Origin of the sequence: Neptunicella sp., from assembly GCF_048268085.1 — a bacterium.
GTDB lineage: Bacteria > Pseudomonadota > Gammaproteobacteria > Enterobacterales > Alteromonadaceae > Neptunicella.
In genome coordinates this window covers 57,672-115,342 of record NZ_JBLWWF010000015.1, presented here as the reverse complement: position 1 = coordinate 115,342, position 57,671 = coordinate 57,672, and the positions used below count along the sequence as shown (strand labels likewise).

General features: G+C 44.9%; 46 protein-coding genes and 1 pseudogene (2 of these 47 cut by a window edge). 24 read left to right on the top strand and 23 right to left on the bottom strand.

Features of this window, described 5'->3' with window-relative positions:
* A protein-coding gene (locus ACTD55_RS13115) for a nucleotidyltransferase family protein (RefSeq protein WP_438864789.1) crosses the window boundary here: on the bottom strand, window positions 1-189 show its start. Its footprint begins 402 nt before the window's first position; only the first 189 of its 591 coding nucleotides appear in the window; its start codon is at window positions 187-189; the stop codon falls past the left edge of the window.
* Window positions 189-1,187, bottom strand: coding sequence for an XdhC family protein (locus ACTD55_RS13110; protein ID WP_438864788.1), 999 nt, complete (start codon window positions 1,185-1,187; stop codon window positions 189-191). Before ACTD55_RS13110 ends, ACTD55_RS13115 begins: the two co-directional genes overlap by 1 nt.
* Before the next feature lie 186 nt (window positions 1,188-1,373).
* Here ACTD55_RS13110 and ACTD55_RS13105 point away from each other — a divergent pair, with 186 nt between their 5' ends.
* Entirely contained in the window at window positions 1,374-2,276 is a 903-nt protein-coding gene (locus tag ACTD55_RS13105; protein ID WP_438864787.1) for a GGDEF domain-containing protein, read from the top strand.
* 8 nt (window positions 2,277-2,284) lie between these two features.
* Here ACTD55_RS13105 and ACTD55_RS13100 read toward each other — a convergent pair whose 3' ends face one another.
* Entirely contained in the window at window positions 2,285-3,304 is a 1,020-nt protein-coding gene (locus ACTD55_RS13100; protein WP_438864786.1) for a 2-dehydropantoate 2-reductase, read from the bottom strand.
* A 151-nt stretch (window positions 3,305-3,455) separates the two neighbouring features.
* Between ACTD55_RS13100 and ACTD55_RS13095 the strand changes: the two genes are divergently transcribed.
* Window positions 3,456-3,869, top strand: coding sequence for a hypothetical protein (locus ACTD55_RS13095; protein WP_438864785.1), 414 nt, complete (start codon window positions 3,456-3,458; stop codon window positions 3,867-3,869).
* A 35-nt stretch (window positions 3,870-3,904) separates the two neighbouring features.
* On the opposite strand, the gene ACTD55_RS13090 is transcribed toward ACTD55_RS13095, so the two are convergent.
* The 5 genes from ACTD55_RS13090 to smc are packed head-to-tail and all read right to left on the bottom strand — an operon-like array spanning window position 3,905 to window position 11,566.
* The gene (locus tag ACTD55_RS13090; protein WP_438864784.1) at window positions 3,905-4,381 is read right to left on the bottom strand and encodes a DUF2919 family protein; all 477 of its coding nucleotides are present in this window, start codon (window positions 4,379-4,381) and stop codon (window positions 3,905-3,907) included.
* Window positions 4,378-4,797 carry a GNAT family N-acetyltransferase gene (locus ACTD55_RS13085; protein WP_438864783.1) on the bottom strand — a complete coding sequence of 140 codons (420 nt, stop codon included), beginning with the start codon at window positions 4,795-4,797 and terminating at the stop codon, window positions 4,378-4,380. The genes ACTD55_RS13090 and ACTD55_RS13085 overlap by 4 nt, the downstream gene beginning before the upstream one ends.
* Window positions 4,797-6,827: an NAD-dependent DNA ligase LigA gene (gene ligA, locus ACTD55_RS13080; protein WP_438864782.1), complete on the bottom strand. Its 2,031-nt coding sequence runs from the start codon at window positions 6,825-6,827 to the stop codon at window positions 4,797-4,799. The genes ACTD55_RS13085 and ligA overlap by 1 nt, the downstream gene beginning before the upstream one ends.
* 50 nt (window positions 6,828-6,877) lie before the next feature.
* A complete protein-coding gene (zipA, locus tag ACTD55_RS13075) occupies window positions 6,878-8,092 on the bottom strand; it encodes a cell division protein ZipA (protein WP_438864781.1) in 1,215 nt (404 codons plus the stop codon).
* A gap of 12 nt (window positions 8,093-8,104) precedes the next feature.
* The gene (gene smc, locus ACTD55_RS13070; protein ID WP_438864780.1) at window positions 8,105-11,566 is read right to left on the bottom strand and encodes a chromosome segregation protein SMC; all 3,462 of its coding nucleotides are present in this window, start codon (window positions 11,564-11,566) and stop codon (window positions 8,105-8,107) included.
* Window positions 11,567-11,744: 178 nt separating this feature from the next.
* Here smc and cysZ point away from each other — a divergent pair, with 178 nt between their 5' ends.
* The 10 genes from cysZ to ACTD55_RS13020 all read left to right on the top strand — a co-directional run bounded on the left by cysZ (window position 11,745) and on the right by ACTD55_RS13020 (window position 21,999).
* Complete coding sequence (gene cysZ, locus ACTD55_RS13065; protein WP_438864779.1) at window positions 11,745-12,476, top strand: sulfate transporter CysZ; 732 nt, start codon at window positions 11,745-11,747, stop codon at window positions 12,474-12,476.
* A 48-nt stretch (window positions 12,477-12,524) separates the two neighbouring features.
* Window positions 12,525-13,406 carry a glycerophosphodiester phosphodiesterase gene (locus tag ACTD55_RS13060; protein WP_438864778.1) on the top strand — a complete coding sequence of 294 codons (882 nt, stop codon included), beginning with the start codon at window positions 12,525-12,527 and terminating at the stop codon, window positions 13,404-13,406.
* Window positions 13,407-13,699: 293 nt separating this feature from the next.
* Window positions 13,700-14,260, top strand: coding sequence for a DUF7010 family protein (locus tag ACTD55_RS13055; RefSeq protein ID WP_438864777.1), 561 nt, complete (start codon window positions 13,700-13,702; stop codon window positions 14,258-14,260).
* A gap of 252 nt (window positions 14,261-14,512) precedes the next feature.
* The gene (locus ACTD55_RS13050) at window positions 14,513-15,685 is read left to right on the top strand and encodes a Gfo/Idh/MocA family protein (RefSeq protein WP_438864776.1); all 1,173 of its coding nucleotides are present in this window, start codon (window positions 14,513-14,515) and stop codon (window positions 15,683-15,685) included.
* A 2-nt stretch (window positions 15,686-15,687) separates the two neighbouring features.
* Window positions 15,688-16,731: a sugar phosphate isomerase/epimerase family protein gene (locus ACTD55_RS13045; protein ID WP_438864775.1), complete on the top strand. Its 1,044-nt coding sequence runs from the start codon at window positions 15,688-15,690 to the stop codon at window positions 16,729-16,731.
* A 35-nt stretch (window positions 16,732-16,766) separates the two neighbouring features.
* Window positions 16,767-17,969, top strand: a complete 1,203-nt coding sequence (locus ACTD55_RS13040; protein ID WP_438864774.1) for an MFS transporter — start codon at window positions 16,767-16,769, stop codon at window positions 17,967-17,969.
* A gap of 30 nt (window positions 17,970-17,999) precedes the next feature.
* Window positions 18,000-18,746, top strand: a complete 747-nt coding sequence (locus ACTD55_RS13035; RefSeq protein ID WP_438864773.1) for a helix-turn-helix domain-containing protein — start codon at window positions 18,000-18,002, stop codon at window positions 18,744-18,746.
* Between the two features lie 21 nt (window positions 18,747-18,767).
* Window positions 18,768-19,712 carry a sugar phosphate isomerase/epimerase family protein gene (locus ACTD55_RS13030; protein ID WP_438864772.1) on the top strand — a complete coding sequence of 315 codons (945 nt, stop codon included), beginning with the start codon at window positions 18,768-18,770 and terminating at the stop codon, window positions 19,710-19,712.
* 5 nt (window positions 19,713-19,717) lie between these two features.
* Complete coding sequence (locus ACTD55_RS13025) at window positions 19,718-21,415, top strand: GMC oxidoreductase (protein ID WP_438864771.1); 1,698 nt, start codon at window positions 19,718-19,720, stop codon at window positions 21,413-21,415.
* Window positions 21,415-21,999, top strand: coding sequence for a gluconate 2-dehydrogenase subunit 3 family protein (locus ACTD55_RS13020; protein WP_438864770.1), 585 nt, complete (start codon window positions 21,415-21,417; stop codon window positions 21,997-21,999). The genes ACTD55_RS13025 and ACTD55_RS13020 overlap by 1 nt, the downstream gene beginning before the upstream one ends.
* A gap of 52 nt (window positions 22,000-22,051) precedes the next feature.
* On the opposite strand, the gene ACTD55_RS13015 is transcribed toward ACTD55_RS13020, so the two are convergent.
* The 3 genes from ACTD55_RS13015 to ACTD55_RS13005 are packed head-to-tail and all read right to left on the bottom strand — an operon-like array spanning window position 22,052 to window position 27,836.
* The gene (locus ACTD55_RS13015; protein ID WP_438864769.1) at window positions 22,052-23,932 is read right to left on the bottom strand and encodes an alpha-amylase family glycosyl hydrolase; all 1,881 of its coding nucleotides are present in this window, start codon (window positions 23,930-23,932) and stop codon (window positions 22,052-22,054) included.
* A complete protein-coding gene (locus ACTD55_RS13010) occupies window positions 23,932-25,809 on the bottom strand; it encodes a glycoside hydrolase family 13 protein (protein WP_438864768.1) in 1,878 nt (625 codons plus the stop codon). Before ACTD55_RS13010 ends, ACTD55_RS13015 begins: the two co-directional genes overlap by 1 nt.
* Window positions 25,809-27,836 (bottom strand): glycoside hydrolase family 97 protein, encoded by a 2,028-nt coding sequence (locus ACTD55_RS13005; RefSeq protein WP_438864767.1) that lies wholly within the window; start codon window positions 27,834-27,836, stop codon window positions 25,809-25,811. Before ACTD55_RS13005 ends, ACTD55_RS13010 begins: the two co-directional genes overlap by 1 nt.
* A gap of 660 nt (window positions 27,837-28,496) precedes the next feature.
* On the opposite strand from ACTD55_RS13005, the pseudogene ACTD55_RS13000 reads away from it, so the two are divergent.
* A pseudogene (locus ACTD55_RS13000) lies at window positions 28,497-28,646 on the top strand (DapH/DapD/GlmU-related protein); the annotation flags it as partial.
* A gap of 78 nt (window positions 28,647-28,724) precedes the next feature.
* Here the strand turns inward: ACTD55_RS13000 and ACTD55_RS12995 are convergent.
* Complete coding sequence (locus ACTD55_RS12995; RefSeq protein WP_438864766.1) at window positions 28,725-29,501, bottom strand: PEP-CTERM sorting domain-containing protein; 777 nt, start codon at window positions 29,499-29,501, stop codon at window positions 28,725-28,727.
* A gap of 322 nt (window positions 29,502-29,823) precedes the next feature.
* On the opposite strand from ACTD55_RS12995, the gene ACTD55_RS12990 reads away from it, so the two are divergent.
* Complete coding sequence (locus ACTD55_RS12990) at window positions 29,824-30,819, top strand: LLM class flavin-dependent oxidoreductase (protein WP_438864765.1); 996 nt, start codon at window positions 29,824-29,826, stop codon at window positions 30,817-30,819.
* 4 nt (window positions 30,820-30,823) lie between these two features.
* Here the strand turns inward: ACTD55_RS12990 and ACTD55_RS12985 are convergent, their stop codons facing one another.
* Window positions 30,824-32,467: an FMN-binding glutamate synthase family protein gene (locus ACTD55_RS12985; RefSeq protein ID WP_438864764.1), complete on the bottom strand. Its 1,644-nt coding sequence runs from the start codon at window positions 32,465-32,467 to the stop codon at window positions 30,824-30,826.
* Between the two features lie 158 nt (window positions 32,468-32,625).
* Here ACTD55_RS12985 and ACTD55_RS12980 point away from each other — a divergent pair, with 158 nt between their 5' ends.
* Together ACTD55_RS12980 and ACTD55_RS12975 are read left to right on the top strand one after the other, a co-directional pair.
* Complete coding sequence (locus ACTD55_RS12980; protein WP_438864763.1) at window positions 32,626-33,324, top strand: hypothetical protein; 699 nt, start codon at window positions 32,626-32,628, stop codon at window positions 33,322-33,324.
* A gap of 155 nt (window positions 33,325-33,479) precedes the next feature.
* The gene (locus ACTD55_RS12975; protein ID WP_438864762.1) at window positions 33,480-34,757 is read left to right on the top strand and encodes a M24 family metallopeptidase; all 1,278 of its coding nucleotides are present in this window, start codon (window positions 33,480-33,482) and stop codon (window positions 34,755-34,757) included.
* Between the two features lie 63 nt (window positions 34,758-34,820).
* On the opposite strand, the gene ACTD55_RS12970 is transcribed toward ACTD55_RS12975, so the two are convergent.
* The 3 genes from ACTD55_RS12970 to ACTD55_RS12960 form a co-directional block, all read right to left on the bottom strand.
* Complete coding sequence (locus tag ACTD55_RS12970) at window positions 34,821-36,308, bottom strand: tryptophan halogenase family protein (RefSeq protein WP_438864761.1); 1,488 nt, start codon at window positions 36,306-36,308, stop codon at window positions 34,821-34,823.
* A gap of 124 nt (window positions 36,309-36,432) precedes the next feature.
* On the bottom strand, window positions 36,433-39,219 hold the full coding sequence (locus tag ACTD55_RS12965) for a TonB-dependent receptor (RefSeq protein WP_438864760.1): 2,787 nt from the start codon (window positions 39,217-39,219) through the stop codon (window positions 36,433-36,435).
* Window positions 39,220-39,769: 550 nt separating this feature from the next.
* Complete coding sequence (locus ACTD55_RS12960) at window positions 39,770-40,399, bottom strand: MarC family protein (RefSeq protein ID WP_438864759.1); 630 nt, start codon at window positions 40,397-40,399, stop codon at window positions 39,770-39,772.
* 413 nt (window positions 40,400-40,812) lie between these two features.
* On the opposite strand from ACTD55_RS12960, the gene ACTD55_RS12955 reads away from it, so the two are divergent.
* On the top strand, window positions 40,813-42,552 hold the full coding sequence (locus tag ACTD55_RS12955; protein ID WP_438864758.1) for a DEAD/DEAH box helicase: 1,740 nt from the start codon (window positions 40,813-40,815) through the stop codon (window positions 42,550-42,552).
* A gap of 162 nt (window positions 42,553-42,714) precedes the next feature.
* Complete coding sequence (gene cysG / locus ACTD55_RS12950; RefSeq protein ID WP_438864757.1) at window positions 42,715-44,082, top strand: siroheme synthase CysG; 1,368 nt, start codon at window positions 42,715-42,717, stop codon at window positions 44,080-44,082.
* Window positions 44,083-44,097: 15 nt separating this feature from the next.
* Here the strand turns inward: cysG and ACTD55_RS12945 are convergent, their stop codons facing one another.
* Window positions 44,098-44,601, bottom strand: coding sequence for a DUF2165 family protein (locus tag ACTD55_RS12945; RefSeq protein ID WP_438864756.1), 504 nt, complete (start codon window positions 44,599-44,601; stop codon window positions 44,098-44,100).
* 158 nt (window positions 44,602-44,759) lie between these two features.
* On the opposite strand from ACTD55_RS12945, the gene ACTD55_RS12940 reads away from it, so the two are divergent.
* The 3 genes from ACTD55_RS12940 to ACTD55_RS12930 all read left to right on the top strand — a co-directional run bounded on the left by ACTD55_RS12940 (window position 44,760) and on the right by ACTD55_RS12930 (window position 46,182).
* Entirely contained in the window at window positions 44,760-45,419 is a 660-nt protein-coding gene (locus tag ACTD55_RS12940; protein WP_438864755.1) for a TetR/AcrR family transcriptional regulator, read from the top strand.
* Window positions 45,420-45,525: 106 nt separating this feature from the next.
* The gene (locus ACTD55_RS12935; RefSeq protein WP_438864754.1) at window positions 45,526-45,906 is read left to right on the top strand and encodes a VOC family protein; all 381 of its coding nucleotides are present in this window, start codon (window positions 45,526-45,528) and stop codon (window positions 45,904-45,906) included.
* A 57-nt stretch (window positions 45,907-45,963) separates the two neighbouring features.
* Window positions 45,964-46,182, top strand: a complete 219-nt coding sequence (locus ACTD55_RS12930; RefSeq protein WP_438864753.1) for an RNA-binding S4 domain-containing protein — start codon at window positions 45,964-45,966, stop codon at window positions 46,180-46,182.
* 31 nt (window positions 46,183-46,213) lie between these two features.
* Here the strand turns inward: ACTD55_RS12930 and ACTD55_RS12925 are convergent, their stop codons facing one another.
* Window positions 46,214-47,713, bottom strand: coding sequence for an Hsp70 family protein (locus ACTD55_RS12925; protein WP_438864752.1), 1,500 nt, complete (start codon window positions 47,711-47,713; stop codon window positions 46,214-46,216).
* 148 nt (window positions 47,714-47,861) lie between these two features.
* Between ACTD55_RS12925 and ACTD55_RS12920 the strand changes: the two genes are divergently transcribed.
* Window positions 47,862-48,602: a PP2C family protein-serine/threonine phosphatase gene (locus ACTD55_RS12920; protein WP_438864751.1), complete on the top strand. Its 741-nt coding sequence runs from the start codon at window positions 47,862-47,864 to the stop codon at window positions 48,600-48,602.
* Window positions 48,595-51,141 carry a tetratricopeptide repeat protein gene (locus ACTD55_RS12915; protein WP_438864750.1) on the top strand — a complete coding sequence of 849 codons (2,547 nt, stop codon included), beginning with the start codon at window positions 48,595-48,597 and terminating at the stop codon, window positions 51,139-51,141. The genes ACTD55_RS12920 and ACTD55_RS12915 overlap by 8 nt, the downstream gene beginning before the upstream one ends.
* Before the next feature lie 28 nt (window positions 51,142-51,169).
* On the opposite strand, the gene ACTD55_RS12910 is transcribed toward ACTD55_RS12915, so the two are convergent.
* The 3 genes from ACTD55_RS12910 to ACTD55_RS12900 form a co-directional block, all read right to left on the bottom strand.
* Entirely contained in the window at window positions 51,170-51,427 is a 258-nt protein-coding gene (locus ACTD55_RS12910; RefSeq protein ID WP_438864749.1) for a hypothetical protein, read from the bottom strand.
* 65 nt (window positions 51,428-51,492) lie between these two features.
* Entirely contained in the window at window positions 51,493-52,101 is a 609-nt protein-coding gene (locus ACTD55_RS12905) for a hypothetical protein (protein ID WP_438864748.1), read from the bottom strand.
* Window positions 52,102-52,255: 154 nt separating this feature from the next.
* Window positions 52,256-52,810 carry an ECF-type sigma factor gene (locus ACTD55_RS12900; RefSeq protein WP_438864747.1) on the bottom strand — a complete coding sequence of 185 codons (555 nt, stop codon included), beginning with the start codon at window positions 52,808-52,810 and terminating at the stop codon, window positions 52,256-52,258.
* A 152-nt stretch (window positions 52,811-52,962) separates the two neighbouring features.
* Between ACTD55_RS12900 and ACTD55_RS12895 the strand changes: the two genes are divergently transcribed.
* Window positions 52,963-55,341: a zinc-dependent metalloprotease gene (locus ACTD55_RS12895; RefSeq protein WP_438864746.1), complete on the top strand. Its 2,379-nt coding sequence runs from the start codon at window positions 52,963-52,965 to the stop codon at window positions 55,339-55,341.
* A gap of 49 nt (window positions 55,342-55,390) precedes the next feature.
* Here the strand turns inward: ACTD55_RS12895 and guaD are convergent, their stop codons facing one another.
* Together guaD and ACTD55_RS12885 are read right to left on the bottom strand one after the other, a co-directional pair.
* On the bottom strand, window positions 55,391-56,710 hold the full coding sequence (gene guaD / locus ACTD55_RS12890) for a guanine deaminase (protein WP_438864745.1): 1,320 nt from the start codon (window positions 56,708-56,710) through the stop codon (window positions 55,391-55,393).
* Window positions 56,711-57,015: 305 nt separating this feature from the next.
* Window positions 57,016-57,671 carry the 3' portion of an SO2930 family diheme c-type cytochrome gene (locus ACTD55_RS12885; RefSeq protein ID WP_438864744.1) on the bottom strand. The gene runs 472 nt beyond the window's last position, so only the last 656 of its 1,128 coding nucleotides appear in the window; its start codon lies beyond the right edge, outside the window; it ends in the stop codon at window positions 57,016-57,018.

The following is a 57,671-nucleotide window of genomic DNA, read 5'->3' as shown; positions in this document are numbered from 1 at the left end:
GCCGGGTATTACCGCAGAAATGACGGCAGCATTGGCGCCCAGAACGACAAACAGATCCGTCACTCCAGCGCGTCGATACTGCTCAATCGCATGGACGATCATTGGCTGCCGATTAATCACCGCCAGCTGTTTTATACCATCAAACCGACGACTTTGCCCGGCAGCCAAAATAACCGCAGCCAGTTTCATTACTGACCCTGTTGGGAAAGAATGGCGCTAATCGACTGACCATCGGAATAATGTAAAAAACTATGCACCTCGGCAATCATCGATAACGCAATAGATTCGGGTAACTCCCCTCCTAACCGCAAACCAACAGGATTAGCCAATGGAGCGACCAGATGATCTTTTACAAACCCAATCCGCTCCAGAACTCTTGCTGTGCGATGCTCCGGCCCCAACAAGCCTATATATTGCACTGAACTATGTTGCAATAATTGTAATGCTTGACCATCCAAATCAATACTGTGAGTCATAATCAGTGCTGCGTCTGCTGATTTAAACCAATCGGCTTGCTGTAAATGCTCAATAGGCTCGCAAACAACGCGCTTAGCCGCGGGAAAGTTAGCCGCTCGACCATTGGCGATTCGCGGATCACAAACCGTCACTTGCCAACCTAACGTGGCCGCTAAGGCAACAACAGGGCGGGCATCCACACCGCCGCCAAAAACCAGCAAATGTATCGGTGGCTTTAGGTGATGCAAAAACACCGAACTATCCTGCGTCGCGCGTTGTTGAGATAACTGCTCTTGGGTTAATAATTGATTATTCGGTTTATTTTCATCGAGCACTTGGCTATATCCGCAAGCGGCATCCCGACATAGGGCCTGATAAACTTCAGTTAAATACAGGTAATTTTGTTCCGCCAAGATGGGCTGTAATAAAATACGTACCATGCCGCCACAACCTAACCCTAACTGCCAGGCAAGATCATCTTCTTCTCGCATATCGTATTCAATTAACCTGTTTTGCTGATGTTCCCAACATTGTCTGGCTTGTCGCATAATATCGGCTTCCAAACAACCTCCACTGAGTAAACCAAAATATTGGCCCATACTATTTATCAGCATCATGGCACCGGATTTACGATAAGTAGAACCGTCAGTTGCCACAATAGTCGCCAAGACCCAATCGAACTGATCTTTTTGCGGTAACCATTGTTCCAGCAACTTAATTAATTGATTCATAAAATATTATTATTGAGTAAATAAGTGTTTAGCTTAAATCAGTTCAAACTGGCTTGTCACACTAATTACAACAAAATCTGATTGCGCTTACGCGAAAGTTATCGGAGTATTCTAATTAGAGTTAGGCCTCCGCGCTGCTTGCAAGGATCACGATAATGGAATTTACCTTAATACATCTGAGATTGAATGTTTAAGTCACTGCAACAAATCAAAGAGTCTTTTATTCAGGGTGGAGGGCGTGTCCATCGTGACGCCGTCATGGTTATTGGCATTAATCTGTTACTCAGCGGATTAATTTGTGCGGTGGTTCTGTTCAGAGGCCAATATCACGCTAATAACGATACTTTTAGTCTTGTGATGGATTATGCCAAAGTCATATTAGTCTTGGCGGTGTATTGCTTTATTGCCTTTATACCGCTTAAACCACAAATAAAGCGCTGGATAATTATCGGCGTGTTCCTTACCCAATTCAGCATGTTAGTTAACCTGCTAGATGCTCATTATTATTTTTCCCTAATAACCTTAAGCAGGATTGAAGATAGCAGTTATATTATTGGCTCTATTCTGGTGTTGTTTGGCGCCAGTCGCTGGGTGACTTATACCTACCGAATTTCAACTTTGGATAAACTCACCAGAGTACATAATCGACGTTTTTTTGAGTCAATGCTGCTTCAATATTTACACCGACTACAACGTATTCCGGAGCAAAGTTGTATGCTCAGTCTGGATATGGATGATTTTAAACTAATCAATGACCAGTATGGGCATGTCACAGGTGACGAAGTACTGCGCACCATCGGTAATATCCTGACTGAATGCGCCAGAAAATCCGATATCATTTGCCGCAGTGGCGGTGAAGAATTCGAAATATTATTGATTGGCGCCACAGTCTCACAAACACAGGATATTGCCCAACGTATCCTGACCGAATTAGTCCAGCAAACCCCAACTCCATTACCCACGTTAAGCGCCAGTATTGGGGTAACCGATATACGTCACGATGACACCATCGATTCACTGCGTACCCGTGTTGACAACGCTATGTATCAAGCCAAGGAGTTAGGTAAAGGTCAAATAATATTGGCGTAGCATTACCGCTAGCGTACCTTGGCCAAAACCTCCTGGGCACTCACTCCGAGGGATAATTCACCTGCTTCAACCTGATGTATCCATCTGACAATAGCGCTATTGACCGGGGTGTCGATGTTCAACTTTTTGCCCCATTTAACCACTTCCCCATTCAGGTAGTCGATCTCGGTTCGTTTGTGTTGGTGCAAATCCCACCACATCGAGGTTCTCACATCGGGATCAATCGCCAACATTTTATTCGCCAGTAACCTGAACAAAACATTGGGAAGACGCAAAATTGTCGGTATAAAACCAGCCTTCACAGCAGTGATCCGTGGCAATGTGATATTTTGCGCCTCAACCACCGTTAATAATTCTTCCATCATCGCAGCGATCACCCTTCTAAAATCGCGCTGTTGCAGCATCGCTTTAACCGGAATATCCGCAATGGCATTGATTGCATTACCTAAATTTAGCTGTAATTTAGCCCACAGTAACGCCTGCATATCAGTGCAGCACTCAATCGGTAATAGCTCGCATGCCAGAATTGATTGCAGTGTCGTTGCAATAGCTGAATCATCTTGTTCTATGCTTAACGCCCCTGCCGAACCGCGGTGTAAATGCCCATTTTCAAGTTGCACTACGTTAAAAGGCACCATCACTCGTAGCACCTTGTTATTCGGGAACGCTTGTTTAACCAAGCCGTCAGAACCTAGCCCATTCTGACAACATAAAATAACGGTTTGATCATTAACAAACGGCTCAAGATCGACAATGGCTTGTTGAACCCCGGTGCATTTAACCGTTAACCATAAATAATCGGCATTAGGCAGTGACTGGCTTGAATAACAGCAAAGATCGTATAGCGACTCAATCCTAACCTGTTGTTGATGTTGTTGGTAATCAGTTAATCTGATGCCATTTTTTAGCTTATCCAACATGTTACGACGACCAATCAACATTACCGATAATCCACGCCACTGCATCACGGCGCCAAGATAACTGCCAATTAAGCCTGCCCCAAATACCATGTGTTGATGTTGATTCATAACCACACTTATTTTCTTCTTTTATCGACATGCTGCCAGCCCTGACCCATGCACGCAATAAAAAATCATTTAGCGCAATTTGACAAACAGTCACTCGGCACTGCAACATATCCGTTGATATAACCTCCTACCTGTTGCGACGAGAATAACGATGAATATGACTCAGGAAGAAATTCAGCAATTAATGGCTGATAGTGCTCAAAATGCGATTGAAACCAGCCGTAACGAATTTAACGTTGAGCTGAATGGCTCAACGGACAGTATTGGCATCGTTGATGACTTGATCCTCAGCTGGATTGATAAATATAAAGATCAAGCATTGGAAGATCAGGCGGTTTTTACCATTTGTAATATTTATGGCGCCTATGTGGGTGAGATATTCCGTCATCTGGTGGGGGGACATTGGCATTATGATAATTCCAATCCCGATGCCCCTTATATAGTGCTGGAATACGCAGGTAGAACTTATGCTTTTGCCGGAATTTGTTATCAGCGATTAGTTAATGATAGCCAAGTAAGCGTCAAAAATTACTTTCAACAAGCGGTGGAAAACAATATTCAGTAAGCGCGATAGCAGACTGAAGTGGGCGTAGTGTCATATCAATCAACGCTAGCTGCGCCCCAATCTTTTACCATCACGCTAAAATAGCGACTACGCATAAAATAATAAATCAGACTTATATCTACCACGAAAGTCGCTGCCAAAATCCAGCTAAATTGCCAATCTTGCTGGTAAGCCACACGTAAGTGCAACAGAAAATCCACTAGCAGGGTCACCACTAACAGCGGTTTTATACTTTTAAAAATAAATAAGTAATTTAACTGCCATAATTTGTCCCGATAAAGCATGACCAAGGCTAATACAACCGCCGGGCCCCCCAGCAACAAACTGTAATAAAAATCACTTTTTTGCGGGTAAAACAAGCCTAGCAAAAAGCCGGTATCAGCTCGATAAGACATAGAAATCACAAATACCAGGTAACCACGGGCTAAATACAATAAACAAAAAATAAATGAACCGAGCGGCTTAACCCGTCCTTGCTGGTCGTAGTAATTCAGCGGTAATAATAATCTCACAAGGATTTGCTGAAATGATGACTGGCGATATTCATGCCTTCACGCAAATAAAACTTATGTGCTGCAAAACGTTGTACACCAGAATCCAGATGTAACTGCTCGCAACCTTGCGTAAGGGCATAATCGGTCATCCATTCTAACAATGCTTTCCCCACACCACTGCTGCGCACTTGCGGATCGATAACCAAATCATCCACATATAAATGCTTACCCCACGCCAACTTGGTTCCAATTACAAATCCTGCGACGCCGACGACCTGATTATTTAAGCTGGCAAAAACCAGCTGATACCCTTGCTGCATTTGTTCGTTAACCTGCTGTGTAAAGGTATCCATCTCAAAGTGTGGACGCAAATGCTGCATCACCGGAAAACAGTCGTGAATGTGTTGTTGGCTCACTGCCAGATTAATTTCCACTATGCCACTCCATGCTGACTAAACAGCGCCATCATTTGATCTTCGGTTAATACCTCGACCCCCAATTCCTGAGCTTTGGTGAGTTTAGAGCCCGCTTTTTCTCCTGCCACAACCGCATTGGTTTTTACCGAAACACTACCGGCAACCTTAGCACCAAGCTGTTGTAATTTCGCTTTTGCCTCAGCACGCCCCAATGTCGTCAATGTACCGGTTAACACCCAGGTTTGACCATGCAATGGAAGCTCATCCACAGCCTTGGCTTCGATAGCCGGCCAATGCAACCCAGCCTGAATGAGCTGCGCTATCACCTGTAAATTATGTTCTTCACTAAAAAAGTTTATAACATGCTGCGCCACAACTTCGCCTACATCATCGACTTCACGAAGTTGCTCCAATGAGGCATGTTGAATAGCCTCTAACGTCAAAAAATGGTTGGCTAAATTGGCTGCCGTAGCCTCACCGACTTCGCGGATCCCTAAGGAATAAATAAAACGGGCTAAACTGGTTTGTTTAGCGGCATCAAGCGCATTGACGAGATTCACTGCAGATTTTTCGCCCATGCGTTCCATCGCCGCCAATTGAGCTAAATCCAGTTTAAAAAAATCAGCAGGAGTGGATACCATTTGGGCATCGACGAGTTGTTCAATCAGTTTGTCACCTAATCCGTCAACATCAAGAGCCTTGCGAGAAGCAAAATGTTTCATCGCTTCTTTACGTTGAGCGGCACAAAATAATCCGCCGGTACAGCGCGCCACCGCTTCTGACTCCAACTTTTCAATCGCCGACTCACACACCGGACACACGACCGGAAAAACAATTGCCTTAGCATCATCCGGGCGCATTGTTTCCACTACCGACACAACTTGCGGGATTACGTCACCAGCGCGCCGAATAATGACAGTATCGCCAATATTAATACCTAATCGGTTGATTTCATCCTGATTATGTAATGTCGCATTAGACACCGTTACACCACCAACAAATACCGGTTCCAAGCGGGCGACAGGTGTAATAGCACCGGTGCGCCCTACTTGAAACTCCACATCTAGCAAACGGGTCATCTCTTCCTGGGCCGGAAACTTGTGCGCAATAGCCCAGCGCGGCGCCCGGGCTACAAAGCCTAATTGCTGTTGTATTTCGATACTGTCAACTTTAAATACCACGCCATCTATTTCATAATCCAAGGTGGCTCTTTTATTCAGGATTTGTTGAAAGTACGCCAAGCATTGCTCAGCACCATGGGCCACGGTAATTTCTTTACTCAGTGGTAATCCCCACTGTTTAAGCTGTTGTAAACGTTGAGAATGTGTTGCGGCCAACGGGGTTTTCTCATTTTCCACCAAGCCCATTGAGTACGCGTAAAACATCAGTGGACGACTGGCGGTAATACGCGGGTCCAGTTGGCGCAAACTACCAGCTGCTGCATTGCGAGGATTAACGAAGACCTTTTTTCCTTGCGCTTTTTGGGTCTCATTCATTCGCGTAAAACCAGCGCTGGGCATAAAGACTTCGCCGCGTACTTCAAAACGTTGCGGATAATCATCACCACGCAATCGTAATGGCACATTAGCGATGGTTTTGACATTTTCGGTAATGTTTTCACCAGTGCGGCCATCACCACGAGTGGCCCCACGAACGAGTTCGCCATTTTCATATAACAAACTCACTGCCAGACCATCCAGCTTAGGTTCGCAGCTAAAAGCCAGTACCGCGTCCTGTTTTAATCTGTCATTAATCCGTTTCACAAAAGCATTAAATTCAGTTTCATCAAAGGCATTATCCAACGATAACATCGGCACTTCATGTTCAACCTGAGTAAACGCCTCCAACGCCTTACCACCTACTTTATGAGTCGGTGAATCAGCGCTAATCAAGTCTGGATGAGCCTGTTCCAGCGCTTTGAGTTCATTAAACAACCGATCATAAGCGGCGTCGGGAATAGTGGGATTATCATCCACATAATAATTAAAATTATGCTGATTGATTTCGTTGCGCAGTTGTTCGATACGCTGACTGGCTGATTGACTCATGAGATTACCTGAATAACATACAAACTCACCCCGCAGGGGATGACTAATCGTTAGTTTTTACGCAACATCCTGCGACGCTCGGACTCACGAATTTTATCCGTATATTGTTGCAGGGCTTGCTTGGTTAATGTGGCGCGACGCCCATCCAGAATTTGTGCGCCAAACTCATCGGCAATTTTACGACTGGCATTATGCATCATGTTAAAAACCTGACGAGGATCACCTTCGATCGGCAAAACCATAAATAATGAAATACCACGAGTGGTAAAGTTTTCCATATTATCAATATCAAAGACGCCAGGGCGGAACATATTGGCCAGACTAAATAACACTGGCCCTTTACCATTGGTATTAACGTGGCGATGAAAAATATCCTGATCACCAAACTTTAATCCCAAGGTTAACAGCATCGGTAATAACGCTGAGCCAGGGATAGTTTTGCCATCAGGCATTTTTACGTTGAGCACTAATACTTCTTGCTCTTGTTCGGTATCTGCAGGCTCAGATTGTTGCATTTCTTCAACCGGAGGCTGATCGTCAAAGTCGATACGTAACTGATCTTCAGCAATTCGGGGTTCGGTACGTCGAATCTTTTTCAGTGGTTTTTCACGTTTAACCAATTTTTTAGCCTGTTCTGCCAAGCTAATTTTTTGTTCGGCAAGGGGTTCAGCCTCTGCTGTTTTCTGATCATCCAATTGCGGCTCTTGGCGCTCACCTTCAGCCGGGGTATCTTCCAAAAATTCACTTTGGCGAATACTGGGTTCTACTTTATTTTGTTGAGACTGAGTTTGCTCACCTGATAATAACAAAGAGCTGGGTGGATCCGGATATTGATGTTGAGCAGAGACTGCCTTGGTCTCAGTACGTGGTGTCTCGGTTACCGGGCTTATGCTATCCGATAGTTCGTCATCAAGCGCACTAAACGCGGGAACGGTTTCAGATACGGGTGTTGATACCGAAGACACGGGGGATTCCACCGAAGATGGATGCGCGTCATGCTTATCCTCAACGTTATCCGGGCGTTGTTCAGGTGTTTTTTCTTCACGAGGAAGCACTCTAACCTGGCCTATCCCGTCATGATCAAAGCCACCAACAGGTTTGACCGGTTCAGGAAGTGAATCCTCCTCATCCTCATCAATATCCGGCTGCACAGGATCCCAATCGGCCCGTTTTTGAGAATTGTTACGAATGGTCCATAAGCCATGTACCAATATTCCGGTAATGGCAAATCCCCCTAAAATAATTAACGCCAGCTGCAAATCCATTAATATATCTTTTTATGCTTCAGCAAGAGCGACCGCCTCTTCAACATCAACAGCAACCATGCGTGATACGCCTGGTTCTGCCATGGTGACACCCGTAAGGTGTGAAGCCATCTCCATCGCTATTTTGTTATGAGTAATATAAATAAACTGTACGCTTTTTGACATTTCCGACACCAGCTTACAAAAGCGTAACACATTGGCATCATCCAATGGGGCATCCACTTCATCCAATAAACAGAAGGGTGCAGGGTTGAGTCGGAAAATAGCGAACACCAATGATAAAGCGGTCAGCGCTTTTTCTCCACCAGAAAGAAGGTGAATCGTACTATTTTTCTTACCCGGTGGTTGCGCCATTATGGTTACCCCGGTTTCTAACAGATCATCATCGGTCAATTCTAAACTGGCCGCGCCCCCGCCAAACACCTTGGGAAACAGTATTTGTAAATCACTATTAACCTGAGTAAAAGTTTGCTTAAACCGGCTACGCGTTTCTTTGTCAATTTTACGAATTGCCCCTTCCAGAGTCTCCATTGCACTGGTCAAATCTTCGTGCTGTTCATCTAAATGGGCTTTACGTTCGGATTGTATTTCATATTCTTCCACCGCAGCTAAATTTACCGCGCCTAAACGCACCACCGACTGCACCACTTTTTCCAGTCGCTCTTGCCATTGTTTTTCTTCTGCTTCCGGTGGCATATTTTCCAGCAGTTCTTTCAGTCCCATCTCAATTTCCGGTAACTGTTCAACGACGGCATTTGCTCTTACTCGATGTCCTTCACATTCCACTCGCAGACTTTCTTGCTGACCGCGCAACTGGTTAATTTTATCCACTACCGCTTGTTGGCCTTTTTGGTTATCCGCTAAAAAGCTCTCTACCTCAGCTAATTCATCACTTAATAAGCTGCGGGTAGTTTCCAGTTCACTGCGCTGCATAAGCCATTCCTGCAGCTGGATTTCCTGATCTTCCTGAGGTGCACTCATGTCATCCAGTTCAGACTGCAAACTATGTTGACGCTCACGCATTTGACTGACTAATTTCTGCGCGCGATCCACTCCTTCACTACGACTTTGTAACTGACTTTTGGCCGCTTGCAGTTGCAATGCTTGCTGATGCTGCTGCTGTTTAATGTGTTCCACTTGTTGACGAGACTGTTGAACTTGCAGCTGACCACGTTCTCGCTCAGTGTCACTGTCCGGCTGTTGTTGTTGCAACTCGTCTAGCAACATCAACAACTCTTCCTGTTGCATGGCTATTTCTTCTTGCTGCAACTGTTCCTGTTCTAATTGCTGCTCAGCATGTCGTTTCTCAGCCTGTAATTTATCCAGCCGTTGTTGCTTGTTCGTGTTTTGCTGTTCGGCAATCACTTTCTGACTGCGCAACGAAGTTAAAGATTCATACTGTTGCTGCATCTGTGTTTGCATCTGCTGAATCTGCTCCAACAGAAGTTCTAATTGAGATTGATGTTGCGCTATTTGCTGTTCAAGCTGTTGTCGTTTGGTTGATAAATCATCCCGTTGTTGCTGGTTTAACTCGATGCGTTTAGCGCGATCCAACATGCCATCTTGCTCGCTCTTGTCACCCATAATGACCCAATCGGCACCACGCCAGTATCCTTCACGGGTGATGACCGATTGACCAGGTTGCAAACTGATCTGATTAGCCTGTTCAACATTGTCGGCAATCAATATCTGGCTTAACAACTCGGGAACAAGTTTATTATCCAGTTTGGCAGCTAATGTATTAGCAGGTTTGTGGGGACTCAATCTGTCAGCAAACATTAATTGGCTGCCAGCAATATCCGGTAATGACTGGTGTTGCTCTAACAGGCTGATTTTCAGCCAATGCTGCAATGCAGTTTCAACAGCCACTTGCCAGTTATTTTGTACTTGTAAATATTGCCATAAAGGTTGATGGGCAATCTGTTGTTCGGCTAACCAGTGTTGTAATTGTTGTCCAGACTGCTCGTTAGCTTGCAGTACCTGTAATGAGGTATTTTCCGCCTCTAACTGCTGCTGTTGGCCGGTCAAATGAACTAACTCACTCTCAAGTGCTTTTAATTCAGACTGTTGCTGTTCACGTTGCTGCTGTTCGGCTGCAAGTTGTTGCTTAGTCTGTTGATACTCTCGTTCTGCCACTTCAACTTGCTGAGTTACCTCACCAAGCTGCTGTGTATCGTCCATATCCTGTAAGCTATTAAGTTCATCATCGAGTTCCGTCAACCGTTGCAGTGAACGAGCCTGCATGGCTTGTAACGACTGGTGTTTACTTTCCAATAACTGCTGTTGTTGCTGGTGTTGTTGTAAACGTTGTTCCTGTTGACGCCAGTTACGCTGTTGCTGTTCAAAAAGCTGCTCCTGCTCTTCCAGTTGCAATGCGGCTTGTTCTAGCTGCTGTTCAACTAATTCGGCATCCGGTTCAAGTGCATGCAGTTGCAGTTGTAATGTTTCGACTAACTCAGCTTCTTGCTGATAATGCTGTTGATGCTCTTGTATATCGTCATTGAGTTTTTGCAATTCCTGATGAATTTGCTGACTACGCATTTTGTGATGGATCTGACTTTGTTCCAGGCGAGTTATGTCATTGCCCAATTTAAACATCTGCTGTTGTAAGTCATCGAGCTTTTGTTTTAACTCTTGCTGCTTGTCCTGATAACTTAACATCCCTTTTTCGCTACCGCGTTGTTCAGCGATAAACGCTTGCAACTGGTTCTCAACCTGTTCAATTTGCGTTTCCAGGGTTTCAATAAGTTCACTGTATTTTATCCAGCGCAGAGCTGCTAACTGTCCTTTGAGTTCCCGTTCTTGTGCCTTAAGATCTTTATAGCGTCTGGCCGCTGCTGCCTGACGTTGCAGCTTATCTAACTGTTGGCCTAACTCGCCGCGCACGTCGGCCAGACGATCCAGATTATCTTTGGTGTGGCGGATGCGGTTTTCGGTCTCGCGACGCCGCTCTTTATATTTTGAAATACCCGCCGCTTCTTCAATAAAAATCCGTAATTCCTGAGGCTTGGATTCGATCAGGCGGGAAATCATGCCTTGCTCGATGATCGCGTAGCTGCGCGGACCCAGACCGGTCCCCAAAAATAAATCCGTCACATCGCGACGGCGACACTTGGAACCGTTCAAAAAATAAGTGGAAACGGCTTCACGGGTCACCACTCGTTTAATCGATAACTCGTTATATTTGGCGTATTCGCCTTGTAAACGATCACTGGCATTTTCAAACACCAATTCAACACTGGATTGAGAAACCGGCTTTCGTGCCGTAGAACCATTGAAAATCACGTCAGTCATGGCGTCACCACGCAGATTCTTGGCTGAACTTTCACCCAACACCCAGCGCACCGCATCGATAACATTAGACTTACCGCAGCCGTTCGGGCCAACGATAGCGGTCATATCGTCCGGAAAAGGAATGTTGGTTGGATCAACAAAGGACTTAAAGCCTGCCAATCTGATTTTCTTAAGGCGCATCTATTATTATTTTTTATGGTTAGCAGCAATTCATATTATTCACTATTAAGGTGACAATATTAATCAAGTTGCAACGAATGTATCAGAAGTCGTTATTTGTAACAATTAGGGTTTTGTCGGCTTTATCCAGATCGGTATACTCCATTTCAATTTAAGTGCTTGGACAGGTATTAAGTGGATGGAGAATAAAATCAATAGCGGTGGTATCAGCTACTTTATGCGTGGGTTTGATTTGATCCAAATCAAAGGAATAAGACGTTTCGTGTTTATACCTTTGCTGGTCAACCTTATTTTATTTTCTGGCGCCTTCTATTATTTATTTCAACAATTGGACTTGATGTTTGCTTGGCTTGATCAATTTATGCCAAGTTGGCTGGACTGGCTCGATTACCTATTATGGCCTTTATCCATACTGGCCATTCTGGTGATATTTTCATTTATTTTCAGCTCCATCGCCAATTGGTTGGCGGCTCCCTTCAATGGATTATTAGCCGAAAAAGTCGAATTACATCTAACCGGACAACCTATGGGCAGTGACGGTTTCGCTGCTGTAATTAAGGATATTCCCCGTACTTTAGGCAGGGAATGGACCAAGTTAGTCTATTACATTCCCCGGGCAATTGGCTTTCTACTGATATTTTTTCTATTGCCGGTATTCGGCCAGATTATCTGGTTTCTGTTTACTGCCTGGATGATGGCCGTGCAATACTGCGATTATCCCTTCGATAATCACAAGATCCCCTTTACGACTATGCGACAGGTTTTAGTCGCAGACAGAAGCCGGGCCTTTGGCTTTGGTATCGTAACAACCTTATTTGCCATGATACCCATTATCAATTTTCTGGTAATGCCAGTGGCAATATGCGGTGCAACAGCGATGTGGGTAGAGCAATACAGAAAATCACTATAAAGTATGCTTCCTGATCAGTTATCAATAATAAAAATAAGCAGATACTCTATGTTCAAGCAGCTAAAAATCATTCTCCCACTGTTAGTCGTTATGATCATCGGCGGACTGTATATCAGTGCTGACAATGCCCCTTCCAGCCCACTATTTAAAAAACATCCGGGGTTTTTAACGATTGGTCACCAAGGCGGCTATTTACTCTGGCCAAGCAATACGTTGTACGCTTTTCAACAGGCGAGTGACTTGGGGGTTAATATGCTGGAAATGGATGTACATTTATCTAAAGATAACCATCTTATCGTCATGCACGATGAAACGGTGGATCGCACCACCAATGGTAGCGGCTTTATTAAACAAATGAATCTTGCCCAAATTAAAGCCTTAGATGCCGGTTATAATTGGCTGGAAGATGCCCCGGGAGGCGAGCTGGAATTTCGAGGTAAAGGCATTCAGGTGCCAACCTTAGCCGAAGTGTTCCAACAGTTCCCAGCAAAATTGATGACGATTGAAATCAAACAAACCCATCCATCCATCGTACAACCGCTGTGCCAATTAATTCATCAATTTAGCATGCAAGACAAGGTTATCATCGGCTCTTTTCACCAATCAGCGCTAGATGAATTTCGTGATCAATGTCCCGATGTGGCCACCTCCATGGCATCGGATGAAACGACCCTGTTTGTAATATTAAGTAAATTGGGATTAAGCGGATTTTACTCCCCTAAAGGTAATGCCTTGCAGGTGCCCTTATACGGTGGTGGGTTAGAAGTACTAACTCAAGGTGTCATTGATGATGCCCATGCCAAAGGCTTAAAGGTGCAGGCATGGACCATTAACGATCCTTCCATTATGAGCAAACTGATGGATAAGGGGATTGACGGTATTATCTCCGATCGTCCCGACTATCTGATGCGGGTACAACAGGGCAGATAATCACGTACGGTTATTTTTTAATAAATAACACAAAGGGCAATGCCAATGGCCCCATCAAACCGCCCATGATGGCCCAATATCCAGCGTTAATACCGCGTAAGCGCGCAATGACGTAACATATGACAGCGCAAAGTAACGAAATTACCAATATGATCATTGACCTGCTCGAAGATTCGGATAAGGTTTACTTCTAGCATAATGGATTGCGTCAATTAACTGTTTGATCATTTTTATATGTAATATAGTGTGTATAAAGCCGCTGTATTATTGACTAACAAGGAGAGAGGTCACCAATGAATTCACATCGAACGTTAGACTTTCAGCGCCGTGAATATACCAGACGTCGTTTTTTCTCTTTGCCGTTAGCTAGCGCCATTGTCTGGTTTTTTATTGGTTTATTGAGCGCTGTCGCGTCGAATGAAGTGGCGTCGGTTATTTTAGTCATTGGTATCGCTTGCATCCCCTTGCTGAATAAAATGGTTACGTCACTAACGGGCGAAAACCTGATCAGAGACTCCAGACCGACAAATTGTTTTGATCAATTATATCTATGTTCTTTTGCTATGAGCTTGGTGGGCCTGTGTATTTCGCTGCCTTTTTTTCTAATCGATAAAACTTCTTTGCCGCTTACCGTGGGTATTTTAACTGGATTACCCTGGTTAACGCATGCCTGGATTACGCGCTTTTGGATCGGAATATTTCATACCTTGACTCGTTCTATTTTAGTCCTGGTGGGTTGGTATATATTCCCTGACTATCGTTTTACGCTGGTACCAATGATTATTGTGTCTGTCTACGTAGCCACCATTTATGTGCTCGAGCTACGCTGGCGAGATATCAGTTTTTCCATCTAAGTTATTATCCTCAATGTTATATTGCATTATTTAAAACCCAACGCCAAAAATACAATAAAACCTTTAAATACAACCAGTTAAATACAATATAATTTTTATTCAATTATCTTCTAAACAATTGACGCCGATTTTATTATAAATGTTGCAAAACAATTTATAACCGTTCCTATCACACTCGCGTAACCTAGTTAACAATTATGTTACATATAAGGCACGGATAACTTGCCCTGTGCCAGAATAAACGGAGTGATCATGTCAAAAGTTCGTATGGGAATGGTCGGCGGTGGCCCGGAGGCATTCATAGGTCAAATTCATCGGATGGCGGCCGGATTAGATGGAGAGATAGAACTTGTCTGTGGCGTATTCAGCCGTGATCAACAAAAAAATCAACAAGCCGGGCAAAGTTTGCTCAGTAATCCCGATCGCGCTTATGCCGATATCGCGACGCTATTCCGTGAAGAGCAAAAATTGCCTGCCGATCAACGGATGGAATTTGTCGCCATTGTCACGCCAAATGATTCCCATTTTGATATTGCCCAACAGGCCATCATGGCTGGGTTTCATGTATTTTGTGAAAAACCTGCCACCTTTAATCTGGCTGAATCTGAACAGTTACATCAACAATTATTGGATAAGCCACAATTATTCGGTTTAGCCCATACTTACACCGGTTACCCTATGGTCAAAGAAGCGCGCCACCGGGTGGTAAAGGGTGAATTAGGCGAGATTAAAAAGATCGTAGTGGAATATTCCCAAGGCTGGCTGGCGAAAAAATTTAATAATCAATTATCAAAACAAGGCAGTTGGCGACTCGATCCCAAACGCGCCGGTGTTAGTTGTTGCGTTGGTGATATTGGTGTGCACGCAGCCAATTTGGCCGAATTTATTGGTGACAGTCCAATTAGCTCTATCTTGGCCGATTTGGACAGCATCGAGCCCCAGCGCAGTTTAGATGATGACGCCACGGTATTGCTGCGTTTTGCTAATCAGGCACGTGGCGTTTTACTCGCCAGCCAAATCAGTGTCGGTCAGGAAAATAATCTTCGCATTCAAGTTTATGGTAGCCAAGGCAGTTTAAGTTGGTCACAACAAGAGCCCAATTCACTATGGCTAATGTGGGGCGACAAACCAACCGAATTACTCAGAGCCGGTAGTGATTATTTATGTGACGAGGCCAAAGTTAACACCCGCACACCGGCTGGCCATCCTGAAGGCTATATTGAAGCCTTTGCCAATTTATATAAAGCCTTTGCCACCGCTGTAAAACAACAGCGCGGCAGTGAGCCAGAAACCAGTCAGGCAAATGGTGTTCCGGGAATTCAGGAAGCTATTTCCGGCATGCAATTTATCGAAGGTACCGTGCAAAGTAGTCACGCGGGTCAACAATGGTTGGCATTAAACCATACACATATTCAGGAGCAATAATAATGAAAGGACCAGCGATTTTTCTGGCACAATTTTTAGGCGACAAAGCCCCTTTTAATACCCTAGATGGAATTCTAGAATGGGCCGCATCCCTGGGTTATAAAGGCGTACAAGTGCCAACGTGGGATAGCCGTGTAATCGATCTTAAACTGGCCGCTCAAAGTCAGTCATACTGCGATGAATATCTGGCTAAGTTTGCCCAATATGGATTACAGATAACGGAACTATCCACCCATTTACAAGGGCAACTCGTGGCCGTTCACCCAGCCTATGACCTGATGTTCGATGGTTTTGCACCAGAAGCTCAACGGGGCAATCCAGCTGCTCGCACACAGTGGGCTGTTGAACAAGTAAAACTTGCAGCCCAAGCCAGCCGGAATCTCGGACTAACCACTCATGCGACATTCTCCGGTGCGTTGTTATGGCATACCTTTTATCCTTGGCCACAACGACCTGCCGGGCTGGTCGAGGCCGGATTTAACGAGCTAGCCAAGCGCTGGAAACCTATTCTGGATGTGTTTGACGAATGTGGTGTTGATGCCTGCTTTGAACTGCATCCCGGTGAAGATTTACATGATGGTGTCACTTTCGAACGCTTCTTAGCGGCAGTAGATAATCACCCTCGCGCCAATATTCTATATGATCCAAGTCATCTGGTATTACAACAGATGGACTATCTGGGTTTTATCGATATTTACCATGAGCGTATCAAAGCCTTCCATGTCAAGGACGCCGAATATAAACAAGATCCCCGTTCCGGTGTGTACGGTGGTTACCAAAGCTGGGTAGACAGACCGGGACGTTTCCGTTCACTAGGTGATGGCCAGATTGATTTTGGCGGCATTTTTAGCCGACTAGCCAAATATGACTATCAAGGATGGGCGGTACTGGAATGGGAATGCTGCCTCAAACACCCTGAAGATGGGGCACGCGAGGGCGCACCTTTTATTCAACAACATATGATCCGCAAACCGGAGCGCGCTTTTGATGATTTCGCCGCCGTCGCTGCCGATGAAAACCTTAACAACAAAATATTGGGGCTATAAAAACCCTCTGACAATAACAATAAATGGATAAGTCAATGAGTACTAACAGCAAATTATTTAATACTAGTTGTATCGCATTAATCGTTACCGCAATGACATTTGCGATCCGCGCCGGTATTTTGGGTGAGTTAGGCAGTATTTTTAACCTGAATGATACCGAGTTAGGCTGGATTAACAGCATGGCTTTTTTAGGCTTTCCTGTTGCCATGATGGTACTGGGGTTGCTTTACAATATATTAGGCGCAAAGAAAATCCTGATACTGGCATTTATCGGTCATTTACTGGGACTGGTATTAACTATTTACGCTAGCGGGTTTTGGACCTTGCTGATTTCGACTTTTCTAATTGGTTTTGCCAATGGGGCAGTTGAAGCGGCTTGTAACCCGCTAATTGCCGATACTTATCCGGATAAAAAAACCACCATGCTCAATCGTTTCCATGTGTGGTTCCCGGGCGGCATTGTGATTGGCGCACTGGTGTCTAATTTTATGACTTCAGCAGGACTTGGCTGGCAATTACAAATTGCGGTGATGATTGTACCTACATTGATTTACGGTTATCTGGTGTTTAGCTCCACTTTCCCGGCTTCAGAAAATATTGAAACCTCTACATCTACCAATCTTGCCGCACTATTGTCACCGTTATATTTATTTATGATTGTGTGTATGACCTTAACCGCTATCTCTGAATTTGGCCCTCAGCAATGGGTTGGGCGAATTCTGGGCGAAAGCGGTGCTTCACCGATGATTATTTTAGCCTTAGGCACCGGTTTAATGGCGGTAGGCCGTTTCTTCGCCGGCCCGGTGATACATGCCCTTAATCCTGTTGGTGTCTTATTGTGCTCTTCCATTACGGCAGCCATTGGCATTTACCTGCTTAGTATTGCAACCGGCGGAATGGTCTATCTGGCCACTATCGTATTCGCCTGTGGCGTAATGTATTTTTGGCCAACAATGGTCGGCTTTATCGGTGAATATCAACCTAAAACCGGCGCATTAGGGATGTCGTTAATTGGAGGGGCCGGAATGTTTTCAGTCAGTATCTGGAACCCGGTAATTGGCGGTTGGATCGATAGTAATCGACAAGCAGCTATTGCTATGGGGCAAATGGGTGACGTTGCTGAGTTAACCACCGGACAAGCCACACTGCAAAGTATGACGTTGTTTCCGTTAACGTTGGTGGTGTTGTTTGCCGGTTTGTATGTGCTACGCAAACGTTTTGTGCACAACCACAATTAGCCTAATTTCCTTTTCAATTAACCGGAGTAAATGATGGATATGTTAAACAAAGTGTTTGATTTTTATCAGCAACACGAGCTTAACAAACCCAGTCCGTTATTCGACTTGCTTAATGATGCATTTTATTTCGCCAAAGATCGTGATGGACATTTTGTTTACGCCAACCGGTTGTTATTTGAACATTTTAATTTAGATGATCCTTCTGATGTTATCGGCAAAACCGATTATGATTTTTTTCGCTTCGATATTGCCGATCAAATGCATCAAGATGATTTAAAAGTCATGAGTGATGGACTAACCATCAGCAATAAGCTGGAACTCGTGCAAGATGGCCAAGGTGACGTACATTGGTTTATTACCAGTAAACTGGCATTAAGAAATAATCACGGAGACATTATTGGGGTGGAAGGTTTTACCCGTGATGCTCATCGCTCACAATCGAGCTTTGAACCCTATAATGTCTTTCGTCACTGCATCAGCTATTTACAGCAAAACTATATGAACAGCATCAGTATTGAGGAATTAGCTAAGCTGTCGTGTATGTCGTTAAGTACCTTCGAACGACGTTTTAAACGGCAGTTTGCCATTACTCCCAACCAGTATGTGAAGCGCTTGCGTATTCAGAAAGCCTGTGAATTACTGGCCGCAGGCTATAGTATCCAGCATGTCACGATGGCCTGTGGCTTTTGTGATCAAAGTTATTTTACCCGCGAATTCAGGGTATCCATGGGTATGACTCCCAGAAAATATCAGTTAAAAAGTCGTTCCGAACTATAAACTACTCTTAGGGCAATAATAATGAAACATTCAACACTCGCTCGTCGTCAGTTTCTTAAAATGACATTGGCCGCCTCCGCGACCCTTTCTTCCGGTTTGTTATCTTCTAATCTATTTGCCGCGCAACAGCGTCTATTTAAACTCTCTTTAGCCCAGTGGTCATTGCATAAAGCCTTTCGCAGTGGCGAGATGGATGCGCGCAATTTTGCCTCGATCACCCGTAAACTGTTCAACCTTGATGCGATTGAATATGTTAACCAGTTTTACTTCGATACCCTGTCTGACAAGCTAGTGATAGATCTGAAAAATCAGGCTAAAAATGAAGGTATCGAGAGCCGCTTGATTATGTGTGATCGTGAAGGTGCGTTAGGCGATCAGGATCCTAAAGCACGTAAAAAAGCAGTACAAAACCATTATCGCTGGGCCGATGCTGCACACGAACTGGGTTGTCATTCGATCCGCGTCAATGCACAAAGCAGCGGCAGTTGGGATGAACAAATGAAAGCCGCCGCGGATGGTCTCAATCAGCTAGCCGAATATTGTACCCCGTTGAATTTGAATGTCATTGTCGAAAACCACGGTGGCATTTCCTCCAATGGTAAATGGCTCAGCGGCGTGATGAAACTGGCGGATAATCCCCGCGTAGGCACCCTTCCCGATTTTGGTAACTTTATTATTAACCGTGAAACCGGTGAGCAATACGATAAATATCAAGGCGTTACCGAATTAATGCCTTATGCCAAAGCCGTCAGCGCCAAAACCTATCACATTGATAAACAAGGCAACGAACCGGACATTGATTATTTTAGAATGATGAAAATCGTCATCGATGCCGGTTATCACGATTATGTAGGAATCGAATACGAAGGGGATGATTGGTCGGAAGTAGAAGGCATCCATCAAACTATCGCCTTAATGGAAAGAGTTCATAGACAATTGCTACTCGAAGCTAATAAGGCTGGATAGCGGCGATGAATATAAACACAAAAGCCCAGGCCGCAATGCAATATGATGCAATCGTGGTCGGTACCGGTATTAGTGGCGGCTGGGCAGCTAAAGAGCTGTGTGAACGTGGCCTAAAAACTCTGGTATTGGAAAAAGGTCGTGACGTTAAACATGTTGTCGATTATCCCACGGCCCTTAAAGCGCCCTGGGAATTGCCCCACGCTAATCGCCTGACGGTTGAACAGCACAAGGAATTTCCGGTGCAGGGTCAAAGCGGTTTGCTCAAGCAAGATAATCTGCACTGGTTCGCCAGTGATGTGGACAATCCCTATACCCAAATCAAGCCTTTTTCCTGGTTTCGTGGCCAGCATGTGGGCGGCCGCTCACTGATGTGGGGACGAGTCAGCTTACGCTGGAGCGATCTGGATTTCGAGGCCAATAGCAAAGATGGTCACGGAGTGGATTGGCCGATTCGATATGCGGAGATCGCGCCCTGGTATAGCCATGTAGAAAAATTCATCGGCGTCAGTGGCGAAAAGGCCGGATTGGCGCAATTACCGGACGGAGAATTTCTACCGCCGTTTGAACTCAATGCATTGGAAAAAGAAGTGCAAACTCGCCTGACCAAGGCATATTCGGATCGTCATCTAATGCCTACCCGCACCGCTAACCTGAGCGTGCCACATAACGGCCGGGGAAGCTGTCAGGCGCGCAATAAATGTATTCGCGGGTGCCCTTTTGGCGGTTATTTCAGTAGTAATGCCTCGACGCTGCCAGCCGCAGCCCTCACCGGTAATATGACCTTGCGCCCCGATTCGGTAGTGGCCGAAATAATTTATGATGACAAGGCAGACAAAGCCATAGGCGTGCGAGTTATTGATAGCCATAGTAACGAAGTGATCGACTACTATGCCAAAATCATCTTCTTGAACGCATCGACGTTAGCAACCACCAGCATAATGCTTAATTCGGTTTCTGAGCGTTTTCCCAACGGGTTTGGTAATGATAGCGATCAGTTGGGTCGAAATTTGATGGATCACCACCATATGGCCGGTGCATCGGGCAGTTTTGACGGACTGGAGGATATGTATTATTCCGGTCGCAAGCCAGCTGGGTTCTATATTCCGCGCTTCCGTAATATTAGCAAGCAGGACAGCGGTTATCTGCGTGGCTTTGGTTATCAAGGCGGAGCGAGTCGCGCCAACTGGCAGCGTGGCGTCGCCGAATTAAGTATTGGCAAGCAACTCAAAGCGACCTTAATGGAACCGGGTAAATGGGGACTGGGCATGACAGGTTTTGGCGAGTTTTTACCCTACGAAGATAATCGCGTCACCTTGAATCATGAACTGAAAGATAAATGGGGGCTGCCCACCCTGAACATTGATTGCGAATGGAAAGAAAACGAACTGGAGATGCGCAAGGATATGGCTGCCTCCGCTGCCGAAATGCTGGAAAAATGCGGCCTGAAAAATGTCAAAGCCAACAATGAAACCATTGCTCCGGGCTATGGTATTCATGAAATGGGTACGGCCAGAATGGGCAGAGATCCGAAAACATCGGTACTTAACGGTTTTAATCAGGTACATGCTGCTAAAAACGTATTTGTCACTGACGGAGCTTGTATGACCTCGTCGGCCTGCCAGAACCCTTCTCTGACCTATATGGCGTTGACCGCGCGGGCAGCAAACTATGCGGTGGAAGAACTGAAGCGGAGAAATCTATAATGCTAAATCGGCGCGTTTTTCTTAAACAATTAACCATAATGTTGGGTGGAGCCCTAAGTGCCCCGGCACTGATGGCGCTGGAAAATAGCAATCCATTGCGTCAGGGAGTTGTTAATGACACGACCCTGTTTAATCAGGATATTCCGTTATTTACCCGGATGGCTGATCTTATTTTACCCGCCACCGATACCCCGGGAGCGGCAGACGCAAGGGTGGGCTATTTTATTCACGATATAGCCAATCAGGTCTTTACTGGTGCTCAGCAACAGAGTTTCGCTGAGCAGATGCAACTGTTTCAGCAGCGAGCTGCCAGTAAATGGGGACAAGTATTTATGACATTGGATAAAGATCAGCAGCAACAATGGTTAACCGAGCTCAATCAGGATATGGTGCATCGACGTTGGGGACAAACCATTGAACAGGACAATGGTATGGATTTTTTCCAGACCATTAAGGAGTTGACGGTGATCGGCTTTTTCACTTCGGAAGTCGGCGCGACCCAAGTGTTAAAATATGATCCTATTCCGGGTGCCTATCATGGCTCTGTTCCCTATAAAGACATTGGCCGCGCCTGGGCCGAGTGACAAATAACAAGTCATGAAATAAAGCCGGGACTAACCGGCTTTGAATCGCTTTTTACTGATTGATACCCATTTGTAAAACCAGTGATTGCAACCCACTTAGTGTCAGATCGACGCTGCCCTGCCCATCTATAATATTCAGCTGGCATTGATAGCCGTTTTCTAGCTGATCGGTTAATAAATATTGGCCGTCATTCAATCGCCAAGCGGACACCAGACTGACGGGTAAATGCAAAGTCAAAGATGTGCCTTGCCCGGAAAAATTACTGATCACAAGCACGCGATGATCCCCTGACCAACGGGCAAAACTAAACAGCTGGTCATCGTATCCATCCTGATATTGACGATTAAATCGATGCAATCCTGCATACTCACCCTTGAACGCCGGCTGTTGGGTAGATAAATTCAGTAGTCGGGCATAAAAGTCCCGCAATGCGTGTTCCTCAGCGGATAATTGGCCGCCATCAAACTTGCCATTGTTCATCCAGCGCTGATGGGCCGGTACCCCCGCATAGTCAAAAATAGTGGTACGGGAAGGATCGCCAAACCCCAGATCCTGTTCGGCAGCCTCGCCCACTTCCTGACCGAAATAAATCATGGTTGGTGCGCGGCCGATTAAGGCTGAATAAACCATCGCCGGTTTGGCTTTAGCCGGATTAACTGCAAAGGCATCACTGGCGATGCGCTGTTCGTCGTGGTTTTCCAAAAAATGCAGCATATGGGCGTCGATGTCTTGTAAACTATGTTGAATATCAACCAAGTCATCGGTGCTAGCGCTGCCTTGAATAATTGCACGCAAGGTATCGTAAGTACCGACTTTGTCGTACAGATAATCCATTTTTCCCAGATTAATATAATCGCGATACAATTTCGGTTGATAGATTTCAGCCAATAAAAACGTATCCGGGTTAGTCAGCTTGATACCACTATTCAGGTAGCTCCAGAATTCCACCGGCACCATGGCTGCCACATCATAACGAAAACCATCTACACCTTTAGCTAACCAGTACCGGGCGATTTGACGATACTTACGCCACGAATCAGGCACATTGACGTTTTGCCAAAAAGCGGCATGCTCAGCCACCGTTTTGTTAGCATAGTCGGCCGGTAAACGCGGAAAATCGTAACTGCCATCCGGTTTAACTCCGTAATTGATCTTGACGGTTTCGTACCAATCGTTTGCGTCTGGCTGTGCCGCACGGGAACCGTTACCAGTCCATTTAGCCGGGTTTTCTTCAAAATAGCCGTCAGCCAACGGGTGATTTTCGCCATTTAACGGTAACTCACCATTAGGCACCTTAAATGACTGACCGGGCACATAATAAAAATTGTTATCCCGGGCATACTCTACGTGGCGATTATCGTCAGCGCCAAAATCGTTTACTCCCTCAGGTGCACTTACCGACGCATACCGTCGTGCCACATGATTCGGCACAATATCGATAATCACTTTCATGCCCTGCTGATGGGTGCGTTTAATCAGTGCCTCAAATTCTTGCAAACGCTGGGAAACATCATCGGCTAAATCCGGATCGACATTGTAATAATCTTTTACCGCATAAGGAGAACCGGCGCGCCCTTTGACCACGTCAGGATCATCGTTACTGATGCCATAAGCGGTGTAATCACGGATCACCGCGTGGTGGGGAATACCGGTAAACCAGATATGGGTGGTGCCCAGCTGCTTAATGCCTTTTAGCGCTTGTGGGGTAAAATCACTGAATTTCCCCACCCCATTTTGTTCGATCGTGCCCCAAGGTTTATTAGTGAAATTTTTGTTACCAAACAGCCGTGTCATCACCTGATAAACCACGGGCTTGCTTTGCACTTCGGTGAGTTGACTATCCTTCATTTCAGGCTTGAACACTATTTGCTGACTGGAACAAGACGACAACAATACGAGCAGTACGCTGTTTATCGCAATGAAGAATCGCATTAGTAGCTCCCCAATTGCAGGATCAACGCGGACTTGGCGGCAAGGGGGAGCGGGTTAGCTAACATATAACGTTGTCCGGATAGCACGTCCTGACCTTCAGTGGCATTGCCAAGCATGTCAGCGTAGCGCGTTAATTCCAGCTGCTGTTGCTCACCTTTATTCAATACCACCATCACCTTTTGGTTATCGGTGTAGCGAAAATACACGTACACCCCGTTCTGCGGCACATAATGGGTGAGCTTTCCCGCGGTAACCGCTTCGCTGGTTTGTCGCCAATTAAGCAATTTAGCCAGATATTGCTGCACCTGTTGCTGTGTATCTGTCAGTCCCTTGCCGCTAAAAGCGTTCACCTTGTCATCCGCCCAACCGCCCGGGAAATCACTACGAATAATGCCGTGGTCCTCGATACCCTGATTGCTCATCAATACTTCATCACCATAGAAAAATTGAGGTATGCCGCGCGTAGTAGCAAAAAATGCCAACGCTATTTTTAATAAATCCACATCCTGATTAAGTTGAGTAGTAATGCGGCTCATATCGTGATTGTCCGGGAAAATCACCAAATTGCCCGGATTGGCATACAAAAAATCGTTGGCCAGTGACTGGTAAATCTTATTCAGCCCCCCATCATGAGATTCAGGCTCGGTTAAACCGGTGACCAGCGCGTGTTGCAACGGAAAATCCATCAAACTGGGTAACGCAGACGGATAGTCTGTCGCCAACGGACTGTCTTTTTGCCAATAAGATATGATGGCCGGATTGAGACTCCACTCTTCACCGACCAGATTAAAGTTGGGATATTCGTGCATAATGCGTTGGGTATAATCGACCAGAAAATCCTTATCCGGATAGGAATAGGTATCCAGCCGAATCCCGGACAAATTGGCATATTCAATCCACCAGATACTGTTCTGAATCAGGTATGTGGCCAGCAATGGATTACGCTGATTGAGATCAGGCATACTGGGTACAAACCAGCCCTCATTAAAAGCTTGTTGATCCGCTTTTATCCCATGAGGATCCCGTGAGGTTTCGCGGCGATGAGTGGTTCCTACAAAATGGCCTTGATGGTTTATCCAGTCTGCGGTGGGTTTATCTTGCATCCACCAATGACCGGAACCAATATGATTAAGGATCACGTCCATAATAAGGCCAATACCTTGCTCAGTGGCTTGGGCCGACAAACGTTGATATAGCTCATTACTGCCAAAACGAGGATCAATCTGATAGTAATCCGTGGTGGAATAACCATGATAGGAATAACTGTCCTGAGCATTTTCCAGCACCGGCATCAACCAGATTTGGCTAAAACCCATCTGTTTAATGTAATCCAGATGATTAATAACCCCCTGAATATCACCACCATGGCGACCGCCGATGTTGGCGCGATCCCACTTGTCGGTCAGACTTGCCACGCTATCGTTACTGCTATCCCCATTGGCGAACCGATCCGGGGTAATCAGATAAATGGCATCTTTACTGCTAAAACCTTGCCGGCTGGCTGAATGGGGACGACGTTTGTGTAGCGTGTATGGATAATGCAGTTCAACCTTGCCGTCACGCACAAACTGAATATCCAGTTCACCGGGTTTAACCTGTTGATCCAGTAATAGATTGATAAACAGATAATTACCATTTTCAACCCGTTTAACCGATTCCAGCTTGACACCCGGATAGTCGATATTGACCGATAAATGGCCTATATCCTGTCCGTGCACCATTATTTGTAATTCAGGGTTTTGCATCCCGGTCCACCAGGACAGGGGTTCCAGATGATCAATATTGATCTCGGCTGTGGCCCACTGGCTAACCAGCAGAGATACCAGTCCAATAAATTTGACCAGCAGCGCGCATATTCTCTCGGCTAACCTCAACATTAGAGTGCCTTAAAGCGGATTGCCGTGCCGCCACTTTTGGCCATTTTCAGGCTCAATTTGTCGCCCGAAGTGACGCTTTTTTTCTCAATGACATAATCGTAGGGATTAGTCAGCCAGTCGGCTTTATCACCATCACGATAAATTTGTGCCTCATATCGCTTACCCGGCTCAAGGAAATCCAGCGATATATCTACAGTACGGGCATTTTCATCGGTTAATGCGCCAACAAACCAGTCATCCGCATCCCGCTGTTGACGAGCGAACACCACATAATCCCCCACTTCACCGGCAATGGCACGACTGTTTTCCCAGTCGGTGGGAACATCCTTGATAAACTGGAATGCATCAGGGTGTTTAAGGTAATTACGCGGCAAGTCTGCCGCCATCTGGATTGGGCTATACAACACCACATACAACGCCAGCTGCTTGGTTAATGTGGTACGTGGACGATTTTCACCATCCAGTCCATTAAAACTCATATCAAAGATACCGGGGGTGAAATCCATTGGCCCGGCCAACATGCGCGTATAGGGCAAAATAGTGGTATGTTCGGGTGGATTTGGCGGCGTTCCCCAAGCATTAAACTCTTGACCACGGGCGCCTTCACGGGATATCCAGTTAGGATAAGTACGACGCAGTCCGGTATCTTTTACAGGCTCATGGGTGTTAATGCTGATATGGCGTTTGGCTGCCTCTTTCACTGAACGGAGATACTCGCCTACCATAAACTGACCGTCATGCCATTCGTGCCTTACCAGACCGTTTTCATCAATACGTTTGATATCACCGGCATCGGCCACATAACCGGTTTTAACCATAGTTACACCATTTTTTTCATAGAGATCATAGGCATCTGCCATCTGGTTATCATAATTAGTCACATTACCAGAGGTTTCATGATGGCCAATTAAACGCACGTTTTTCTTTAGGCCATAGGCAGTGACTGCCGGTAAATCAAAATCCGGATAACTCTCAGTAAAGCTGAACACATCACCGTTATTAAACCAGTCGCCATCCCAGCCGATATTCCAGCCTTCAACCAACACACCGGCAAAACCGTTGTCAGCGGCAAAATCCATATAACGTTTGGTTTCTGATGTCGTGGCACCATGTTTTGGCCCGCTACCCCAAGTGTTTTCCTTTATATGCATTCCCCACCAGATGCCGACATATTTACCCGGCTCAACCCAGGATACATCGCCGAGTTTATTGGGTTCATTCAGATTTAAAATCAGATCGGAATTTAACAAGCCTTTAGCATCGGGCGAAACCTGCACCGTACGCCAGGATGATTTAAATGGTGTTTGGGTTTTGACTAAAATACCATCCGACCAAGGAGTGAGATCGGCTTTAAGCTCCCCTGCTCGTTGCGGCTCCAAGGTCATGGCTGCCCAATCCACCAAGGCAGCTTCATGAATGCTCATGTGCACACCACTATCCAGCTTAAAGGTAAAAGGCGTATGTGAACGACCGACTTTATCCAGCGTAGTGGTGTTGTACACATATTCGTAACGGTTAAATGCACGAGACGGGATCCACCAGGCGGTGGCTTTATTGCTGTCGGGAATGACAAACTCGGTGTCTTCATCAATCACATCCACCTGATCCAGCCCTTTTTGCTTGGGCACTTCATAGCGAAAACCGATACCATCATTAAAGACCCGAAAACGCACAGTGAACATGCCTCTATCCTGCTCGGCCAACTCAACCGCCAGTTCGTTGTGATTATCGGTTATTTGTTTGCGTTCCCCCCAAGGCTGCGTCCAGGTCAGTTTGGCTTTATCTGTGTGTTTGCCGGTAATTTTAAAACCATCACCAAACTGCCCCTGTTGCTTAAATTCCAGCCCCAGTGGTGAAGGCAAAATAATCCGTTGTTGCTGATAATCCACCCAGTATTCGGTGCGATCATGTTCATCAGAAATAGTAACGGTAAGCTTGCCATCGGGCGAACTGACTTGCAGTTGTTCAGCCAATACGTTGGCAGATAACACCAAACTGATAAAAAGCGTCGGTTTTAACAATGACATAGGAATCTCCGTTGTGGAACTGAATGAATGCAACGTGCAAATTATCGCGGCCAGTCTATTGAACAATCCCATCCCGTAAACAACATGGGATGGCACAGGACACAACAAACTGGGAAGCTCGATAGTACCGTTAACAATTATTCAACAACAACAAAGTGCATACGTATTCACAATGAATAAGCCTATTAATGTTCACTAATCAGTTGTGCCAAGTCGGCATAATGGCTCCTGAATGGGCTATACCATTGGTATTTCACATCAATTCAGGCTAAGTTGCGCCTAATAGAATAATAATGAGCGTCCAATTTACTGTTTATGTCCAACGAGCAAACCCTTAGCCAACAAAAAGCTGCCATGCGTAAGGTCTGCCTACGCTTTAATCAAGATCCGAATAAAAATCATTTTAATCAATTGGTTAGCTGTTTTAAATCGTCACCGTTACGAATAAAAATAGAACCTCCAGTTTGGATAGAGCGGGGCTGTGAGCTGGAAGTAGGTGATAATTTTTACGCCAATACCGGTTTAACCTTATTAGATACGGGTGGGATTAAAATCGGTGAAAATGTCTTAATAGGCCCTAATGTAAAAATTTATACCAATAATCATCCTTTGAATGCTGAAGAACGTCGGCAGGGATTTGAACTCTTTAAGCCGGTAACTATTGGCAATGACGTGTGGATTGGCGGTGGCAGTATTATTTGCCCCGGCGTCACAATCGCTGATAATGCGGTGATTGCAGCAGGATCGGTGGTCACCAAAAATGTGGATGCCGATACGTTAGTTGGCGGTAATCCCGCAAAGTTAATCAGAACACTATAAGGCTGACAGCCAATATAAAAGCATCAAATTTTTTGATGCTTTTTTATTTTTAAAGATGAAAAAACAATTTTACTTCTTAAATCGGCGATAACCCAATCCCAATAGCCCCAAAGTCAAGATAGCCAATGTAGATGGTTCAGGTATGTCATTGGTGTTTCCTGCTGCATATGATTCACTATCAACCGTAACGGTTAAATTAGCGATATCATATCCGCCAACAAAGTTGGCAGCCGTATCACCATAGATCACATTAAAGCCATAACCACCCTGTGGAGCCCCGGTTCCAACTCCTGAAGCACCAACCCCTGGGCCACCATACAATTTAACGTTATCGTTAAAATCAGCCAAGGTAACGTTCGAACCGTCTTTCTGTAGATATTGACTGTTAATACCCGCAACACCACTATCAAGCAGCCAATCTAAACTGCCTGGATTAAATTCAAATATCTTCCATTGCGCACGGGTTTGAAAATCGTCCCCCATATACGCATTTTCAGACGCGATAATGGCATAATTAGTCCCATCGGTTACCCAGATATTTAAATAAGGATGAGCCCGACCTGCGGGTTGAGTGGTAGTCCAGTTAACGGTATTAAACATATTTAACTGCATCCCATCAAAGGCCGACGTACCATACCCGACTTTCTGCCCTCCGCGCGGTGTTAACGCAGAAAAACCATCGCCCGCAGCATTCTCAATTATACTCATATCAGTATCAAAGGGAGCAACAATGCTTCCATCATTATTACGAATATAAAAGGTTTCAAAATCTATCACTGCGGCACTTGCTGGCATAACCAAACTTAATAATAGCAATGCCAAACCACCTGAGAAGACTCTACGCATTCTGTATTTTCCTTTTTTATAGATTAAGAGTTAGCCATTTATATGTATTTAAATAGCTCAGGGACGTCATTTACCTCATAGTTATTGCTTCAATGACAATATCTATTTTGACTAAACAACAAACAAGCAATATTTAAACCATTAAAAATTTCCTTTATTTAACAGATAATTAGCTTTATTTGCATCGCTGCCTAAACGCTATTTGTAAAAATATCTGACATTTATCAATTAGTTAACGACTTGACTGGGTTCATGCATTACTTGTAATAACTAGCGGTCGCCCCCAAGTTAGCTACTATCGTTTGAAAACATAAAAGACTCTATGCTGCCTTTATCCTTGCTTGACCTCGCGCCCATTAATCAACACGAAAGCATTTCTGATGCTCTGGAAAACAGTCGCCAAATGGCCATTGCGGCCGAACGATATGGCTATAAACGTATCTGGCTGGCGGAGCATCATGGAATGCAGGGTGTTGCCAGCTCCGCCACCGCATTAGCTATCAGCCATATTGCCGCGGCGACCAAGCATATCAGGATCGGCTCAGGCGGTATTATGTTACCCAACCACTCGCCTTTGATCATCGCTGAACAATTTGGCACGTTGGAAGCACTGTATCCGGGCCGGATTGATCTCGGTTTAGGACGCGCGCCCGGCACCGATATGGCAACGGCGCGAGCACTTAGGCGTAATATGGATGCCAGTGTAGAAGAATATCCACACAACATTCGTGAATTGCAGTATTTCTTAGGAGCCATACAGCCCGAACAGAAAATCATCGCAGTTCCCGGCCAAAACAGTCATATTCCTTTATGGTTATTAGGCTCTAGCTTGTACAGCGCGCAATTGGCCGCAAAAATGGGGCTGCCTTACTCATTTGCTTCTCATTTTGCCCCCGACCAATTACTTGATGCAATTAGCCTATATCGCGACGGGTTTAGCCCCTCTGCCCAATGTGACAAACCTTATATTTCCGCCGGATTAATGGCCGTGGTGGCCGACTCCGACGAGCAGGCTAATTATCTATTTAGCTCGGTTCAACAACAATTTATCAATATGCGCCGTGGCCTCAATAAACCTTTTCAGCCCCCCACAGATTCAATGGAAACGCTTTGGTCAGAATCTGAACGGGTGATGATAAACCATACGCTACAATACGCCCTGGTGGGTAGCCCCGCGACCGTCAAAAATAAACTTACCCGTTTTATTGCAGCGACTAATGTGGACGAGGTGATTGTTTCAATGCCGATTTACGATATTGAAGCCCGATTAAAAAGCCTGGAATTATTGGCCGCCTGCCAAAACACAGACAGCCAATAGCGGACTAGGTCCTGTCGGAATTGGTTTTTTGCAAACCTTGTTCGGTTTCTTCGACATAATGTTTCGGGTAAAAACTATCGGCTGATGACTCATGTAACGCCTGCTTAAATTTGGGTGGACTATCACCATTAAGCATTGAACCTGGCGTCAGGTTTAGGTAGATTTCATCAAATCGACGCACCTCAGTTTCACTAATACGCCGAAATAAATGTGAACGATTCAATTGTGAAGTATGGCGTAAACCGGCCGAAGCAATAATCTCCATTGACGCCTTAACGGTTTCCTGATGAAAACGGGCGACGCGTTCGGCTTTGTCTTCGACCACCAGGCCACGTGCCAGTTTAGGATCTTGAGTGGCCACACCTGTCGGGCAACGGTTAGTGTTGCACATTAATGATTGTACGCACCCCAGCGCAACCATCATGCCACGGGCGCTATTGCAAATATCAGCGCCGATAGCCAAGTTTTTTACCACATGAAAACCGGCGAATACCTTACCGCTGGCAATCACCCGAATATCTTTTTTAAGATCAAATCCCACTAATACATCGCATACAAAAGACAGCGCTTCTCGTAATGGCATCCCAACCGAATTGGAATATTCTAATGGTGCAGCACCAGTGCCGCCTTCCCCACCATCTACGGTAATAAAATCCGGTTTAATCCCCGTTTCTATCATCGCTTTACACAACGCCACAAATTCACTAGTGCGGCCAATACACAACTTAAAACCAACCGGCTTACCACCAGAAAGTTCCCGCAATTGCTTGATAAAATGCATCATTTCAATCGGGGTGCTAAACGCACTATGCCCTGGCGGAGAATTAACCTGAGTACCCGGCTCCACAAGACGAATACGGGCAATTTCCGGGGTGTTTTTATCTGCCGGTAAAATACCACCATGACCGGGCTTAGCACCTTGTGAAAGCTTAATTTCAATCATTTTTATTGAGTCTTGGCGAGCGACTTTCTGGAAGTTTTCCGCACAAAAATGGCCATCTTCGGTGCGGCAACCAAAATATCCTGTGCCGATTTGCCATACCAAGTCACCGCCATGCTCTAAATGATACGGACTCACACTACCTTCGCCGGTATTATGATAAAAACCGCCAATTTTAGCCGCCTTGTTTAGCGCTCGTATCGCGTTATTACTCAGTGCCCCAAAACTCATGGCCGAGATATTCAAAATTGCGGCACTATAGGGTTGAGTGCAATCCGGACCGCCCACCATGACGCGGGCTTCCTTGTGATAGTCCTCATGATGTTTGGCCGCGATAGAATGACCAATCCATTCATAGCCGACTCGTTGGGTATCTAGCTTTGTTCCATAGGGATTTGAATCGAGGTTACCTTTTGCTCGCTGATAAATCACCGTGCGATACATGCGATTAATCGGTGTTCCATCCGTTTCTGACTCAAAGAAATACTGACGCAAAAAAGGCCGAAAAAACTCCATCAACCACCGGCCGCGTCCTACTAACGGGAAATTACGCCACAGCGTATGCCGCGTCTGAAAAAAATCATAAATCCCTACCCCAATCAAAGGTAAAATAACGATCAATGCCCAATAGGCATTGGGCCATATCCATCCCAATAACACCACCATTACAACGGATAAAATGGCTAACTTCACTAACGTGACGCGCATGACTTCCCCTATGTTTTCCATATAGACCTAAGGTACGAGCAACGACATAAATATTCAACTTCTGTTACGTTTGATAACAACTCTACACTTCTTGATAAAGAGATAAATCACGCATTTATCTACAGTATGGCTATCGACCAGCCATATAAGAAATTACCATGAAAAACACGCTACTAGCACTTTGCGGGATAAGCCTATTAACTGCCTGCAATTCGGATGACAATATCTTTACTCATGAGCCACAAACCATTCATTTTGATTTCGAAACTGGCAAACAAGGATGGGAAGCGGCCTACTCTGATTACCCCAGTGATGATGCGGATACGTTTGAACTGTCTTCCGGGATTTTGACCTTGCCAGACGACAGCAGTCAAAACGGCTTTTTTATGGGAGGCACGAATCGCAGTGACGACCTGTTCATGTTTATCAAAAGTCGTTTTATTGGCTTACAAGGTTCAGCCCGCTATATTGCCAAAGTCAGCATCGACCTTATTTCCAATGCCGGCGACAACTGCTTTGGCGCAGGAGGCGCACCGGGAGAATCTGTTTATGTTAAGTTCGGCTTCGGCGAAACCGAACCCAAACAGAGCGACTACTACCTTAATGTAGACAAAGGCAATCAAAGTACCGATGGCACCAATGCTCACGTCGTAGGTAATGTCGTGGTGCCGGGACTTGCCTGTGAAGGCGGGGATTTCGGCGCTAAAACAATTTCCACCACCAGCGAGACACAACTAGAATTCACCTCCAATGCCGATGGCAGCATCTGGCTTTTTGTCGGCACCGATTCCGGCTATGAAGGCCGCACTGAAGTCTACTACGATAACATCAGTATTACCGTTCAACCTGCCTTATAGCGGGTTGTACACCTAATTTTTGTCCACCATCATCTCAGAAGTTGTTTAAAAAATCGTTGAGTCCCCCCAGTATTGCGACGAATTATCCAACTGTTTTATTCAACCTGCTATGATCAGGTTTTTCCGCTTGTTAATACGGATTGGTGTAACGACCTATGAACTTAACCAAACGAACTTTTTTGAAAACCAGTATAGCCGCCTTCGCTTCATTACCGTTGGGTAATATGGCTATCGCAGCGAATACGGCACCTCCTTCGCTAACGCCTCTGACCGACGATGTGAAGCCAATTAGCCTGCAAGAGCGCAAAGAGCGCATCGCCAAAGCACAAATGTTATTGCAGCAAAATAATATCGCAGCAATGCTGCTCGAACCGGGTCCAGCAATGGATTACTTTACCGGCATTCAATGGTGGCGAAGCGAACGCTTAACGGCCGTGGTGATTCCAGCCGAAGGTGAAATCGCGGTGGTATGCCCCTTCTTTGAAAAGCCTAGTATTCGCGAGTCACTAAAAGTGGGCGAAGATGTGCGCGTTTGGCAAGAACACCAAAGTCCATTTGCCTTGATTAAACAAATATTAAATGACCGCGGGATCACTAAAGGCCAGATCGCCTTTGAACAATCGGTACGTTATTTCGTTTTACAAGGGCTGATGACGCTACTACCAACCATGACACATACCAGTGCCGATCCGATCACACTCGGTTGTCGTATGTATAAATCCGCCCATGAATTACAACTCATGCATAAAGCTAACGAAATCACCTTGCGCGCTTATGAACACGTTTGGAAGCAGTTAGACGAGGGAATGAGCCAGCAAGAAGTGAATCAATTAATGCGTTCTGCCCAGGCGCAACTCGGTGGCAGCGATATATGGACCATGGCATTACTTAATCAGGCTAGCGCCTATCCCCATGGCAGCAAGCAACAACAATACATTAAAAAAGGCAGTATTGTACTCATGGATTGTGGTTGCAGTGTTGAAGGTTATCAGTCGGATATTAGCCGCACTTTTGTTTTTGGCCAACCCAACGACAAACAGCGAAAAATCTGGGAAACCGTGCGCAAGGGTCAACAAATTGCCTTTGAACACGCGCAACCCGGCACAATGGCAGGCAAGGTAGATGATGCCGTCAGAGCCTACTATCAGTCACAAGGATTCGGACCGGATTATAAACTGCCCGGCCTGTCCCACCGCACCGGTCATGGTATTGGCATGCAAGGGCATGAACCGGTTAATTTTGTACATGGTGAACAACAAAAACTGGCAGCTGGCATGTGCTTCTCCAATGAACCGGGTATTTATATTCCCGGTGAGTTTGGTGTGCGTTTGGAAGACTGTATTTATATGACCGATAAGGGTCCACAATGGTTTACCCTACCACCGGATTCACTGGAGTCCCCTATTGGTCATTTGGGGCCGTTGCCAAGTTGATTGATGTATCCTGTTTCCATAAAAAAACGCGCCAACTGGCGCGTTTTGGCTAAATCAATACCTCTAGAGCGAATCTAAAAACTGCTGATGTGAAGGCAACTTATCAACATTACGCTCAATAATAAGCTTCAAATTAGCCAGTAGTTCTTCCGTTTGAACTTTACTTAATGAACTTGCCAGTGGATGGTAATCATCGGGGATCCAGTCCTGCCCAAGCATCACTTGTTGCCAAGCCACCGCGGTAAATAAATCATTGGGTTGACAGAACACTTTGCCGGTTTGCTTAAACAAACTCAGTTTGTGTTGTAATGAATCTGGAATATCCATCGTCTGGCAATATCGCCAAAAATCACTATCAGTGCGCTGATTCAACTTGTAATGCAGGATAATGAAATCTCGCACATGCTCCATTTCCTGCTGTGACTGCGAATTAAAACTAGCCACTTCTTGCGGATTAATCTGCTGGTGCGGAAAATGTTTAATCAAACGAATAACGGCGGTCTGAATCAGATGAATACTGGTGGATTCTAATGGTTCAACAAACCCGCTCGATAACCCAATACTCACCACATTTTTATGCCATTGCTTACGCCTTCTACCGGTTTTAAATCGAATAATCTTAGGTTCGCCTAACGGCTTACCCTCCACGCTATCAAGTAATACCTGTGTGGCATGTTCATCACTCATATATTCACTGGCATAAACAATACCGTTACCGGTGCGGTGCTGTAATGGAATACGCCATTGCCAACCGGCTTGATGCGCGATAGAACGGGTATAAGGCGTGATAGGTAATTGCGATTCGGTGGCAAGGGTCATCGCCCGATTACAAGGTAACCAGTGAGACCAGTCTTCAAAACCACAATGCAAGTTTTTCTCGATCAATAAGGCATGCATACCACTGCAATCAATAAAAATATCACCTTGTATTATCTGTCCATTTGCCATGCCAATTGACTGAATAAAACCATCGGCAGGGTGGGTATTGACCTGCTCGACTATTCCCTCTACACGTTTAACCCCATTTTTTTCGCTATATCGCCTTAACAGTTGCGCATATAAACCAGCATCAAAATGATAAGCATGAGATAGCCCCGGCAAATGACCTTCCATTTGCTGTAACGGTGCAAACTTGTGTTGTTTTGCAGCCTGGTAATTTAATGAAAAATCCCAAAAATCGGATTGAATACCAAGCTGTTGGCTATGCAGCCAAAAATGATGAAAATCACAAAAAGGGAAATTTTTGCCCACGCTCCCGAAGGCATGCATGTAACTTCCCGGCGACTGCATCCAGTTTTCAAATTCGATGCCTAATTTGATAGTCGCCTTGGTGTCACGAATAAAACTTTTTTCATCGATACCCAGCGCATGATTAAAATTAACCATGGGAGGGATAGTCGCTTCACCGACACCGATAATGCCAATTTTATCTGACTCAATCAGGGTAATATTGATATTTTTACCCAGTATTTTGCTCAGTAACGATGCCGTGATCCAACCGGCCGTTCCCCCACCGACGATAACAACATTCTGGATAGCTTGACCGCTCAAATTGGATACCTGCCTAATAGGTTAACGTTGTACAAATCATTGTATAGTCTATTAATAAGTCAAAAGCCCCTGTAACGTGATATTACAAGGGCTTGCATAACGATTAACTTATATCTGTCAGAATTTAAAACTTATAAGCAAAACCTAACAAATACGTTTTGCCATAATCCTGAAAGTCCCGAACCTGCAAAGCATTATCACCGCTTAGAGAGACAAAAGGTTCATTCGACAAGTTTTGTCCTTGCAAATATACCGATAGTCCTTTGAGTGATTCGACTCCAGCTTCACCAAAGTCATAACCAATCTGGGCATCCCAAATGGTCTCACCCAATACGTCAACCTGCACGGTATCAAAGCCAATACCATAAACATCACCTTTGAAATCACTACGCTTACGCATACTAATCCGTGCCTGAAAGCCTGACTTGTCGTAATAGGCAGTTAAGGTTTGAATGGTATCTGACAGACCGGGTAACTGATAAGGGTTACCATTTTGATCTTCAATATCCGATTCCACCCCGGTATAACTAGCGATTAGACCAAAACCATCCAGCGATTCAGTAAAGACATTAAATGGTAACGCCATGGATAATTCGTAGCCGTACATGGTACCGCCACCGCCATTGACCTTGCCGCTTCCGGTTGCAGTAGGATTATTAGGAATTTGGCCGGTTGCAGGATCCGCCACACCGGTAAAATCGACTTCGTAATTACCATCGAAAATCCATTGGCTTAGATCCTTCCAGAACAATGCAACCGCAAAATATCCCTCAGGTGCAAAATAATTCTCATAAGATAAATCCACACCCGTCGCTTCTTTAGGCTCTAGCGCCGGGTTGCCCCCTTTAACACTCCAGTTATTTCCATTGTCATCTGGATTAGGTGCGTAGCTAGATTCAACTGATGCGTTCATTTCATCCAATCTGGCACGAGACAAGGTTTTGGCAATCCCAAGACGCAATGTTTGACTGTCATCAATAGCGAGTGACATATTCAAACTTGGCAATACATGACTATAGGAATGATCAATATCGGTAGGCTCTGCCACCACCAGACCATCAATAACCTGTGCGGCATTGCCTTGTGAAGATTGCTTGGTATGCACATAACGCACGCCAACATTACCCGTTAACGGCATGCCGCCTAATTCCGCGTCAAAGTCGGCCTTAACAAAAGCAGCAGTGACTTTTTCATTAACCGACCACGATTTGGTAATATGCTGAATACCGGTTAAATTTTCACTCAGTAAATCGTAATAACCATCATCCAATAATGCTCCGGAGTCATAGGCAACCATATCACCCATGCCGATGAAATCCAGAGAGACAGTCCCTAAACGATAGTCTTCAGGCACCGACAACATGGCAGGAAACGCATTTAACGTCATGTAATAACCGTTGGAGGCCTTGGTTTTTTCACGATCACGATAAGACGCCCCGTAGCTGACGCGGGTAATAAAATCAGACTCAATAATCTGATCTGCAGCCATCTTAATAGAGGTTAGTTCGTCATCAATATCAGGCGCATTAATAAAACCGTCCTGAGCGGTATTTTCCAGCGCGGTTCCAGACAAATTATATTTGTTGTTTAATGCAGCACTGGCTCCCCAACTCAACGGTCCACCTAATTGAATCAAGTTAAAATCACCATAATCCAGCTCATGGGTAAACAACGCGCCAGAATTACCTGCATTTAAGGTGTATCCCAGATTATCAGCCACGCCTTGGTTGTCACCACGACCGGTTCCAGCATAGCTTTCAAAGCTCCAAATTTTGCGTTTCACTTTGGAGTAGCTGGCATCAAATTCCAATGTCAGGCTATCGTTGACCAAGTATTCTGCATTAAACCCAGCTTGGCTTAACTCTGCGTCACGATTTTCCAAATCATTACGTACCACAACACGCTGACCTTCTGTCATCGCTGATGTAATAAAACCGGTAGAAGAATCCACGTCACTCTCGTCTGCCGACAAGCTTCCCTGCCCCCAAGCAAAAGGTATTTCAATTCCGCGTAGAATTTTCTCATCCGAAAAATCCACGTACAATGCATCAAACGTCATTCTTAATGCGTCATTTGGCGCCGCTTCAACCACTAGCATGGCTGAATCACGTTTAAGAGTAGAGGAACGCACAAAAGGCTTGGCTCCGCCCAAAATAGAATAGTTCTGTCCATCAACACTAAATTCTGGATAACCCCATGAGTTCCAACGTTTTTCCTGATTGGGGGAACTCATCGTGGTATATGCAAACGCAACACCTAAGGTGTCGTCAGCAAATTGATCAATATAAGAGAAAGTACCGCGGAAGCCCTGATCATCACCATCAGGATTCAACTTATCGAAACTGGTTTTTTCCATTTGGCCATTGACCTGCAAAACCCGCTCACCTTTACTTAAAGGCTTAACCGTTTGCATATCAATAATACCGGCAATACCTTCGGCGTCTAAACTTGCATCCGGCGTTTTATAGACCGTAACACCGCTCATAATTTCTGATGGGTAAAGATCAAACTCGACACCACGGTTGTCACCAATAGACACCTGCTCGCGGCCATTAAACGTGGTGGCACTCTCGTTTTCACCAAAACCTCGAATACTCACGCGGCTGGCTCGCCCATCAAGACGCTGGGCGGTTAATCCCGGCAAACGGGCAATCGATTCAGCAATCGATGAATCAGGTAATTTACCTATATCTTCAGCTGAAATTGCTTCAACCACGTTGGCAGAGAAGCGTTTGGTATTCATTGATTCAACTATACTGCGACGAAAACCGGAGACTTGAATAACTTCCAGATTTTCATCCGCTTTTTGATCGGCTGTGTCCGCTTCCTGAGCAACAGCATGACTTACGCCGAATGCTAAACCACTCGTCAGGAGTGCCGCTGTAATAAGATTAGGTTTAAATTTTGCCATCGTTGTATCCCGTTGTATTGGTAATGAATGTCATGATAGTTATGGATTTAACTTCATGAACTTATTCTATTAATCCTAGGTACATTCCATATTGAACCAGTTCCTAAGTGTTGGCTGATAGTACCGCCATCATTTAAAACAGCTCAACGTTATGCATACGTATTCAAGATTATGCATTTACAACGAATTAACATTTTAGTCACAGCGCCGAATAACGAGAAATTTTGTTTGAATGGCATTCAACACCTTTAAAAACAAGGCGTGAGGGCAACAGCGAAAAAGTAAGGCTTAATTAATAAGCGCACTGTGTTGTATCAAAAATTTATCCTTAATATGACTGACAACACTTTGGGGAAAACACCAAAAATAAAGGTATCTAACTGATTTTAAACAATTTAATAAAAAACAATTAAGGTTATAAACGTTAATTAATTTAACAAATAGGCTAAAAATGACTGAATACGTATGCATAATCGTATTCAGTCTAGTAGTGATCAAAGCAATAGGGAGATGGAGATATAACGGGAAGGCGTTAACAGTTAATGCTAATTTAACTCACTTTATCCAATACCATCTGGACATAGTAGCTAATACCGGCGAAGAAGAATTCCACCGCTATTAGCATCATAATTAGCCCCATCAAGCGCATCATGACACTGGCACCAATCTTCCCCATTAATTTAAGCAATCCTTCTCCGATGGCAAAAATGATGGCAGCCGACAGACAGACCAGAAAAATCGCACCGACGACGGCTAATGTATGCTCGGTGGATTTGGCTTCCTGCATAAACAGAATCACCATGGTGATGGCGCCGGGTCCGCAAATCATCGGTATTCCCAATGGCGTTATGGCAATATCTTTACCATAAGCATCATCACTTTCATCATCCAGTTTTTTAGGCACGGTGCGACCACGCAACATTTCAAAGCCCATAATAAAAAACAATACACCGCCTACAACACGCAATGCATTAACATTAATACCAAAAAAACGGAATAAGGCCTCTCCCACCAAGGCAAAAATCACCATGGCGATAAATGCGGTACCGCATGAGGTTAGAATGACTTTACGGCGAGTCTTATGACTAAAGTTTTGGGTTAAACTTATATATAAAGGAACCGCCGCCAATGGATTGATCATGGTAAACAATGAAGTGAATATAAATAGCATTTGCTCCATAAATAACCCCGTAATAGATATAAAAATAACAATAATCGTTTAATGGTTTATATTTTATAGGTTTTCATCTTAGATTAACTGCATTTAATATATTAATAAAAAGCCAGTATCGTAAACTTATAAATGCACTTTCATGTCCATTTTTACATTTAATTCACTTAATCCTTATTTTAACGAGTTGCAGGTCATAATTTAACCGCATAGCTATTATTCCTTTGCTTCCCATTGCACCTTCCCTCACTAACCTTGCTCACTGCCTGAAGATGTTAGTTATTTGTAAACACCTGTAATTTAGACAAATTTCAGCGGAAAATGGTGTAAAGGCTCGATTTCTAATATAATTGCTTCTTTATGATTGTATCCGGGCAAGCGAGCCGACAAGTTTATCGCCTGCTCGCCACCAGGTATCCTTAATGACAACCAGCACAGAAATTACATTTAAAGACTTTAATCTACCCGAAAGCTTGATGAAAGCTTTGGAAAAAGTAGGTTACGAAAAACCATCGCCGATTCAGGCAGAAAGTATTCCACTTATTATGCAAGGCCACGACTTATTGGGTCAGGCTCAAACAGGGACAGGTAAAACCGCTGCGTTTGCCCTACCAATGCTAGCGCGTTTAGACGATTCAGCTAAATTACCACAACTACTGGTATTGGCCCCAACTCGTGAATTAGCGATTCAGGTTGCTGAAGCATTCCACACTTATGCCAGTTTTAACAAAGCTATTAAAGTGTTACCTATCTACGGTGGTCAATCTTATGACAACCAAATTCGTCAGTTAAAACGTGGCGTACAAGTTGTTGTAGGCACACCGGGTCGTGTGATCGACCATATCAAGAAAGGTACACTTAAGCTCAACGAATTAAAATACCTTGTTCTAGATGAAGCCGACGAAATGTTGCGTATGGGCTTTATCGATGACGTGGAGTGGATTTTAAGTCATGCTCCCGCAGAGCGTCAGACTGCCTTGTTCTCGGCAACTATGCCAGATCGTATTCGTACTATTACCAAAAAGTATCTGAATAATCCGAAAACCGTCAAGATCGCGTCAAAAGTCAGTACCGCCAGCACTATTCGTCAGCGCTATTGCCAGGTTGCAGGGCACCATAAAATGGAAGCTCTGACCCGTATTCTGGAAGTGGAAGAGTCAGACGGCGTTATCGTTTTCGTTAGAACCAAAACCGCTACCCTAGAATTGGCCGAAAAATTATCTGCCCGCGGCTACGATGTCGAACCACTTAACGGTGATATTCCGCAAAATGCCCGTGAAAGAACCGTAGAACGCTTAAAACGCGGTGATATTGATATATTAATCGCTACTGACGTTGTTGCACGGGGTTTGGACGTTGAACGTGTTAGCCACGTTATCAACTACGATATTCCTTACGATACGGAATCCTATGTACACCGAATTGGTCGTACCGGTCGTGCCGGGCGTCAGGGTGACGCAATTTTGTTTATTTCGCACCGTGAAAAGCGCATGTTGTTCTCGATTGAAAAAGCCACTAATCAATCCATTGAATTAATGCCGATCCCGTCAATTAACGAATTGAATGAAACCCGCTTAAATCGTTTCAAACAAAACGTGATTGAAGCGATGAACGACAAGTCAATTGAAACCATGATGCCGGTTATCGAAGCGATACAGCAAGAAACTGAAGCCGCCCCTGAAGTGTTATTGGCTGCCCTAGCCAAAATGGCACAAGGTGACGAACCGCTTATTCTGAAAGAATCTGATCGCCCTAATCTGGATGCTAAACCCCAGCGTGGTGATGATCGTCGTCCTCGCGATGGAGGACGTGGATTTGACCGCGGTGAGCGTGGTGGTCGCGATGGTGAACGCAAGCCACGCAGACGTTCTTCTGGCAAACCAGAAGCCGGTATGCAGCGTTATCGCATTGCAGTAGGCCATACCCACGGTGCCAAACCGGGCAATATCGTTGGCGCCATTGCCAATGAAGCCAATATCAGCAGTAAAAATATTGGGGCAATTGAGATTTTCGATACCTATAGCACTGTTGATTTACCTGAAGGTATGCCAGCCGAAGCGCGTCAAACGTTACAAAAAACCCGGGTTGCTGGACAACCTCTGGGTTTACGTGAATGGTCAGACGAGCCACCTAAAGGCGGCAAAGGTAAACGTCGCAGCTAAAGTCATTTGATATATCGATAAAAAAGGATCTTCGGATCCTTTTTTTGTCACTCTAATATTTCGTTATGGAATATTATTGAGATATTTAGTATTTATCTGTTATATATAAAACAGGCAAAATATCCTCGCCAAATAAATACAGAGAATTGATACTTAATCGCTATGCAATATTTCCCGGTTTTCCTGAATGCGCAAAATTTAGATTGTCTGGTCGTGGGAGCCGGAGAAGTTGCCGCACGTAAAGTAGAGCTATTAGCCAAAACGCCAGCCACGATCCGTGTTGTTGCGCCACAAGCCTGTCAAACCATCCAGGCAATGGCTGAGCAGGGCCTGCTAAAATGGATTCAACGGGAATTTGACCCGGGCGATATTCAAGGCCAGCAGCTTATTTTCGTGGCGACGGACAATCATCAGCTCAATTGCGATATATCAACGCTCGCCAAAGCCGCTAATATTCCGGTCAATGTGGTGGATAACACCGAATTGTGCAGCTTTATTACCCCGTCCATTGTCGATCGTGATCCCTTACTGGTGGCATTAAGCAGCAGTGGCACCGCGCCGGTTTTATTACGATACCTGCGCCAAAAGCTGGAATCGATTCTACCGGCACGACTGAGTGAACTGGCCAAATTCTCTGACAAGTTTCGCGATAAGGTCAAAGCGCATTTCAATAACGTGAATCAACGCCGTCATTTTTGGGAAGATGTTATCGAAGGTGATATAGCCGAAACCGTTTTAGCCGGTGACAACCAGCAAGCTGAACAGTTAATCGAACAAAAATTACAGCAAGATGAACAAACCGAAGCGGGCTGTGTGTACCTGGTGGGCGCAGGACCGGGCGACCCGGACTTATTAACTTTCAAAGCATTACGACTGATGCAAAAAGCCGATTTAGTCGTTTATGACCGCTTGGTGTCCAAACCGATTTTAGAGTTAGTTCGTCGCGATGCCGAAAAAATTTACGTGGGCAAAAAAGCCAGTTTGCATTCGGTTCCACAGAATGAAATCAACCAATTACTGGTCGATGCTGCCAAACAGGGAAAACGGGTAGTGCGCTTAAAAGGCGGTGATCCCTACATATTTGGCCGTGGCGGTGAAGAAGCAGAAACTCTGGTAGAGCAAGGTATTAGCTTTCAGGTGGTGCCTGGCATTACCGCAGCCACAGGAGCCAGCACTTATGCGGGTATTCCGCTCACCCATCGCGATCATGCCCAATCGGTGGTGTTTTCCACCGGTCATTTAAAAGACGGTAGCATCGATCTCGATTGGCCAGCGTTGGCGCGACAACGGCAAACCATGGTGTTTTATATGGGGTTGACCGGCCTGAATGTGATCAGCCAGCAGTTGATAAAACATGGTGTCGCGGCTGATATGCCAGTTGCGGTCGTGCAATCTGCCACCACCGACAAGCAACAAGTGGTCACCGGTACTTTGATGGACATCCAACAAAAAGCCAGCGAGGCGAATATCCAGCCGCCAGCGCTGATTATTGTTGGGACGGTAGTTAGCTTGCGCGAAAAAATTGGTTAACTGACTCTATTTCGCTCATTGCGGGTTGTGTAAATCAGCATCCGGCATCGCAATAAACAGTAATATCAAGATACACACACTACCGTATTGAAATGCTCCCTCCATTACGCCCTGGCCGATCTCCGTTTGCCACATCTGAAAAACCGTATTGCCCACAGTCATAAAAAAACCAAACCAGACAACCACCCCTAATCCACAACCAACAATGGCATGACTTTTAGCCTGATTAAATTGGGCGGCTGACTGTTTCACATTTTTGAGCATCTGGCTCATGCCGACAAAGCCGAAAATACCCACCGATAACTCAACCAGTATTATTAGTGCTAACGCAATACCAACTAGTGTAGAACTGGTTATTGGCGGCATAGGTGAATGGTAAAAAGGCTGGTTTTCCATTGCCATAACGGTCGCAACAAACTGAAAAGCACTGTCCAGATTAGCTAAATTTTGTAGCCCGTAAACGGCTCCTTGAAAGGCAGCAAACCCCACCAGAATTATTTTAATATAACGAATTCCCATCTTCGTTCCTTAGCATTGAATTAAATCCCGTCCTCAGTTTAGACGGCAATATGGAAATTTTCATTTAGACAGTTAGTCCATCAAAAGCATAGAGCCCCTAGCGGCATATCATTCGCTTAAGGTATGATGTCGCCCCCTATCGATAAGTAACGGATGCTATGCAACATCATCTAGACTTAAAATTTAAAGGCCGAACGGCTAAACGAAAAGACAGTCAAAAAAAGCGTGACGCGATTTTGGCGGCCGCCCTGAACATTATAGTCCGCGACGGGATCCGCGATGTTCGTCACCGCTCGGTCGCCAAAGAAGCGAAGGTATCCTTATCAGCGACCACCTATTACTTCGACGATATTGAAGCATTAGTCCACGATGCCTACCTATATTTTGTTGAACGCAGTATCTTTGAAATTGAAGCTCTGGAACAACACGCATTAACCGAGCTTAAAAAGTTTATCAAAAGCAATAATAGCGATAACCTCAAAACCAGCATAAAGACGCTATTATTCCAACATGTAAAGTCCCAAGCAGAAAATCATGACGCCCGCATCATTGAGTGGTCCTTCCGTCAACAAGCGTTACGTGATGTTAAACTAGCTGAAGCGCTGTATGCCCCGCAAAAAGTGATGCTCAATGCCCTCGAACAGTTTTTTATTGCCCTCAATGCCAACGAAAAACACGCTGATGCCAAAGCCAATATTGTGATGGGAACGCTTTTACAACTTGAATATCAATTGCTTATGAAACCGCACTCCGGCATGTCATTAAGCGCAGCCAAACAGGCTATTGATACGCTGTTAGACGAGACTATTTTTGCCTAAATGCGGGTGAGCTTGATGCCCAATTAACCCAGCGGAGTCACTTGCTTTAATGGCATTTTGGGATTAACGTCAATGCAACACCACCACAAAATAAAGAGGGTCAATCATGCCAACTAATCCAGTAGGCTGGTTCGAAATTTATGTCGATAATATGGACCGAGCTCAACAGTTTTACCAAACCGTGCTTGCTGTTAAATTGGAACAATTAAGCGATCCCTCTGAAACGTCCATACAAATGTTAGCCTTTCCATCCGACATGCAAAGATATGGTGCGGGCGGTGCGTTAACCCACATGGCCGGATTCCCTGCTGGAGGTAATAGTACCCTAGTGTATTTTTCCTGTGATGATTGTGCCGTTGAAGAAGCCCGCGTCGAAAAAGCCGGGGGCCGTATCCAGCGTGCAAAAATGTCCATTGGTGAATATGGGTTTATTTCTCTTATTATTGATACCGAAGGCAATATGTTCGGTTTACATTCTTTAAAATAATCCCGCAAACATCGGTTTAGTTAATGTTTTTTCTCAACACCACAAGGTAGATTCAGTATGCAAGAAATTCAGATTTTAGAAGAGCCTACCGAGTTATATAAGATATTGAAATTCGAAAGTCTGGTAAACAGTGGTGGCGAAGCCAAAGCCGTCATTGATGATGGGCAGGTAATGGTAAATAACGAAATCGAAACTCGCCGCCGCAAAAAAATCATCGCCGGTGACATCATCGATTTTATGGATAAAAAATATAAAGTCGTATTGAAACAAAAATAGCTTTAACAGCCGATGTTTGCGATAGGGCTAATTAGCCCAATTTCGCCGCTTGAATACTAAGCCCCTGACACACCGAATTAAACGCATCCCCTTCCATTAATGGCAAGTCGGGTAACATATCGATAATCTCTTGGCGCACGATAGGCGATAAACTCATACCACCGGTAATAAACAACATTTGTGGTGGCTCGCTGCTATTAGCCAAACACTCGTTGATTAATTTTTTAACTCGCTGCAACCAGCTTTGCATGGAACGGCGCAAATCATCCTGACTAATCTCTACCTGATAATCGTCCTGAATATAACGCAGTGGTAAGGTAATTTGTGCTTTATCCGACAACATTTCTTTGGCTAAGCGGGATGAATTCACCAATCTCGCCGAGAGCTTTTCGGTTTGGACAATCAATAAACGCTGCAATAAATCCGGATGACTGGATACCGATTTGGTTTGAGCGATTTCCAGTCCATATTCGTCCGAGAAAAAATTATTCAACCGCGGTATATTGTCTACCGCACACATATCCGAAAAATAGGTCGGCGGGATTGGTAGATTATTGCCAAAGGTGGTTCCCATGCCCATGGTGGGTGCAATGGTTTTGGTGATTAGATTTTTATCACACTCCATGCCTCCAATACGTGTACCGGTTACCGACAACACATCTTTTTGCCGGTCTAACTGCAATAGCCGTTCTGGCGATAGTTGAATACAGCAAATATCAGTGGTGCCACCGCCAATATCCACCACCAAAACATTCTGTGCCTGAGGTAACTGACGTTCAATGTTATAAGCGGCGGCAATTGGCTCTTCGAGAAACTCGACCGCTTCAAAACCAGCTTCCAGCGCTGCTGCGCGCATAATTTCAAGCGCTTGAGCGTTACCCGCCTCGCCTCGCGTACCATGAAAACGTACTGGCCGTCCGATCACAGCTTTAGTGACCGATGTGCCCAACTGCTTTTCGGCACAGTGGCGAAAATAAGCTAACTGTTTGGCAATTAACCCGACAAAGGCCTGTTGTTGACCACCGAGCAAACTGGCCCCCAAAAAGTTTTTGGGCGAATAGATTAACCGCCCTTTATCCGGTACTTTTAGATAATGCCTGAAGCCCGCTTCACCGAATAAGAACTCGCCGGTTTCGACTAGCTTGTTTAATGATAAATCTTGAACCGTCATATCTTCCATCAAGATATGAATCGCCTGCTGCTGAAGCATGGGCTTATTATGAAAATCGCCGCGTAAACTATCGATTCTGTCACTATACAATTGCTGTTCACGGGGTTCTTTAGCTTGATAATAACCTTCTTTGGCCTTGTCTATTTTAGTGCCAATGGCACGCTGCAATTGATCAACTTTGGCTTCGACCAGTTCTGCCGGAGGTAATGGAAGTTCGTCCGGATAATAAACGAATACTGAAGAACGAATTTTACAGGGTGTATCCGACAGCGGATCTAACTCGATTAGCTGATATTGCTGCCCGTCAAAATACACCACCTCGGAGTTGGAGGTTCCATAATCAATACCAATTGCGGTCAAAACGTCTATTTTCCTATTAAAAATTGAACGCGGATATTAAAGCAAATACAGGCTAAATAAAAAGGTTCGTTTGTCTTTTCTAGCGCTATTTGCGTGTGCCATCAATTCCCCTTATTATCAAAATTCCATCTAGATATTTGTGAACTTCATGCTACATAACTGCGCTGCGCTGACTCACGTCGGTAAAACACGCCATATTAATCAGGATTGCTATCGTTACTCTCAAGCTGATGGTTTTTGGATCATTGCGGATGGTATGGGTGGGCATCAAGGTGGCGAAGTAGCCAGTCAGTTAGCCTGTGACGAAATTTACACCATGATGACAACAGCAGCTGATGCCACTGGATCGATTCAGAAAACTCACCAGTTAATCCGGTCTACCGCATCGAATAATCCGCACTATAACACCATGGGTACGACTGTGGTGCTGGCTGAAGTCAAAAACAATCATTACCGGATCCATTGGGTAGGTGACAGTCGTGCTTATTTGCTGTCCAGTAGTCACATCACCCAGTTAAGTCATGATCATTCCCTGGTTCAGCAATGGGTCGATGAGGGTATTATGAGTCCTGAGGAAGCAATCGTGCACCCTAAACGGAATGTGATAACACAATGTTTAGGCAGTCCTTTAATCGCGCAACTCAATATAGGTCAAGTCAGCGGTGTTTTGCATCCGGACGAAAAACTATTGTTATGCAGTGATGGGTTAACTAATGAACTGCCCGATAACCACATTCTGGAAATTATCAACTCGGTTAACGACTCGACAATTGCAGTGCAGCAACTGATTGATGCAGCCAACCACCATGGTGGCCGCGACAACATAACCGTGATGATTATTGATGCATTAATAAATACCGATAAAGGAAACGCCTATCCCAATGGATAAAAATGACTGGCATAAAATAAAACAACTATTTCATCAAGCCAGCGAACTTCCTCTCACTGAGCAAGAATCCTTCGTGCGCGCTCAATGTGATGGCGAAGTAGATGAGCATGTCTATACGCAAGTCATGTCATTATTGAATCAAACCGAACAGACCGTTCAACTTGGTAATCCGGTTGCTCAAGTAGCCCATTCATTACTAGGGAATGACGATTCACTTATTGGCCAACGAATGGGAAGTTATCGATTAATCAAACCCCTTGGCTATGGAGGTATGGGCACGGTATTTCTGGCGGAACGAGCCGATGAGCAATTTAATCAGCAAGTGGCGATTAAAGTTATTCGCTCCTCTGCATTGAGTGAGCATGTAAAGCGTGATTTTTTTACAGAACGACAAATACTGGCCAATCTGGAACATGCCTATATCAGTCGTTTACTGGACGGCGGCACCACTAATGAAGGCCTGCCTTATCTGGTAATGGAATATATTGAGGGTGTTCCGATTAATGAATATTGCAACGCTCAGCAACTCTCGCTTCGACAACGCCTGGTTCTATTTTGCAAAGTATGTAGTGCGGTACAATATGCTCACCAAAAGCTGATTGTGCATTGTGACCTTAAACCCTCCAATATATTGATTACCGCAAACGGAGAGCCGCGCCTACTGGATTTTGGCATTTCTAAATTACTAACGAAATCCGAGATAACGCCATCAGCACAACACACCAATAGCAGTGAACGCAGATTAACCCTGCAATACTCCAGCCCCGAGCTAATTCGGGGCGAGTCGATTACAACCTTAAGCGATGTTTATTCCTTAGGTGTTATTTTATACGAATTGCTTTGTGGTGAACGTCCCTATAATTTAAGCGAAAGTGAGACTCAAACCATCCAGCAATTAATACTGGAAACAACGATTAAGCCACCAAGCCGTCGCTTGGTGCCACAGTCAAAAACCTCTCCACGCCAGTTACCTTTAGATTTGGATAACATTACGTTGATGGCTTTACAAAAAGAGCCTCGTCAACGTTATGAATCGGTCGCTCAGTTATCTAACGATATCAACAAATATCTAACCCACTTTCCGGTGTTGGCGACGCCGCCAAACTGGCTATATCGTAGTCAGAAGTTTTTGCAACGAAACCGCGTTGCTAGTGTATTAAGCAGTGTTTTACTGTTTGCTGTTGTGGGTTCAGGTCTGGCTATTTGGCAGCAATCCAAACGGGTCGCCTATGAACGGGATTTAGCGATTCACAACAGTGAACGAGCCAACGCCATCTCCAACTTTCTGTCAAACATGTTTGTTGAAATGGACCCGTATAAAGGTAATGGCCAAGATGTCAAAGTGAAAGACGTTTTGGCGCAAGCGAGCAAACAATTAAACACTAACGACGAACATGCCCTTACCAGTCAACCCCTTGTTGCCGCAGCGCTGCATCAGGTAATAGGGAAAGTCTATAACGAAATTGGAATGCTGGATTTAGCTGAAACGCACTTAACTCGCGCAGTACAAATTTATCGTGAAAATCACGCCACCAATAGTGAAGACTATCTCGGCGCCTTGTTTATTCTAAGCATTTTATACGACTACCGGTACGATTATGAGAAAAATCTGCCCGTCATGGTTGAAGCCTATGAATTAAGCAAAAAGTTATTTGGTGAAGATCACCGTGATACCTTAGGCGCATTGGATAATCTCGGTATGTTTTATATGAATATGGGCAATCTGGAAAAAGCCCAGACGATTCTGGAGCATGTCTACCAGCGCCGTAAAACATTATTCGGTGAATTTCATCGCCACACCTTGTATTCAATTGAACAACTGGGCAAGTTAAACCTGTTACAGGGCAATTATGCCAAAAGTGAACGCTACTACCGAACCTGTCTGACTAAACGCACAGAAATATACGGTGAAAAGCACCCCTACACGCTAAGTTGCCTGAGCCGGCTGGGTCTTAACCTGCTGACTCAGCGCAAATTCAACCAGGCTCAGCCTTTTGTCGAACAGCACATTAAATTGGCATCGCGGGTATTGGGTCCTACTCATCCTGATGTACTAGGCTCAAAACACAATCTGGCTGATATTTATCTGGGTCTGGGTAACCTGCCTCAAGCAGAAACGTTATTTAAGGAAGTGCTGGATTTACGTCGTAACGCGCTGGGTAAAGATCACATTGAAACCCTGCAAACACAGATGAAATTAGCCCGCGTATTTCGCCTACAACATCGATATACCCAAGCCACAGCGTTATTGGCTGAGGCGTTGGAAAAACAAACTCAAGCTTTGGGTTTCGAAAACCGAGTAACTCTGAACACGGCACAAGAACAAGCTTTGCTATTGTTAGATACTCATCAGTATCAACAGGCTTTGACGCTGGCCAATAAAATACGGGATGTACAGATCAAAATGCTGGGTGAGACGCATCCTGACTTAACCGAAACCATAACGTTGTTATCCAACATTCGACGGGCACAATCGCAATCTTCACCAAGCAGTCAGCTGGCTAATGAACAAAATATCATAACGATAGGCAGCAATTAACAGCCCTTAGTGACACAATCCAATCATGCTATTTTCCATCCAGATCACATGGAAAATGGCCAGACTGACGATCCGGGGGAATAGATGGTGACTGAGTGTCAGCGTGGCAAATTTCCACCTCATCTTCCGGCATATCCATTCCCCTTTTAGTCTTGGAAGATAATCCATTGGTCTGCTTTTTTAGGGGAATGGGCAACGAAGATTTAACCTTTTTCGACGATGTCTCATCCGATTGAATATAGGGTAACAGTAGCACCACCAGTACCACCAACAACGTCCCCTTCATTGCCACTCTCCTACCATTTTTTAAAAACCAATTTTAACGCAATACAGCGCTTTTAGATCGCCACATCAGCCATGCGTTTTTTTTCGATTAACAGTGAAACCAAAACCCATCAGACTCAAAGCAAAAATCGCCACACTGGAAGGCTCTGAAACTGCCTGCCGAACCAATGCAACACCGCTTCTCGGACGGCTATAACTCGTTGCGCCATAAATCGCCACATCGGTTCCATTACCGATAACAATATTATTAACATCGATACTGGGATTTGGTGTCACAAAAACCAGTCCATAACTATCAATATGCGCTGCGGTAAACAGGCCCCCATTAAAGTCAATGGTGCCAAATAACTGTCTGAACCGGTCAATTAATCCTGTGGGGTTGGACAATAGGGAAGCCGCCAGCACCTGATCTGTCCCGACAAAAAGTGAGGTTTCAAACATAGTGTTAAGCATTTCAGTAATTTCTTGTCCCGTTGCCGCTCGCCAACCGGAATGATTGGCAATCGCATCGGTCTGGGTCATGTTCTCGGTCAGTGGCCAATCCAGCCAGTCTAATCCATTAACGGTAGTATAGGAGCCATTATCCTTAATAAGGCTGGCTGAAGCTTGATTTAGCAAACAACAGGCCGTCATCAAGCATGCCGCGAACAATTTAATATAGTGTCTTGATTTCATTTATTTGATTCCGATGTAAACAGTTAACCACCCAATAATCCCTTTTATCAATAAAAAAAGGGGCTTAATCAAATAAGCGAAAAACAGCTAATAAAGTGTCAGAAAGATGGTAAAAAATAGATTTAATTTGCCGATCGTTGGTGAGTATGAAAGATCAATAATTCTTAAGTCTGCTGGTCAACCACGATTTAGCCAAGCTGAGTTCTCTGGCGACGGTAGATTCAGAGATCCCCCCCACTTCAGCAATTTCTTTAACCGTCATGCCGGCAAAAAAATATTGTTCAAAATAACTGGCGGCACGTTCATCGAAAGATTCAAATTCTTGTAATAAATCATCAATAAACACCAAGTGGGTGATCCCGGCCGGGTCAGCAATGACATGGCCATCGAGGGAGGTATGCATATATTGGCCACCACGTTTAAGACTATCTTTTTGTCTGGCGTGATCAACCAATATTCTGCGCATCATTTTAGCCGCAATGGCAAAAAAATGGGCGCGATTTTGCCAGCTGACATTGACATCAACCAGACGAATAAAAGCTTCATTAACCAATGAGGTCGCTTGCAGGGTATGATCCTGTTTCTCGCGCTGCATATAGCGCCTAGCCTGACGCTTAAGCTCTTCCATTACAACAGGTACAATATCCTTTAGCGCATCCTGATCGCCATCGTACCAATTGGAGAGTTTTTGGGTAAAGTCATCGCTCATTGCACAAACATACTTACAGCTACTCAAAGTCGTTATTCAACCACCATAGCATTGATAACGCAAAATGAATTCGTATTTTATCTCGGGAGGATAGTTTTTCTGCGTTTGAATGGTATAAGGTATAGTTTGGTCAATTCGGGAGAACCTAAAAAATGTCGCGTGTCCTCATCATCTGTACGTTATTATTGGCAACCTCTGCTTTTGCACAATCTCCATCGATTAAAAAATTTACTCAAGACTGCCAATATCAGTCGGGCTATTTTGATCTGTGTTACCAAGCAGATAGTGGCAAAGTTTTTTTGCGTATTAGCAAATTCGCCCAACCTTTATTGTTTCAAAGTAGTTTACCCCAAGGGATTGGCTCAAATGATATTGGTCTGGATCGTGGTCAATTAGGCGATACCCGAGTCGTCCAGTTTGAGCGCTTTGGCGACAAAGTGTTATTACGCCAGCTGAATACCTATTATCGTGCCGAGAGTGATAATCCCGCCGAAAAAACCAGTATCGATGAGGCTTTTGCCGATTCGGTTATTGCCGGATTGCCTATTGTGGCCAGTGATGCCAATGCAGTGTTAGTCGATTACACTCAATTTTTACTGTCGGATATTCATCATATCGGACAACAACTTGAGCAAACCGGGCAAGGTCATTTTAAAGTCGATACCAATCGAAGTGGTGTCTATTTGCCTCGATTAAAAACCTTTCCACAAAATACCGAACTGGAAGCCTTAGTGACATTCTCTGGGACGTCTCCCGGTAACTATGTCAAACAAGTCACCCCGGATCCCACCAGTATTTCGGTACATTTACATCATTCACTGATTGAATTGCCGGATAATAATTATCAACCACGCTCCTTTCAGCCCTTTTCAGGCTATTGGTCAATTGAATATGAAGACTATGCGGCGCCCATTGATCAATCGATGGTCAAACGTTTTATCCCACGTCATCGTTTGCACAAAAAAAATCCAGCGGCGGCAGTGAGTGAAGCAGTTAAACCTATCATTTACTATCTTGATCCCGGTACACCGGAGCCGGTACGCAGTGCCTTAAAAGATGGAGCATTATGGTGGAATGAGGCATTTTCCGCACTCGGCTACAAAGATGCATTTCAGGTCAAAGACTTACCAATCGATGCCGATCCAATGGATGTGCGTTACAACGTAATCCAATGGGTTCACCGTGCCACCCGAGGTTGGTCTTATGGTTCTTCAGTGATTGACCCGCGTACAGGCGAAATAATTAAAGGCCATGTGACGTTAGGCTCATTGCGCGTGCGGCAGGATTATCTGATCGCGCTGGGATTAACCAGTCCATTCAAGCAGGACAATGCGGATACCAGCGCTCAAAAAGCCATGGCCCTGGCGCGTATTCGTCAATTAGCTGCCCATGAAGTCGGCCATACTTTAGGATTAGCCCATAATTTTGCTGCCAGCGAAAATGGTAATGCGTCGGTGATGGACTATCCCCATCCTTATGTTTATCTCAACAATAATCAGGTAAAGATCGATCATCCCTATAGTGTCGGTTTAGGCTTATGGGACAAATATACTATCGCCTACGGTTACAAAACCTTCGATTCAAACCAAGATGAATCTCAGCAACTCGCCAAACTGGTTCAGGGTGCTCGTAGCAGTGGCTTGCATTACATATCAGATCCTGACGCCCGTCCCAACGATACACCCAGTGCGCAAGGCAGTTTATGGGACAATGGCAGCAATGCCGCAGATGAACTTAAACGTATTATCCAAGTGCGCCATGCGGCACTGGAGCAGTTTGGTATCAACAGTATTGCCACTGGCACCGCCCTTTCCTCTTTAGAAGAATCATTGGTACCTATTTATTTGTTGCATCGTTATCAACTTCAGGCCACAGCCAAACTGATTGGCGGCATAAACTATCAATATGAAGTCAAAGGAGATTACGTCACGCCACAAGGGCAAACTCCGGTCAGTTATGAGATGCAACAACAAGCCGTTGACAGTATTTTACAAACCCTTAGTCCCGCCTTTTTGGCTATCCCGGACAATATTGTGAAATTGATTACCCCTAAAGCTTATGGTGACAGCCGCAATCGTGAAAGCTTTAAGGGACGAACAGGATTAGCCTTTGATGAAATTAGTGCGGCTGAATCGGCCTGTGGTTTTAGTCTATCCCAGTTACTTCAGCCGGGCAGGTTAAATCATCTTGCCGCTCAACAAGGCAATCCACTGACCGTTGCGAGACTCATTAATCTGATAATCGATAACACTCTAAAAGCGGCTTCCAGCAAAGACTATTGGCAGCTACAGCAACGTATTAATTATGTGACCTTCGACAGCCTGATCCGCACTTCCCTCAACGCCAATGTGGCACCGGAAGTCAAAGCCGAGATCCAATATCAACTCGCTCAATTACAGCCGTGGTTAGCCAAACAGGCCAAGGATCCGCAAGCACAAATGATGGCTCGACAACTCGCGCAGTTTTTGCGCACCAACGAGTGGCAATCGGATTTCTCGGTATTGCCTTTGCCTCCCGGTTCACCGATTTAGACTCGTTCCGAATCACACTTTACCGCAGTAGTATTCAATTGATTGAATGCTACTGTTTTTCTCGTTGATACAGTGGTTTTCCATTTACCCATGTCGACGCAATAGCTCGGTCATCCGCTAACATACTTAAGGCAAAGATAATGTCCGCAGGGCGTTCAGGCGAGGAGTCTAACGCCTCAAAACCGGCCAAACGTAATGAAGTTAAAGAATCAAAATCCGGATCGAGTATGACGAAATCTGCATCAGTACCGCTATTTAGGTTGCCAATTTTATCGTCCAGCTTGAGTGCGACAGCCGCGCCTTGTGTCATCATATATAACCCGGCTAACGGATCTAATTGAATACCCTGTAATTGACATACCTTATAAGCATCGCCCATGGTACGCAGTAAATTAAAACTGGTACCGGCTCCAACATCAGTGGCTAACGCTACGTGTACCTGATGTTGACGGGCTTTTTCCAGGTCAAATAATCCACTGCCTAAAAACAAGTTTGAACTGGGACAAAACGCAATAGTTGCACCGCTTTCACTTAACCGGGACCATTCGTCATCAACCAGATGAATACAGTGACCGAATACCGCTCTTGAACGCACCAGACCGACTCTGTCGTACACATCCAGATAATTATCCGCTTGCGGATAAAGTGATTTAACCCATTCTATTTCCTGCTTAGTTTCTGATAAATGGGTCTGGATAAACACGTCTGGATACTGCTGCGCCAGCTCTCCTAACACCTCAAGTTGCGCGTCTGAACTGGTGGGAGCAAAACGTGGAGTAAGGCAATAATGTAAACGGTCTTTACCATGCCATTGCTGGATTAATTCGGCACTGTGTTGTTGTGCTAATATCGCGCTGTCTTGTAACCAGTCTGGACAATGTCTGTCCATGCAGGTTTTACCGCCTATCACTAGCATTTGTCGTTGCTGCGCAGCATGAAATAGCGCCTCTGTTGCCCCTTTATGCACGCTGGAATAGACCATCGCAGTAGTTGTTCCATTACGTAATAGCTGTTGTAAAAACACATCAGCCATCTTGCTTGCATACTCGGGTTCGGCAAACTTGCCTTCCACCGGAAAGGTATAATGCTCCAGCCATTTGAGCAGTTGCTCACCGTAACTGGCAATCATTTCAGTTTGTGGAAAATGTACATGGCTATCAATTAAACCTGGAATCAATAATTTGCCAGCATAATCTATCAGGGTGGCATCCGGATTACGTTCGAGCGCATCAGTATAAGTATCCAGATCAACAATTTTACCGTTTTGGATAACCAGGCCGCCATCAGCAAAGTATTCTACATCTTGAGCGGGGGTCTGACTGGATTGTGGAAAATGAACCACACCGGCTCGAATAATGTGTTTAGTCATATGATCCTTTTACAACAAGGCTATTAACAAATAAAAAAATGAAACAACGATGCCTGCGCGTTTTGAGTTACATTCAGCAAGTGCTGTTGAATGTCGATGCTCTTATTACCTCTTCAACAAATGTATACGCACTGTATCGTGCAATAGAGTCAGGCTAATACCAATCCGCATAAGTGTATCTTGAATAACGACAAATAAATATCCAAGTTGAGTAATCGCGATTATTTTCCCTATCCGCTGAGGTAACAAATAAAAAAGCCGGAACATAAACGTTCCGGCTTCGATGATTACCGTTGTTGATTGAGTTATTTGCAATCCCCATCCATGCCATTGATCCATTTTTTAATTAGCGCAACCCCTTTGAAATCAGTAGTAGAGCGACCTAATTCGGGCATCATTTCGCCCGGATCGGTAGAACTCATCCGGTAACTAATAATGGATATATCCGCATGACCAGGGTCAATATCAAAACGTCCATCCCCTGCCCCTCGTCCCGCGGCCACCGGTGGCTTGCACAGCCCTAAGCGGCGCATATCAGTCACCTCTTTTGTTAACCATAAACCGGAAGTATCCGCAGCCCCGGCTGGATTGTGGCAATGGCCGCAATTAATATCCAGATAAGCGCGGGCTAATGGTTCGATACCAGCATCAGGATCATCAAAACTGGCATTTTTAGGAGCGCTGGCAAAATCACCATTAAACCCCGTCAAGTAACCCAACTCTTGCCAGTGGACTAACTGATTTTGCTCGCTGCCAAAACGACGATAAGCCTTGTTCAAATGACGGGTTTTAGGCCCTATAGGCTTAATTTTTTTATTGGTATGATTAGGCGCATGACAACCTGCGCATTGATTGGCATCGGGTACCATATAGGTAAAATCCTGCTGCTGCCCCTGGTCGTCAATCATACTCAAGGTTTGTGCATCACCGGCCCATTCCAGCGTGGCTTCGGTTTGTTCGG

Coding starts and splice junctions, on each gene's coding strand:
- ACTD55_RS12945 (WP_438864756.1), bottom strand. CDS start 44,601: ATGGGAATTCGTTATATTAAAATAATTCTGGTGGGGTTTGCTGCCTTT.
- ACTD55_RS13025 (WP_438864771.1), top strand. CDS start 19,718: ATGAATATAAACACAAAAGCCCAGGCCGCAATGCAATATGATGCAATC.
- ACTD55_RS12995 (WP_438864766.1), bottom strand. CDS start 29,501: ATGCGTAGAGTCTTCTCAGGTGGTTTGGCATTGCTATTATTAAGTTTG.
- ACTD55_RS12960 (WP_438864759.1), bottom strand. CDS start 40,399: ATGGAGCAAATGCTATTTATATTCACTTCATTGTTTACCATGATCAAT.
- ACTD55_RS12955 (WP_438864758.1), top strand. CDS start 40,813: ATGACAACCAGCACAGAAATTACATTTAAAGACTTTAATCTACCCGAA.
- ACTD55_RS13045 (WP_438864775.1), top strand. CDS start 15,688: ATGAAAGGACCAGCGATTTTTCTGGCACAATTTTTAGGCGACAAAGCC.
- ACTD55_RS13030 (WP_438864772.1), top strand. CDS start 18,768: ATGAAACATTCAACACTCGCTCGTCGTCAGTTTCTTAAAATGACATTG.
- ligA (WP_438864782.1), bottom strand. CDS start 6,827: ATGAGTCAATCAGCCAGTCAGCGTATCGAACAACTGCGCAACGAAATC.
- ACTD55_RS12940 (WP_438864755.1), top strand. CDS start 44,760: ATGCAACATCATCTAGACTTAAAATTTAAAGGCCGAACGGCTAAACGA.
- ACTD55_RS13035 (WP_438864773.1), top strand. CDS start 18,000: ATGATGGATATGTTAAACAAAGTGTTTGATTTTTATCAGCAACACGAG.
- cysZ (WP_438864779.1), top strand. CDS start 11,745: ATGGAGAATAAAATCAATAGCGGTGGTATCAGCTACTTTATGCGTGGG.
- zipA (WP_438864781.1), bottom strand. CDS start 8,092: ATGGATTTGCAGCTGGCGTTAATTATTTTAGGGGGATTTGCCATTACC.
- ACTD55_RS12905 (WP_438864748.1), bottom strand. CDS start 52,101: ATGAAATCAAGACACTATATTAAATTGTTCGCGGCATGCTTGATGACG.
- ACTD55_RS13050 (WP_438864776.1), top strand. CDS start 14,513: ATGTCAAAAGTTCGTATGGGAATGGTCGGCGGTGGCCCGGAGGCATTC.
- ACTD55_RS12935 (WP_438864754.1), top strand. CDS start 45,526: ATGCCAACTAATCCAGTAGGCTGGTTCGAAATTTATGTCGATAATATG.
- ACTD55_RS13055 (WP_438864777.1), top strand. CDS start 13,700: ATGAATTCACATCGAACGTTAGACTTTCAGCGCCGTGAATATACCAGA.
- ACTD55_RS13020 (WP_438864770.1), top strand. CDS start 21,415: ATGCTAAATCGGCGCGTTTTTCTTAAACAATTAACCATAATGTTGGGT.
- cysG (WP_438864757.1), top strand. CDS start 42,715: ATGCAATATTTCCCGGTTTTCCTGAATGCGCAAAATTTAGATTGTCTG.
- ACTD55_RS12915 (WP_438864750.1), top strand. CDS start 48,595: ATGGATAAAAATGACTGGCATAAAATAAAACAACTATTTCATCAAGCC.
- ACTD55_RS12900 (WP_438864747.1), bottom strand. CDS start 52,810: ATGAGCGATGACTTTACCCAAAAACTCTCCAATTGGTACGATGGCGAT.
- ACTD55_RS12980 (WP_438864763.1), top strand. CDS start 32,626: ATGAAAAACACGCTACTAGCACTTTGCGGGATAAGCCTATTAACTGCC.
- ACTD55_RS12895 (WP_438864746.1), top strand. CDS start 52,963: ATGTCGCGTGTCCTCATCATCTGTACGTTATTATTGGCAACCTCTGCT.
- ACTD55_RS12965 (WP_438864760.1), bottom strand. CDS start 39,219: ATGGCAAAATTTAAACCTAATCTTATTACAGCGGCACTCCTGACGAGT.
- ACTD55_RS13110 (WP_438864788.1), bottom strand. CDS start 1,187: ATGAATCAATTAATTAAGTTGCTGGAACAATGGTTACCGCAAAAAGAT.
- ACTD55_RS13005 (WP_438864767.1), bottom strand. CDS start 27,836: ATGTCATTGTTAAAACCGACGCTTTTTATCAGTTTGGTGTTATCTGCC.
- ACTD55_RS13010 (WP_438864768.1), bottom strand. CDS start 25,809: ATGTTGAGGTTAGCCGAGAGAATATGCGCGCTGCTGGTCAAATTTATT.
- ACTD55_RS12930 (WP_438864753.1), top strand. CDS start 45,964: ATGCAAGAAATTCAGATTTTAGAAGAGCCTACCGAGTTATATAAGATA.
- ACTD55_RS12910 (WP_438864749.1), bottom strand. CDS start 51,427: ATGAAGGGGACGTTGTTGGTGGTACTGGTGGTGCTACTGTTACCCTAT.
- ACTD55_RS13060 (WP_438864778.1), top strand. CDS start 12,525: ATGTTCAAGCAGCTAAAAATCATTCTCCCACTGTTAGTCGTTATGATC.
- ACTD55_RS12985 (WP_438864764.1), bottom strand. CDS start 32,467: ATGCGCGTCACGTTAGTGAAGTTAGCCATTTTATCCGTTGTAATGGTG.
- ACTD55_RS13105 (WP_438864787.1), top strand. CDS start 1,374: ATGTTTAAGTCACTGCAACAAATCAAAGAGTCTTTTATTCAGGGTGGA.
- ACTD55_RS13100 (WP_438864786.1), bottom strand. CDS start 3,304: ATGAATCAACATCAACACATGGTATTTGGGGCAGGCTTAATTGGCAGT.
- ACTD55_RS13040 (WP_438864774.1), top strand. CDS start 16,767: ATGAGTACTAACAGCAAATTATTTAATACTAGTTGTATCGCATTAATC.
- guaD (WP_438864745.1), bottom strand. CDS start 56,710: ATGACTAAACACATTATTCGAGCCGGTGTGGTTCATTTTCCACAATCC.
- ACTD55_RS13015 (WP_438864769.1), bottom strand. CDS start 23,932: ATGCGATTCTTCATTGCGATAAACAGCGTACTGCTCGTATTGTTGTCG.
- ACTD55_RS12920 (WP_438864751.1), top strand. CDS start 47,862: ATGCTACATAACTGCGCTGCGCTGACTCACGTCGGTAAAACACGCCAT.
- ACTD55_RS12990 (WP_438864765.1), top strand. CDS start 29,824: ATGCTGCCTTTATCCTTGCTTGACCTCGCGCCCATTAATCAACACGAA.
- ACTD55_RS13095 (WP_438864785.1), top strand. CDS start 3,456: ATGAATATGACTCAGGAAGAAATTCAGCAATTAATGGCTGATAGTGCT.
- smc (WP_438864780.1), bottom strand. CDS start 11,566: ATGCGCCTTAAGAAAATCAGATTGGCAGGCTTTAAGTCCTTTGTTGAT.
- ACTD55_RS12975 (WP_438864762.1), top strand. CDS start 33,480: ATGAACTTAACCAAACGAACTTTTTTGAAAACCAGTATAGCCGCCTTC.